Source organism: Streptomyces ficellus, assembly GCF_030406405.1.
GTDB classification, from domain to species: Bacteria; Actinomycetota; Actinomycetes; order Streptomycetales; family Streptomycetaceae; genus Streptomyces; species Streptomyces ficellus_B.
The window spans coordinates 1-54,926 of the sequence record NZ_JAUEPL010000047.1 but is presented as its reverse complement, the minus strand read 5'-3'; the positions used below and the strand labels follow the sequence as shown (position 1 = coordinate 54,926).

The following is a 54,926-nucleotide window of genomic DNA, read 5'->3' as shown; positions in this document are numbered from 1 at the left end:
TTCAGCTGTGCCGAGGTCGCCGGGCCGTCGTCCCCGTCGAAGCCCGCGGTGCCCGTGCCGGCGACCGTGCTGATCGTCCCGTCCGCCGCGACCTTCCGGACCCGATGGTTGTTGCTGTCGGCGATGTAGAGGTTGCCCGTGTCGTCCACTGCCAGGGCCTGCGGACGGTTCAGCTGAGCTGAAACAGCCGGCCCGCCATCGCCCTTGGATCCCGCGGTCCCGGTCCCCGCGACCGTGGTGATCTTCCCGTCAGCCGTGATCCTCCGGACCCGGTGGCTGTTGTACTCGGCGATGTAAAGGGCGCCGGTACTGTCCACCGCCAGCCCGAACGGAACGTTCAACTGGGCGGAGGTAGCGAGGCCGCCGTCGCCACCGAAGCCCGCCTTGCCCGTGCCGGCGACCGTGCTGATCGTCCCGTCGGCCGCGATCCTCCGGACCCGGTTGTTGCTGGAATCGACAATGTAGACAGTCCCCGCGCCGTCCACCGCCACGTCTCGCGGCCAGTTCAACTGAGCCGAGGTGGCAGGACCGTCGTCGCCCCGGTAGCCCGCGGTCCCGGTCCCCGCGATCGTGCTGATCGTCCCGTCGGCCGTGACCTTCCGGACCCGGTGGTTACCGTGGTCGGAGAAGTACAGGGTGCCGGTGCTGTCCAGCGCGATCCCGTACGGATAGTTCAGCTGAGCCGAAACGGCGGGCCCGTCATCTCCCTCGAATCCGCCGATCCCGGTTCCCGCGACCGTGCTGATCGGAGGAGCAGACTTCTCGCCGCCTGTGGGCTCCGCGTCGGTAGTGCTCATCGTCGTCCCTTCACCTGCCCCGCTGCGCAAGGTCTTATTCCGATTCCATAAATCCGCAAGAGTATCGAGCTAAAACATCACTCTCGAGTGATCGCCTACAAAACATGCTGAGGAGGCACAAAAGCGGACGGGAATCCGATCGCCACCAATGCCCCCACATGAACGGCTCGGCTACGGCGGCGCCCCGGACCGGAGCGGCGTGCCCTGCGAATGCGAACCATGAGCGGCCAACGGCTTACTGCGGCACGTCGTGAGGCGGTATTCCGTGTGCTTCATGACCACACCTGGCTGCGGACCCAGCGCGCGCTACCGCACCCGGGCGGGGAGGAACGAACCGGGCGCGGAAGGCTCCCACTCGCCAAGTCACCGAGCAGGCACGCGAGCTCCCGGTCAGAGGTTGTACCGGTCGACCCTCAAGACCCAGTTCTGGAAGCCCGCCGTTGTACCGGTCGACGCCCTCACCTTCACGCGGGCGGTGACGTCCCGGGTGGGGAAGGCGGGCTGGAACTCGGCGACGCGGATCAGAGTGTGGGAGGACCACTCCGGGTTGCCGCGGGCCGTCACGAAGCGGTGGTTGGCGCTGACCGGCGCGGCCGGGTCGTTGCCGAAGAACACGGTGGCGTTGACGACCGCGTTGTGGTTGGGATGGGAGGCGAGGGCCTCGGCGCTGAACGTCGCCACGAAGATTGCCCCGTACGAAGCGGTCCCCTGACCGATCTCCAGGTCGATGGTAGCGCCGGGAAGGTCGGTCCAGGTGTCGACAACGGCCTCCCAACGAGTCTCGTCCCAGATGAGGACGGTGTCGTCCGGTGCCCGATTGGTGGCCAGGGGGGTGAGAGCGGGGGTGCTCATGGGTGCGGTTCCTCTGTGTCGACGGCAGGAAGCGATGTGTCGTGCGGAGGACTCCCCACCGAGCAGAGCCGCAATACCTCATAGCGGAAGGCAAGGTCCTCGAACAGAATCATTCGGACAAAGAAGCGGCAGGGAAACCTTCCGGCGACTCTTCTCCAATGAGTCAAAAGGCGTCTTAATCCGTCGTAATCCATTATTCAGCGATCAAAGAATCGGTTCAGCGTCCAAGTTCAGGAGTGGTGCGATGTGCGTCCTTCCGCCGCAGCGGCATGTGGATCTGACTCAATCTCCACCACCCGGACAGCGAAGGCACCGCCGTCGCCCGCGCTCTCGGACTGTGGACCGGACGACACCGCGCAGTTCTTCGACCGCGGCCTGGTCCTGCGCCCCGAACACCGCCTCTCCTGACCCCGCCGCCCGTATCGCCCGCTCCCGGTTCCTCTACGGGAAGCCACGCGGCTTCACACCGAACGCTTCTCCCAGGCCGTCGAGCAACTCAGCTCCGACTCCCCGGCCGTCCAGCTCGGCGGCGTTCACGCCCTGGCCGGCCTCGCCGACGACGTCCCCGACGACAGCCTTCGCCAGACCTGCATCGACGTCCTGTGCGCCTACCTCCAGCTTCCTTTCACCCCCGACCCCGGCGACGATCCCGCCCACCAGGAGGAACACCACCGCTACCTGGCCCTCCGCAAGGTCCGCCACACGATCCTGCGCCTCATCGGCGACCACTACCGACGCCCCCAGGCAACCCACCGCTCCTGGCAGCGCTGCGACCTCGACCTCACCGGCGTCACCATCGACGGTGACATGGACTTCCGCGAGGCCGTGTTCTCCGGCGGCCGGGTGTCCTTCGACCGGGCTGAGTTCTCCGGTGGCGAGGTGTCCTTCGACCGCGCGACGTTCTCAGGCGGCCGGGTGTCCTTCAACGGCGCGACTTTCTCCGACGGCCTGCTGTCCTTCTGCCGCGCAGTGGTCCAGTACTGGCCAGGGCAGGCGGTCTCACTGCACAACGGGGCAGGGGGCCGGTGTTGGTGAGGCCGTTCACCAGCACGGCCTACCTTGCGCCTGCACGTTCGGAATGTAAGGCGAGCCACTTTCAGTAACTTCGCTGTTGCGCCTGGGCAGTGTGAAACCAGTTGAGTCCATCCCTGCGGAAGGTGCGCCATGAGTGAGACGTTCGTGGAGCGGAAGATCTCCCGGTGCTTTGACCTGCTTGATCGGAACAGCGACGGAGACCTCAGCAGGGACGACTGCGTGGCACTGGCCCGCGCGGCATCCGACGCCTCCGGGTTCGCTGCCGATTCTGCGGACGCGCAACGCGTCCGCGACGGTTACGTACGGCTCTGGGAAGTGTTGCTGGAGCCCATGGACGCCGACGGCGATGGCCGTATCAGCCGGAAGGAGTACGTCGACGCCGTCAGAGGGCTGGCGGACGACCCGGACGGGTACGCCGACTCGCTGGGGGTGGCCGTGGACGCGTTCGTCGAAGCGGGAGACGCCGACCGGGACGGCCGGCTTTCCCAGTCGGAGTTCGTCGCCCTTTACCGGGCCACCTTCCCCTCCCTGGACAAAGAGGAGATCGTCGAGGCGTTCGGCCATCTGGACCGTGACGGTGACGGCCACATCACGCGCCAGGAGTTCAGCGAGAACATCCGCGAGTACCTACTCAGCGACGATGTCGAGGCACCAGGCAATTGGTTCATGGGCCGCGTAGACGTCTGACACGGAAGCAGACGAGAGTGCCGCGGTTGGCTGTGATGGCCTGGGCTGAGCTTCAGGGTCACCACCGCCCTGGGCTGGAACGGTTCTGGGCGGTGCCGTCGGCGCCCCGCCGATCAGCATCGCTGACCAGTGGCTGCCATTGACGTGAGAAAAGACCGGTGAGGGATGGGACCTGTGTGGATAGCGAAGCAGCAAAGCGATACTGACACAAGCCGCCCGCACTGCGGTCCGGGAGGCGGGGGATCCGTGTCCGGAGCCGGCCGACCGGTGACGTCCTTGCTCGCGCAAGAAGCGGCACACATGCCCTGGCCCGTCGGCTCACCGGCTGTGGCGCTGTCTTCGATCGAGGCCGGCTTCTCGCGGCGCCTGCACCCGTACTGGCCCACGTTGCAGGTCAGGACCCGCACGTGGCTGAGGGAGCGGCAGGTGATGTCGCCGTCCATCGTCGAACGCTTCGCCGACGATTTGCGCTACACGGATCTGGTGGCCGGCTACTACCTGGGCGCCTCCAACGAGCTGCTGTCGGCGATCGCGGATTTCAGCGCCTGGTTCTTCGCCTGGGACGACCGCCACGACCGTGACGTGGTGCACGGCAGGCTGGGTGCGTGGCGGAAGCTGTGTGCGGCACTGCATGCCGTGCTGGACGACCCCGACCACCACCGCGAGCACGCAGACCCGCTGGTCTCCGCGCTGGCGGACTGCCTGATCCGTGTGCGGTCGCACGTCGCGGACACATGGAGCTTGCGTTTCACCGGGCATTTCCATCCGGTGGTCGACGCCTACGACCGCGAGTTCCACAACCGCGCGCATCACGCCGTTCCCACTGTGGCGCAGTACGTCGAGTTGCGGCGGCTGACCTTCGCGCACGAGCTGTGGATCGACCTGCTGGAGCCCACGGCCGGCAGCGAGCTCCCCGCGTACCTGCGCGACGACGCCGCCTTCCGGCGCGCTGCAATGGCCACCCAGGACTTCGCCGCCTGGTACAACGACCTGTGCTCGCTTCCGAAGGAACTTGCGGGTGACGAGGTGCACAACCTCGCGATCAGCCTCATCTGCCACGAGGGAATGTCACCTGGGCAGGCGGCAGCCGAGGTGCACCGGCGGGTCAGCGAGTGCGTCGAAACGTTTCTGGAGACGGAACCCGCCGTCATGGCCCTGGCGGACCACACCGCCCGAACCGGCACGGAGGGTGTCCGCTACGCCGCCACGATCAGGTCGTGCCTGTTCAACATGCGCAACTGGTTCAGCTCCGTCTACTGGTTCCACCAGGAGTCCGGCCGCTACCGCACGCAAGCGTGGGACGACCGGTCCGCCCCTCCCTACATTGACGACCCCGAAGGCCGCTCATGACGATCGCAGCCAACCGGTCATCCGCTCCTTGCGGGCAGCGGCAGGCAACGCCTGCGCCGGTCCCCGGAGCCCTGCCCGTCCTGGGGCACACAGGGCAGCTGCTGCGTGACCCGCTGGCCTTCCTGACGACGCTGCGCGACCACGGAGACTTCGTCCGCATCAGACTCGGGACCGCTTCCGTCTACGTCACCACCACGCCCGAACTGACCGGGGCGCTGCTGAAGAACCCCGACTGCGTCGTGGGAGGCCCGCTGTGGAGCACCTTGGAGGTGCTGCTCGGCAAAGGCGTCGCCACCAGTAACGGGCCGCTGCACCGACGCCAGCGCCGCATGATTCAGCCCGCCTTCACCCCCGATCGAGTCGAGCGGTACGCCACGGTGATGGAGCAGGAGGCGCAGGCCACCACCGCCCGATGGCAGCCGGGCACCGTCGTCGACATCGGATCGGAGATGTTCGCAACGGCCGTGCGGATCGTGGCCCGCTCTCTGCTGGAGGTCGACTCCCTCGGCGAGAAGGCCGACCGGATCGGCCAGGCCCTGCACACGGTGTTCGACGGCCTGTACCGGCGCATGATCCTCTCTGCGGGTGCCCTGTACCGCCTGCCCACCCCCGCCAACCGGCGCTTCGACCGCGCACTCGCCACGCTCCACACACTGGTCGACGAGATCGTGGCCGAACGCCGCTCCAGTCCACAGCGGCACGAGGACCTACTGGACACCTTGCTCAACGCCACCGACGAACACGGCCAACCACTCGACGGCCGGGAGATCCACGATCACATCGTCTCCCTCGTCGTGGCCGGCGCGGAGAACGTCGCCTCCACACTCGCCTGGACCCTGCACCTGCTGACCGAACACCCTCACCAGGAACGACGCCTCGTCGAGGAAGTGCACGCACAGACTCAGGGGCGGCCGGTCACCTTCGCCGACCTCCGCCAGCTCCCGCACACCCGCAACGTGATCACCGAGGCCATGCGGCTGCGCCCGGCAGCCTGGATCTTCACCCGCCGGACCGCGGCCGCTACCACCCTGGGCCCTTACCGGATCCCGCCGCACACCGACATCGCATACAGCCCGTACGCGATGCAGCGCGACCCCCGCTCCTTCGACAACCCCCTGGTCTTCGATCCGGACCGGTGGCACTCGGCGCGGGCCGCGGCTGTGCCGAAGGGGGCGATGATGCCGTTCGGCACCGGCAACCGCCAATGCCCCGGCGACCACTTCGCCCTGACCGAACTCGCAATCATCCTGGCCACAGTTGTCGCCCAGTGGCGCCTGCAGCCCGCTCCTAGATCCGACACCGCCACCCGGATCGGCATCACCCTGCACCCGAGGCGACTTCTCCTGCGGGCCGAAGCTCGCCGACCGTGACCGATAAGGGCCCCGCTTCGGTGCGATCCGTTGTGAAGCGGCTTAGTGAGCGTTTGGTTCTCGGTTGTCTGTTTCATTTGGCTTGGTTGTCGCGCCAGTTGTGGGTGGTTTCGTGGGTGAGGCGGCGGGTCATGAGGTTGATGGCGGCGAGTTGGATCATGGCGGCTGATCCGTGGGGGTGGGTTTCGTAGTCGCGGGCCAGGCGGCGGTGGTGCATGAGCCAGCCGAGGGTGCGTTCGACGACCCAGCGGCGGGGTTGGACGTGGAAGCCGCGGGTGGTGGGGTCGCGTTGGACGATCTGGAGGTCGATGCCGTGGTGGGCGGCGTGTTCGACGGCTTTGGTCTTGTAGCCGTTGTCGGCCCAGGCTTTGGTGATGGTGGGGTGGTGTGCGGCGATGTCGGCGAGGAGGTGGGTGCCGGCAGCGGAGTCGTGGACGCTGGCGGCGGTGACGGTGACGGCCAGGAGGAGGCCGAGGGTGTCGGTGACGATGTGCCGTTTGCGTCCGATGATCTTTTTGGCCGGGTCGATGCCTTGGCTGGTCAGGGGGACGGTGGTGGAGGTTTTGATGCTCTGGCTGTCGATCAGGCAGGCGCTGGGTTCGATGGTGCGGCCTTCGGCCTGGCGGACTTTGCCGCGTAGCAGGCCGGTGAGCTGGTCGAAGATGCCGTCGGCTTCCCAGCGGGCGAAGTAGCCGTAGACGGTCTGGTGGGGTGGGAAGTCGTGGGGCAGGTAGCGCCAGGGGATGCCGGTGCGGTCGACGTAGAGGATGGCGTTGATGAGGGCGCGCAGGTCGTGGGTGGGTTTGCGGATGCCGTTGCGGGCCTGGCGCCAGGCTTCGAGGGTGGGGCGGATGAGTTCCCAGCGGGCGTCGGACAGGTCGCTGGGGTAGGGCCGTGAGGGCTGCATGGTGTCTGCGTACGCGGCGACAGTGGGCCTGGGCAGGGCGTGTGCGGGGGTGCCGGGTGCACCGGGCGTGCGTTCTGGACTCGGTGCGAACCGGTAGGTTGCTAAATGAGACAGGAGCTTGTGGAAGGAAACCGGCGCAGCACTGCTCCACTGGTTGCCGCAGAGGTCGTGTTTCCGGCGAATCGCTTCGTTAAGCGCTCTAACCGGCTCCTGCAATGCACCACGAACCATCCAATACCAAAACCAAACGCTCACTTAGACGTCGTTTCAGTTGGTGAGTCGGCGGTAGCTGATGAGGGCTGCGGCGATGCCGACGAAGGCCAGGAAGTGCTCGGCCTTTCGCTCGTAGCGGCGGTGCAGCCTTCGGCACCCGGCCAGCCAGGAGACGGTTCTCTCCACGACCCAGCGGTGTCGGCCCAGCCGGTTGGAGGACTCGATGCCTTTGCGGGCGATGCGGTGGCGGATGCGACGCTCGCGAAGCCATTTCCGCAGATGGTCGTAGTCGTAGCCCTTGTCGGCGTGGAGCTTGGCCGGGCGTCGGCGGCGGGGGCCGCGGCGGGAGCGGATGGGCGGGATTCCGCGCACGAGCGGCTGCAGGCTGAGGCTGTCGTGCGTGTTGGCGCCGGAGATGCCCAGCGACAGGGGCAGTCCGCTGCGGTCGGTGATCAGGTGGATTTTCGATCCCGGCTTGCCGCGGTCGGTCGGATTCGGTCCGGTGAGTGGCCCCCTTTTGCCGCCCGGACACTGACGGAGTCGATGGCGCATCGCGACCAGTCCGGCTCGCCTCGAGCGCCGAGTTCGTCGAGGAGCACCCGGTGCAGCCTGGCCCACACCCGCCCTCGGCTCCACTGGGCGAAGCGCCGGTAGACGGTGGGCCAGGCCGGCCCGAACACCGGCGGCAGCCGCCGCCAGGTGCAGCCCGAGGTGGCCAAGAAGATGATCGCCGCCAAACATTCGCGGTCCCCGGCCCGACGTCGCCCGCCACCTTGCGGGCGTATGACCTCCGTCGGCGGGACCACACGCCGAAACAGCGTCCACAACTCGTCCGGCACCAACCGCTCCACCAGATCCGTCATGCGCCGCTCAACGAGCGATCACGCCATCAGAAACGACGTCTTAAACCCTTCCGAGGCCATGCGCTCCGGGCCACAGAACCCCAGCCGTGGCGGTCCCCACCGTCAGCGCCGTCGCCGCAGCAGCCGACATCGACACCCACGACACGCTCTACGGCAAGATCGACCACGCCAGCAGCGAGCTGCACGGCTTCCTGTGCGCGAGTAACAACGAGGGACCCATCGAACCGGCCCAGGGCCCCGGCCGCCAACGCAGCAGCCCGGGCCCTGTATTGGCCATGGCACACAGCGACCAGGCCAGCTTTGCACAGGCCCGGGGACGGGCAAGCGTGGCCAGGTCGCCCATCAGGCGGCACACACCGGACCCCGTCACTCGAAGCCCGTACCGGCTCGTCCCGGACCGCAGCATCCAAACCGCATTGCCTGGCCGGTGCATCGCGGCCGGCCCTCGCGCAGGCCGGGCAGCCAGTGCCGCGGCTGCGGTTGGATATTCGTGCCTGGTACTCGTGCCCGACCGGACAGCGCCACCAGACCTTGCGCTGTGAGCCGGGCCCGAACTGGTCCGGCGAGGCGTCGTTGCGCGGGTGCCACTCTGCTACCAAGCCAGGCGAGTGCTCGCTGAGCGCGGTCCGGCCACGGGGCACGTACCCGGCGCACTGCGGGCAGCCGGTCCCGGCGACACGGGAATGGACCTGGGCCTGCCAGACATGCCCGTCGTCGCACCGCCAGAACACAGCCTTGTGAGAGCCTGGCCCGATCTGCGCCAGGTCCAGGTCGGCGTTCAACTCCGGGTGCCACTGGGCGGCGATGGCCGGATGCTCGTTGACCAGGAAACGGGTACGACGTGTCATGAGCACGCACCGTAGGACGCGCCACTGACATGCCCTTGCCGAGGTCACCAGGCTGGAGCGATTCCCGCCGGATGGTCCGGTCAGACGCCCTGAGGATGAACGCCGTCACTCTCCGGCCGTTGTCAGTGGGCGAGCGGACAATCACCGGATGGCCCATGAACCGACGGAGACCGGCGAGTCCGAGAGCCTCGCTGTCTCCTTACGCACGTACCTGTCCGAGACCGGCTTCTCCTTCACCGGCCTGACCGGTAAAGCGGCGACCCAGTCCATCACCCGGGCGGTGGTGCAGTGGGTGGGAGCGTCCGGGTGGAGGTGCAGGACAGAGGCGCAGATGCGCTACATCGACCCGCCCCGCCTGAAGAACGGCGGCTGCATCGCCTACTGGGAGCCGTCCTGGTCTGCCTACCTTGACCTGCGCGTGATCCGCAAAGACGGCCCACCGATCGCCGTGGAGATCGACCGCGCGGACGAGAGCACCGCCGTCGACAAGCTCCGCGACGAAGCACTCCGCGGGCGCCCCGCGCTGTGGATCCGCTGGCACGGAGCGCTGCGTACCGAGCTCCCGGCCGGTGTGGCCCGTCTACACCTGCCCACGCGGTCCAGCAAAGCGCCCTTGCGGTACTCGCTGGCCCCGGTGACCGGCACCGAGGCGATCACCCTCGGCCCAGCCGTCACCCCCGAGGCCCGAGCAGACGCTCTGCGGCGAGACCAGCAGCGGATCGCGGACGAGAAACGTGCTGCTGCCCGCCCCCAGGAACCGGGCCCCACCCGCTGCTACTGGTAAACCGGACACGCCACGGGCCCCAGGGGGATCAGCCACGGGCTAGAGCTATGAGCTGATGAGGGCGGGAAACGCAGTGAACTCCACTCGGGTCTCCCCGCGCGTGAACGTCATGGGCGACGCGAGCGCGTACGGTGCGCCTTCCGGTGGCGGCGGCCATGACTTCAGGTGTGCGGTGAATTTGAAGGGCTGTTCCGCCTCGAACACGAACGGACCCTCCTGGTCTCCGAGCCGGTCGAACGTCAACGTCGGAGCCTCAAGCCACGTCTCGACCAGGCTCCCCGGCCCCGAGAAGCGCAAGGTGCTCATAGGGGCGACGCTGATGTCCGGCAACTTCATCGAGACCTCGCCAAACAGCGGATGGCTCGCCCGCACAGTGAAGTTCAGCGTCCGCAACCTCACAAAGTCGAAGCCGCCCATCTCCACTCGTTGCTCTCGCCTGCCGATGAAGTCCAGCGTCGGCAGCGGATCCGTCCCAGGGGCCGGTGACATCCTCATTGAGGCGTGGGAGGAACGGATAGCAGTGGTGACGTTCGACCCGATGGGAGGCAGGGGGCCATTGGCTCGTGCGGTATCGGCGGCGGCCGGCACGAGCAGGCCGCCCGCCGTCGCGGCCAGCGCTCGCTTCAGGAACTTACGACGCCCGTGACCCTGTTCATCACTCGACATATGCATGACGTCATCGTCGTGCCTCACGCCCGCCGCGTTCCCGATCACCTCGACAAGGTCGCCCATACAGGCGTAGCCGGGTTCAGCGTCCGTGGTGCCGTCAGCTCGCCAGCGACCAGCGGGGGCGTCGGCGGGGGAGAGGTCGGGCCGCGCCCGGTGCCAGCGGGCAGCGTGCCGCCATCAGCCGGAGGCATCGCGGGCGACGTCGCCTCCGACTTCCACCACCAGCTCGGGCTCCACCAGCGTGACGTCCAGCGCCTGGCGGCTGCCCACCCGGCCCAGAACGACCAGCCCGTCCACGCATGCCCGCGCCAGGCCCGGCGGAGCATCCCGGCGACCGCCGATCGGAGGGCCGCATCATTCCATGGGCCTAGGCCGACGGCTGTGCTGTGGCGCCGGGCTCGCAGCTTTCCGATGCTGGCTCAGGAGGGGGCATGACCCGGACAGAACGGATGACTCGCATGGGTTGGGACTCGGGGCCACGTGTACCAAAGGTGCCAGTGCCAAAGTGGTGGCCACCGGTGCTAAAGAGGCCAGAGCTAAAGCGGCCAGAGCTAAAGCGGCCAGAGTCGGAAGTGGCAAAGAGGCGGCCACCGTGGTGGCCGCCAGGGCTATGGCCAACCCCCGATTTCATCGACCACGAGGTCACCCACGAGTCCACTGTCCCCGCGAACAGAGACCAGGACGTCAAGCTCTTCGTACGGGAGCGTGACGGCACGCCAAAGGGCGGGACGCGCAAGGCCGTCCTCATGCTGCACGGCCGCAGCACCCCCGGTGCTCCCCGGCTTCGACCTCCAGTACAAAACCTACGGTTGGGCGAAAGCATTGGCGCAGGCCGGTTACGACGTCTTCATGATGGACCTCCAAGGCGCCGGGCGGTCACACCGTCCCGCCGAGATGGACGAACCGTGCAACCTCAGCGTGAGCGACCAGAAGCTGCTCATTCCGCGGCCGCCGGACTTCACCCCGTGCGATCCGAAGTACAAGTTCCAGCTGAACAACTCCGACAGCGACCAGGCCGAGCTGCACAAAGTCGTGGAGTGGATCAAGGCAGAACGCGGCGTGACGCAGGTTGCCTTCGTCGGCTGGTCCGCGGCCGCGTTCACGATGGGCCCGTACGCGGTCAAGCATCCGCATAACGTGGAGAGCCTGTTCCTGCTGGCGCCGGTCTTCCCGCCCAAGGACACGTCGACCGCACCGAGCCCGCTGCCGCTCCCCGGGCTGCCGATGTCCCTCGGCACGAGAACGGGCCAAACAGGCCTGGAGACGGTGTGGAACGCCGAGTTGCGCTCGCTGGACCAGCGGGAACCCGGCATGGTGGAAGTGGTGTGGTCGGCGATCATGGACAGCGATCCGGTCGGCAGCACCTGGGGGCCACCGGAAGGCCTGAACCGCATCAGGAACGGCGTCCGCTGGGGATGGAACGAGACGACTGCGGCGCAGGGCGGGATCCTCGGCGGACGCGTGCCCGTCCTGATCGTGGACGGTGAGCACGACAGGCTGGCGAACACGACGCCGGCCAAGCCGGATCAGCCGGAGATCAACTTTTCGGTCCGGGCGCTGTACGACGCCATCGCCGGATCGGACAAGATCATGGTCACGGCACGCGGCACCGGGCACAACATGCCTTGGGAACGCCAACACCAGAACTTGCACAACCTGTCGAAGCAGTGGATCGAACATCGGCAGGTCGACGGCAAGACCACCGGCCGCTTCGTCATGGACCACAACGGCACCATCAGCCCCGCTCCGTAGCACCTGGTGCAGAGGCCAGCGCCGCTGGCAGCGCTGGTGTCACCAGCCCGATCTGCCACGGCCGCGCGCCGTACTCGGCGAACCCGCCCGCGACCGACCGCCATCTGACGGCATCGGCGGACCTGGAGCATGCCCGATGTCTGTCGCCAGGGAACCTTCGGCGGGGCGGCGGCAAGGCCGGATCGCGGCGAACTCCTTTGAATGCCGGTGGCGCCCAGCACGTCCCGCTCCGTGGAGCCGCTGCTGTCGGCGTTACGCCCACTCCACGCCCAGCTCCCGCAGTGCGTTCCTGTCCAGGAGCGGTTTTTCTGGTCGGTGGGTTGTGGGGTGGCCTTGGCTGATCAGTTTGGTGCTTGGTGGTGGTCGCGGTTCAGGCCGGGTTGCTGCGGCTGGGTGGGGGAGGGAACGAGGGCTTGGACTGTGTGTTGAGGTGCTGTTTTGTCAGGTGGAGTGAGTGCTGCGCAGCTGTGGTCAGTTTTTGTGCGTGGTGATCAGTTTCGTTGAGTGTTGGTATGTGCTGGTGGTGTAGTGGTTGAGCCAGTACAGGGTGCTGTCCACGTTCTGCTCGCTCAGTGCTCACGGGGACGAGCCGGAGCAGGCCGTGCAGAAGGCCGTCCGGCACGTCCCAGAAGGCTCCGTGACCGAGTATCCGGGCCTCTTTGATCAGCAGAGCCACGTAATGGACCTGGGGCCCCGGGCGCTGCCCCGGACCGTGTTGTGCCCCCGCCCTCTCGTGCACGGTCGTTGTCGCCCGCCGGGCGCCGGGGCTGCTGGTACCCGGCTTCGAACGGCTCACCGCCCGATCTACCGGTCGCGGACACGATCGCGCCCCGCGCTCCTTACGGGGGCACAGATAATCTTGCTGCTCTCGGGCGACTGACTCGCGTTGTCAGTGCCGTGATGTTCACTTGGCCGCATGGACGCCTCTGCACTGCGCGCCCGTCTGAACGACGCCTGGCGCGCGCCCGACCTGCACTGCCCGCTGCCCACTCATGGGGCAGGGCATGTCTGTGTGCCCAGTGACGCGGAGGACCTGGCCGAGCTGGAGCGCGTCGCCGCGGACGTGGTCGACGGGGCGAGTCTGCCCGTACGTGCGTGGGTTGTCGGGGGTACGGCGGCAGGGGTGCCCGACGGTCCGCCGGTGGGCGGGGACGGCGGGCTCCCCATCGGCGGGGAGGGCGGGCTGCTGGAGCTGCGCGGGTGGGTGCTGGCCGAGCACTGGTTCGGATACGGCGTGACGGCCACCGCCGACGGCCCGCGCCGCGTCGCGATCCTCGCCCGGCGCGCGTTCACCCGCCCGCCCGGTGTCGGGTGGGTGAAGTTGCTGCGGGAGGTCACCGGGTGGACGGAGCACGATCGGCGCGGCGTCGACTGGGCCGCGACGGAGGCCGCGCTGGGCACCGCGCTGCCCGGTGACTACAAGGACATCGTCGACGCCTTCGGCGCGGGCAGCTTCGACGAGTACCTGGACCTGCTGGTGCCGGGTGCGCTGGGCACGGATCTGGTCTCCTGGGGCCGGGACATGGCGCGGTACGCCGACCTGTACCGGCCGTACCCGGTCCACCCCGCGCCCGGCGGCGTGCTCATATGGGGGACCTCCGAGCAGGAGCTGACCTTCCACTGGCTGACCGGACCGGCCGATCCCGACGACTGGCCGGTCCTGGTGCAGTACCTGGACGGTGAGTGGCAGCGCTTCGACTGCGGCACCGGCGAGTTCGTGCTGCGCCTGCTCACCGACCGCACCCCGCCGTTCGCCTTCCCGCCCTCCGCCGGACCGTTCCCCCACTGGTTCGCTTCATGGGAGCTGCCGGAGCACTGACCCCTGCCGAAAGGCCCGCCAGGCCCTGTGAGACCACCGGATATTGGCTTTCCGCCGCCCCGCGGGGGAGCTGAGTGGTGCGGTTTTTGTGCGGTGAGGGTGCGCGCTGTGTACGTGTTTGGTACGCCTCATGCCCAGTCGATGCCGAGCGCGGCCAGCGCGGCGAGCTGGTCGTCGTCAAGCCTGTCGCGCCTGGCCTTGGTGTTGCTGTACCAGATGCCGAGCTTGGTCTCGGTCCCGTCGGGCAAGGTCACCACCGCCTTCCGGGGCACCGGCCGTTGTCCTTCTCGTTCGATCCACTGGGTGAGGGCCGCGAGTCCGCGTTGAAAGGCTTGCTGCGCCTTGGTCGGGCCCTTCGCCGTACGAGGAGCCCCGGGGGCGGGGGACGGGGCCTCGAGCGGTTTGATGCCCAGCGTGGTCAGCCGCTGCTGTTGCTCTTCCGACAACTGCGCCCAAGTACTCGACTCTTGCATTCTGGCGAGCCATTTGCCCAGGTCGTCGCCGTCGAAGAGCACGCCGGGCTGGATGTCGGGGAGGTGGCCGTCGGCGTCTACGAGGTCGGCGAGCACCTTGTAGTGCCTCTGCCAGTCGAGTGGCCAGGGGCAGTTCCAGTCCGGGTCGATCTCCGCGCGCTGCGCGGCCCGGGCCTCCGCGCGCTGCGCGGCCCGGGCCTCCGCGCGCTGCGGGTTCTTGCCGAGGCCGCCCTTGCGGCGGAGGTTGGCCATGTGCTGGCCAACCGGCACGGGTCCGCTGCCAGCCGGGTCATCCCAGAGGGTGTCCTGGCAGACCGAGATCGCCCACCGCCTGCCGTACGGCTACATCAAGTACGCCGACCTGACGATGCGCGCCCCGGACGCTTCAGTGCCCGCGATGCTCCTCGAGGTCGACCGCGTCACCGAGCCCGTCGACGAGCTGGTGGACAAGCTGCGCCGGTACACCGAGTGGTTCGAGCTCCTGGCGCCGAAGGCGGATGCGATCAAGGAGAAGGCGGCCCGGGGGGGCCACGGCTTCCGGCTGTGGTCGCGCCTCTACCCGGCGACCGGCCGGGAGGGTTATGTGCCGGTGGCGTTCGTGTTCACCGGGAAGACGGCGGCGCAGAGGGAGAGCCGGATGCGCCTGGAGCAGGCTGCCCGCCCGTACTTCGCCGGCGCCCCGTACCCGGGCAGCGGGGCGGGGATCACGGCCGTCGACTGCCACCGGGCGGTGCCCATGGTCGTCACCGAGCTGGAGCGGATCACCGCCGACCCGGCCGGGGCCGCGGGGAAGGTGTGGCGGCGGCTCGGGCGCGATGAGTGGCAGACGCTGTGCGAGGCGCTGGACAACCCGGACGGCGACCGGCTGTACGTGGTGCAGTGGGAGCGGGCCCGGCGACGGAAGGCGGAGCGGGAGGCCGCCGAGCGGGAGGCGCGGCGACCGGTGTGCACCAGCTGCGGGGTGAAGTTCATCGACGACCGCTGGGACGCGGTGCGCGGCCGGGGCCGGTCCTGGGGCAGCGAGAGCGACGGCCTGGGCGGGCCGTGCGCGGACGCGGCGAGCGCTCGGGCCGAAGCCGAACGCCTCGCCCGCCGTCAGGCGGAAGAGGCCGCGGCCCGCGCGGCGGCCGAACCACCGGCGACGGCCAGGAGCCGCGGCGTGTTCGGGGTCGGGCGGCGCCGGTAGCCGCGGGCAAGCCCAAGGGGAGCCTGGGCAAGCCGCCCCGGACGGGATGGTGAGGGAGGGCGCGATGCACCGCTTCGAGACGGGCCAGACGGTCGTACGGCGCGACGTGCACCGTACGGGCCGGGTGTGGAGCGAGCACGCGCTGCGCGTCGTCGCCGACACGAGCGAGTGGCTGCGTAGGTCAGAAGCAGGAACGGTTGTCGGGTAATTCTGAGAACGACCGCGGGCCGGCAGCCCTGAAGATGTCGGTGAGAAGTAGGAACGGCTGGCGCCCTTGCCTCGCGGTCTTGGTGCCGGATTCCCGGACCGCCGGGTTCGTCCATGAGGGATGATCCCCTCATGGACAGGGTTGTTGATCTTGACGAGGTGGCTGCGGTTGTGGCTGGCCGGACGGTGGGCTGGAGGTTGGCCGGCCTCGAAGTGGGCCAGGTGACCTGGAGGGATGCCGAGGCGTCGTGGCCCCAGCCTCTGGAGACCGACAGGGCTCGGGTGCATGACCCGGACTCGGTCGGCGTGGTCATCTCTGGTCCGGGAGAGGCGGAGCTGTCGGTTGTGCTATTCCGGGGTGGCTGGGCCGACGTGGACTTCATCGCCGGCCTCGACGACGCGGGTTCTCTCCCGGCCTCGGGCATCGCCTCAGCGTCGGACTTCGAGGCCCGGATGAATCAGTGGGTCGCTTGTGTCTTCGGGGTCTGCGGCGATGCTCAGTGAGTGCTGGTCCGTCTCAGTTCAGCTGACCGGCTGTTGTTCGCCGCGTACAGATCGACCTTGGACTTCGGCAGCACGGGGCCCCTCGTCGTGCAGAGCACAACCATGGTCCCGAAGCAAGCACCCAGGTGTTTCCAGAACTCGGCGACATCACTCTCCCGTGGATCCGGGCGTTCTCGCTGCTGAGCGACAGATGTTCCTGGAACTCACCTACATAGCCATGCCCGCCGTTCTCGGCGGGGGAGCGTGGAGATGTGTGCGGGAGGCGGTGTGGCCAGCATCGGCGAGATCTACATCCTCGACGAGTTCCACCGATTGACGAGCGGGTCCTGGATGGAGGACGTCTGCGGCCGCTGGCTGCGTCGTACGCGCGGCTGGCGTCACGGTGGGCGGCCGTGCGCGGTCGGCGTACCGCTTGGGTATCCCGGTCCCGCTTCATCCACGAGTTCAGGCAGTACATCTTCGACGACTTCCGGTACTTCCGCGGGTGCGATGTCGGCATCATCTTCAACGAGAACAACGACGAGGAGCGGATCGTCGTCCTCGTCATCCTCGAGCTGTTCCAGAACTTTCTCGTGGGCGGGGTGCCGTGCCAGTGGTCCTCGTCCCGGGCCTGAGCTGCGGGTTTGCCCCGGTTCGCGCTCGGGGTCAGGCCAGGCCGTTGCTGGGACGTGCAGATCAGGGGCCTTTGCCCCTCTGCTGGCCCCCACAAGTTGTGGTTCCTCGGTCTGAAGTGTCGGGTGGCACATCTATCGTGGTGGCAGCTCCAACCGGCTTGACCCCTCTTGCTCTCCACCGATCAGCGGTGGAGTGCCCCGGCCTCGGGGCTTTTACGGGGTCAGGAAGGAGGAGCCGATGGACACCCGCGACACGTGCCTCGGATGTGAGCACCGGCTGTCATACCGGCAGTGGCTCAGCATCGCGTGGGCGCCCGTAGTCACAGTGGTCATCGACAACGTGCTGCGGCTCATCGGGTAACCCCGAGGAGATGTGGGCGCGGACGTACGCGGCAGGGACTCAGCAGTGAGCCCGGCCGGTGAGTAGACGGCCGGGCTCACTGACGCTGCGCGGGCGAAGGGCCTGTCACCGGTTGCCCCCGGTGGTGGGTCCTTCGCTGTTCTCCCTCACGGGAGGCAACTTTCAGCATCGTACGGGAACCGCGTTAAAGGGGCCCGCGGCGGCGCTCAGCAGCTCCTCCTTGGCGATCGAGATGGTCGTACAAGGCAAGGAAGAACACCTTCCTGAAGAACTTCGCTGACATCCTCGAGTTCGACGAGCCGAAGTACGGCACTGATCATCAGTGGCGCCACCACCGCCGGCGCTGCCCATCCTCGGCCTCAGCGGCCGCTGCTCCTGCGCCGGTCCGTGGTGGGCCTGAGCGGGGACGGCCGGGGTGGCCGACTGAGGGAGGGCCGCCCGCTCCGGGGCTGGCATCAGAGCCTGGAGCGCTTTTTGAAGGTCGGCGATGTGCTCGCCCTTGGCGGCGAGCTGCTGGCGCAGATGCTCGGCTTCGGCCTGGGCGAGTTGCTTGCCGTACTGGGCCTGGGCCAGTTCCAGGGCGTGCTCCTGGCGGACGCGCTCGAGTTCGGCACGCAGGGTGGCCGCGTCCTGGCCGTGGCCCCCCTCGGCGGTCAGGGCGGCCGGGGCCGTGGCCGGGGGCTGGCCGGGTTCGTCCGGCGGGGCTGGGGCGTGGAGGCGGAAGCCGGCGGCGAGGAGGTCGTCGACGGGGATGAGCCAGCCGCGCGCCGGGTCCTGGACGGCATTAGGGAAGGCACCGTCCTCGCGGCGGCGGCGGATGGTGGAGCGGCTGACGCCGCACGCGGTGGCGGCGTCCCGCTGGGTCAGCATCGGGCGCGTCGTCATGACGTTATCTTCCCTGGCCACGACCCCAGCATCAGACCGACCCACCAAGGTCACCGCTGCCGGGCGGCGGATCCGTGGCCCCCGTCCAAGATCCAGCTTGCACAAACTGTGCGACCGCGGCGTATCGAGGGCCACACCGGGGAGTGCCCCTTCCTGGATGTCCGCGAGGGCAAGTTCCCCGAGCTGGAACTGGACGAGTCGACGGCAAGATCGTCAACGTCCGGGTCGCTTCTTTGATGAAGTTCGACCTTCTTCGCATCGTCTTGGGCTCCGGTGCGGAAGGGCAGGGGCACAGGCGCGGTAACCGTCACCACCTTCGACGTGGTCTTTGTCGAGCCGAACAAGGTGCACGTCGGCACGAAGATCTCCGACCAGGACTACAAGAAGTCCGACCTCCTGGTCGACGAGTTCGTCGTCTGGTACGAGTCTGGCCCACGCCATCCGTCCGGGTACGTACATCAGCCTGTCCCGCCAACCGCTGGTGGGAGGCCTGCCGTGCGCGTTCTCGGGCGGGGCCCACCACAAGCGGTAACAGGAGATCACCGACTTCACGCGTCGAGATGCCGCCACCTCTCCGGATCGCCGGGTGACTTGGGCAGATGGGGTGGGGCGACACGCCGGACGGGAAGCGTGACTTGTGCGGTGCATCACGTGTGGCGTAGGCCGTCTGAGGGCTGTACGCCGTTGACCAGCGGCGTTGGCCAGGGTGAGCAGGTGATCGCAAGCCGCCTCCGTGACGCGGCGGTTGACGCGTAAAGCGGTACCGGCCGGCCCCCACGGTTGTCAGTAGAGGTCCGCACAATGGTGGGCACGGCCTTGCGGGCTTTCGTCGGGAAACCGGCGGCGGCCCCCTGCTGGAACAGGAGGCCGCCTTCGCTCAGTCCGATCGCGTTCCAAAGGAGGCCCACGATCAATACCGACTACCCCGAGGGTACGTGCCCCCTCTGTCAAAGCCCTGACTGCCGCCACCTTCCCGGCCCGCCTCTCGGGGCTGACCCAGGGAAACTGCCTCGTACGGCGCGGCGCCGTGCCCGTGCGCTGATGCGGACCGCCGCCGATGAGGCGACCCGTATGAGCGTCAAGGCGGTCGGCAGCGGAGCGTTCCTGTTGCTCCTCCACTGGTGGCAGACCCGGTAAGGAAGCACGGACCCAGCCGAGCGGTCAACGCGGGAGCCTGGGTCCGCGACGGCCCTGCCGCAACCTGGCTGGCCTCCGGCACGGTCACCTGCGGCAGGGCCGTCGATCACTCTTGGCACCGGACGTCTCACGCGCATTCGTCCAGGACAAGTAGTCGGCGTCCGCCAAGCCGCGCAAGCGCCTCGTACGCCCAGCTCAGCCGCCTGTATGGCCGTCGGCGTGCTCGTCCCTGGTGCGACCCAGGACGCGTCCTAGGCTGCGACCCAGGACGCGACCCAGGACGCGACTGAGGGCGCGACTCAGGATGCGACTCAGGGCGCGACCTTTCGGATCGGTACCTCGGGCGCCGTTCGATCTTCGGTCGGGGAGACTGCGGGGATGAGCGCTGCACGTCGTCGGCCGCTGGGATCCGGCCCCGACATCACCGAGCCTGCCCCGCGTGATCTTCGCGCACGTACGGCGGCGGAGCGGGTGGCTGATGCCGAATGGATTGCCGAGCGGTCGACCCCGTCCGGTCGGCCGAGGCCTGGACGGCGGCGCCCGCTCGGTACGGGGCCGGCCGACCCCGGGGCCGTGCCGCAGCCCGCCTCCGGGGCATAACGGCGGGGCCGGGCAAGCCTTTACGGGTGCTCGGCAAGCCTGGAGGGGTGCTGGGCAAGCCGTCCGCCAGGAAGGCTTGCCGACCCCGGTTATGTGATGTGCGTCACTCGGCTGTCACATCCTGCCCCCACCCCTACATAACGAAATTCCAGGACGCCTAGCAGAGCACTGGGCCCCAATCAATGCTGACCAGCCATCAAAACCCCTGGTCACAGCATTGAATGGGGCTCTTTTGCGGTCCAGAGTGATCGGCGGTTGCACGGCTAACCCCCGCCTCGCCCAAGGTGTGGCCACACCGCCGGGGAGCTCCGCACCAACCGACCACCAATGTCGTGCCGCATCCCCAGGGCCCAAGGAGTGCGGGCAGTCCACGCTCCGCCGAACTCGAACACACCTGCCACCAGGAGGTCTTCCATGTCCGCCCCGACCGGTCCCGACCCCAGCCGCCTGCGCACGGCCCTGACCGTCCTCATCGCCGCCGTCACCGCCCTGGTCGTCATCCTCGTGGGCTTGATGTGTGCCGCCGTCGCCTACGTCTCCTGGCAGCACCCCAACGCCGCCGCACCGGTCGGAGCCGCAGTCGGCCTCTTCGCCGCGATAGCCACCGCCGCAGCAGCGATCTTCAGCGGAATAGCTCTGCTGCGCCGCCGGTCATGACGCCCGCCCCGTCACCGCCCGACAACACCGGTACACCGCCACGCCCCTCGAACGTCGCCGGCCCGGCGGGCGTCGTCGGCAAGCCCGCCAAGGAGGCCACCCTCACTCCGCCCGTAGCCAGAGCCTTTTGAGAGGATTTGCGGGTTGCTCCCAGAGGTGTCCCCACAGTTGTCTGCACAGGTGCACCCAAAGTTGGCTCTGGCAAGATTTTCGTAGCCGGAGATCATCTCGGTGACACGGGCGGCCGGTCCGCGTAGCGGCGGCGTAGGTGGGCGATCAGAACGACGCGGTGGCGGAGGAGAGGGACGCCAGCGCGGCCGGCCATCAGGCGTTTTTGCAGTTTGACGTCGGTGATGCGGCCTTCGTTGACGCCGGAGTTGTAGGGGATGGTGATTCCCTGGGCGACGGCGTGCCGGTCTTCGCGGAGGGCTCCGGCGAGGCCGCCAAGAGGGGCCAGGCCGCTGCCTGCAGGTCGTCCAGCCAGTCCTGGAGGGGTGTCGCGTCGTGGTTGTCGAGCATGGCGGCGAACCGTCGGACCAGGTCGTGCGTCTGCCTGAGTTCAGGGCAGTGGTTGAGGAGCCGGGGCAGGCGGTCGTTGATGTGGAGGTTGCGGCGGTGGGGGTGGGTGGTGATCCAGCGGGCGGCTTCACGCGGGGAGGGCGGTCGCTCGCGTGGTTCGTCCAGGGGCAGGCCTCGCCTGAGGGGTGCGACGGCCATCTTCACGCGCTGATAGTGGCCGAGGTAGCCCTTGGCTTGGAGTTCCTCGTGCAGGATCTTCGCGCTGTGCTCACCCTCGTCCCAGCGTTGCTGCAGGTAGTCGAGGTAGGGGTCCAGAGTGGAGGGCTTGCGGGGCGGACGGCGCATCACCTCCTGCCAGGTCCGGGCCCGGGCGTATTTGCCGACCGTGCGGCGGTCCAGGCCGAGCTCGCGGGCCACGGAGCTGTGGCTCCGGCCGGTGCGGGTCAGGGCCTGAACGGCCTCGAACAGCCTGCGGGCATGGCGTGCGGCCCGACTGTCTTCCGCGGTGTTCCCGGCGGCCTCCTCGGCCGGTGCGGGATCACTCTCGCTGGCCGCGGGTAGTGCCGCGGGCAGGCAGCCGCGGTGGGCGGAGGCGATGTCCTGGACGCGGCGGGAGAGGCCCTGCCAGAGATGGAAACGGTCGCTGACCTGCACCGCATCTGGGGCTCCGCCCGCGATGCCTTGCCGGTATGTGAGGGAGCCGTCACGGCAGGCGACCTCGACACCGGGATGTTCACGGAGCCACCGGCTGAGCTGGTCGGCATCACGTCCTTCCCAGAGGGTGAGCGGGAGACGGGTGGTGGCGTCGACCAGGAGGGTTCCATAGGTGTCGCCGTAGAGCGCGAAGTCGTCCACACTCAGCACCCGGGGCGTCACCAGCGGCGGAAGCGGAACCCGCATCAGCTGGGACAGGACGGTGCACCGCGAGAGCCTGATGTTCAAGATCCGCAGCATCCGAGCACCGCCCCGGCCTGCCAGCACCACGCCGACGTCCTCCACCCGGCGCTGCAGTTGCGGGGTCCGCCGTTGGTAGCGCGTGGTCAGCCCTGCTATCTGTTCGGCGAAGGTCACCTTCGGGCATGTCACGTTTTCGCAGTACAGACGGCGTACGGACAAGTCGATGCGCACAGGTCGGCCTGCGAGAGTGACGTCGGCGAGGCGCCGCACATAGCGGCTGTGGCACCGATCGCTGAGCTGACCGCATCCCATGCATTCCGCTGGATCAGCGGACCTCGTGCGGGCTTGGACCACCACGACAGCATCGGAAACATCGACCGAGACCACCAGCACGTTGGCCAACTGTGGTAAAAAACTGACAAGTTCGACAGAGCACAGCCACAGGCTGCCCGTGGGGACGCCCACGCAATTCCTCACGTAGGTCTCGGTCACCACCTCAGCGTGACGGCAGAACATCGCGCTCGCCCCTGCCTCACGGCACGGCTGGGCGCACTGATAGAACCCCGTCATGACATACCGATTTACCGCCCGTGCCGCCAAGACCGAGATCGATCCTGACGGGTACTTCACCGAAGCCGCTCTTGCCGAGGGTGAGGATGGAAGCGGTTTCATCATGATGTTCATGGCAGGAGAAGAGGAGCCTGATGACCAGGAGGTCGCCCTCGGGATGGATACACACTGCCTGGTCACAGCCGGACAGGGCACCGCGTACGGCTGTGTGCGAGAAGCCGTCCTGACGGGCAACGTTCTCCGCATCGCACTCGACCCTGAAGCGCTGGCAGACCTGCGGCTAACCGACCCCGAGATCGAGACCGTTATCGAAGCACCAGCCGAGGACATCAGGCAGTTCCGCGAAGTCCTCGCTCAGGTGCTCGGATACGGGCGTGCAGACGCAGTGCCCACCCGTGTAGGTATCTGACGCACCACCTGTGCGGAATACGTGACCGTCGGCAGCACGTTACGCGGACCGGCCGACCGTGTCACCCGAGATGATCTCCGGCTACGAAAATCTTGCCAGAGCCCCAAAGTTGCACCGGAGGTACTACCGGAGGTGTGAACCCCCCTTCCGGGATCTTGAGCGTTTGCGCTGGTCAGACCCTGTGGGCAAGCCGGATTCCGACGCCGACACCTCTAATTCGTTAGTAACTAGAGGTTCTGGGTCTCTGATGGGCCCGGCGGGCGGTGTCTGCCGGGGCAGGACGTGTGTGGTCCGGTCGGTGCCGTGGTGACCCCTACGACACCTCCGACCGTGCGAGGTCTTTGAAAAGACCGGTGGCGCTGGGTGCCGGCCGGTCCTCGCACGTTCTGCCCTCACGGGCCTGTCAGGTTCGGGATCCTCGATGGATGAGCTGCCGTACGGTGACGCGTTTTTCCTCACGAGCCTTGAGCTCTGGACACGGCGTGCGCCCGTGCGGTCCGGCGGTGCCGCGCACGGCTGATGAGGTGGCGGACCTTGGAGTCCTGGAATTAGTAGGTGTTTTTGAACGCTGGCCGTGAGGTGCGTACGGCTGGATGATCTGGGGTGTGGCGTCTGGCGGGTTGAGCCGGCGGTACTGCCGGGAGTGTGGTGATCCGCTTGCGTCGTCGATGGCGGCGGAGGCGGTGTTCTGCTCGGGTCGGTGCAGGTCGAGGCGGTGGCGGAGGCTTCAGCGGGCCCGGCATCGGGTTGCCTTGATGCAGCGTGGCGATCAGGTCGAGTGCCCGGTTTGCGGTCGTTCGTGGACCGTGGGGGTCGAGCGGTCTCGGTCGGCGGTCTACTGTTCGTCGCGGTGCCGGGTCCGTGCCTGCCGTCAGAGGGCAGCGTCGCGGAACGGTGTTACCGAAACGCCGTAGGCGAACGGCACCGCGTTATCACGGGTCACAGCCGTTTTGCACGGCTGTCGGGGACGGCCAACAGGTGCTTCGAGCGCCCCCGGTTCGCGCTCTGCCCCGTCACATTGGGTCCGCGTCACGGTGGAAGCCGGCCTGGGCCGGAGCCCCTCATTCAGCCGCCACGGGGTGGTTGATCCGGCCCTGGGCGAGGGCGGTGATCAGCGTTTCAGACCGGATCGGCAACGTCACTCGAACTCGTTACGAACAGCTCGTCGCCGAGGCCCGCGACCTGATCAACCAGATGTCGAAAGCCCAGTTCGCGCTGGGTGACAAGGCTCTGGAGATCGAGCCGATGCGGCCGGTGGGCGGGTCGATGCCCAACGGCACCGATGACCTGTTCACCGTCGAGGAGTCGTTGCAGATGTTCGCCGACGACATCGGCGTCGCGCGCTCGACGGTCGAGGACTGGCGGTGGACCTCCTCACGCTGGCCGTCGGCCAAGCGCAAGGACGGCGTGTCGTTCACCGTCCACAAGATCCTGGCCTCTATCCAGGACGAGGACGAGCGGTGGGCGGCGATCGAGGACGCCCCTTTCAACTCGCGCACGGGTAAGCGGCAGTGGACACCGGACGCGGCGAAACGCCTGGTCGGACAGCGGGTCGACCGGCCGGTGACACTGGAGGAGAAGGTCCAGGCCGTCACCGACCTGACCCGGGACGAGGAGGTCGCCTCCCGGGTGACCGTCGACCTGCTGTCGCGGCCGGCCGCCGCGGCACAGATCACCCCCGATGACCGTGTCCGCGTCGTCCGCGAGCTCACCCGGGACGACGACGTTGCCAAGCAGGTGACCACCGACCTGCTGAAAAGGCCGCACGTCGCCCGGGAGACGATGCGAGACGACACCGCCCGGTTCCTAGTCAACCGGGCCCAGTTCGACAACTCCGCCCAGGTCCGCGAGACGATCCGCGAACGCACCCCGGCCGTCCGCAAGATCGAGCACACCATCGAATACCTCGACCTGGTCGGCTCCTGCCACCAGTTCGTCGCCACCCTCGGACGGCTCGTCCCCCGCATGCGGGGCCAGGAGTTCACCGACGACGAGCGCGAAACCGTCCGCCGCGGCATCTCCAAGGTCCGGGCCGCGGCCGACTGGCTCGAAGCCGCAGTCGACAACGGCGAGTTCACCCTGGACGAGCAGCTCGCCAAACTCCTCAAGGGCGAGTAGGCCATGCCGAGGCGCCGGGAGGCCCTGCCCCTCGCCGAGCACTACGGCGACCTGGTCCGCGTCGCCCTGATCGAAGCCCGCCCCGCCGGCCTCCAGACCAGACAGCTCATCACCGCCACCCGACTGACGCAATCCCAGGTCGAACGTGGGATCCGGCACCTTCGGGACGTCGGGGCGGCCGAACACCTCACCCCGATCATCTGGCGCCGGCGGGACGGATACATGTTCTCCGACGACCCGGCGGACTGGATCGAATACGAGAAGCAACAGTTCCGCCTCATCCTCGGCCGGCTCACCCGGATGATCACCGGCACGCTGGATCCGCACCTGGCCCGCTACCCGGACGACGAATGGGCCCAGCTGGCATCCGCCCAGCTCACAGGCGTCCGCGCGACCCTGGCCCAGTTGACGAAGTAGGTCCTCGATGCGTCACTCATCCCGCCGCCCCTGCCGCTACCCCTCCGACACCTCGGTTGCCGAGTGGGCCCTGATCGAGCCGTTGCTGCCGGTCCCGGCTTGCCGGACCAAGACCGGCGGACACCCGGAGAAGTGGCCGCGGCGGGACATCGTCGACGCGATCCGCTTCATCGTCGACAACGGCGCCAAATGGAGAGCCCTACCCGCAGATTTCCCTCCCTGGCAGACCGTTTACGGGTTCTTCTGGCGCTGGAACCGGGCCGGGATGGTCGCCTTCATCCACGACCAGCTCCGCCGGCGGATCCGCACGGACAAGGGCCGCTGCTCCTTCCCGGTGACGCTGATCGTCGACTCCCAGTCCGTGAAGGCGGCCTCCACCGTCGGCAAGGACAGCCGCGGCTACGACGCCGGAAAGAAAATCAACGGGCGCAAGAGACACATCGTGGTCGACACGCTCGGCCTGCCCGTGATGATCACAGTGACGCCCGGCGATGCCCGCGACGAGATCATCGCCAGGGACCTGCTCTGGCGGCTGCGACTCACACACCCACAGATCACCCAGGTCTGGGCGGACTCCGCCTACTCCCGCGACCTGCTGCCCAACTGGGCCGCGGACCACCTGTGGTTGACTCTCCGGCCCGTCATTCGGCCCAAGGGCACCAAGGGGTTCGTCGTGCTGCCCCGCCGCTGGAAGGTCGAACGGTCCATCGGCTGGATCATGAACGCCCGACGCAACTGCCGGGACTACGAGCGGCTGCCCCAACACTCCGAAGCCCACCTGAACTGGGCCTTCATCACCCTCATGACCCGTCGCCTTGCCCGGAAAGGCCACCGCACCGACAGCTGGACGAAGAAGAACCGGCCCGCCGACTGACTACTGCTCAGCCGACTCTGGCCCTCCCTCCCTGCCGAACCGCTGATGCCAGCGCAAGGCACCCAGGCTCTGCCACAGCACCCCGAGTCTGACCTGGTCACTCATCACTCTGATGACCCGGCGCCTGACGCGAACTCCGGCAGTCCAGAAGACTGCCGGACGGCGGTCACCTGGTGCCAAGCGTGTCAACTCCTTGACACAGTTCAAACCCTTGGGTAATTGTGTCAGGTAGTTAATACACCTTGTGGGAGGGAAGGGAATCGGCATGTCTGCTGCTGCAGGGACGGAAGGCACTTGGCGGGCGGGGCTGCGCACCCCTGTTCGATGGGCCGGCGCGGCGACCGGTCTGGCTGTCAACACGCTGGTCACCTTCAGTCCCGAACCTGATGTGGACCTGCTCTACGGTTTTCCCGTGTTCGGTCTGTGCGTCATGGCCGGCGTGTTTGCAGCAGACGTCATCGCACGCCCGAGTCCTGGCTGGCTACGAGCAGCCGAAGTGACTCCGCGCCGGATCCGGGACTATGTGCCCCCATCCCTGACGGCTGCATTGGCCGCGCAGGCTGTCGCCTTGCTGGCCCTGCTGATCGTTGCCGCCACGACGGCCTCGGCGGACTCTGACGGTCGTCCAGGGCGTGCTTTGTCCGTCACGTGTCCGGCCGGCACCCACCTGCTCTCACCCTGGCCCGGCCCCTACTACGCCTGGCCGGCTCTCGGCGGTCTCGCCCTCGGTACCGCCGCCTGCGTACTGCTCCTGCGCCGTGTCACTGCACGCTCCGGGAACGACGATCAACGCCGCATCAACGCCCGGGCTGCTGTCGGTGCATGGGGAGTGCTGGTGGCCGCTCCTCTCTTCGCCGTCTCGTTGGCGATGGGCTTCGTCGTGCTTCTCAGCATGCCCTGCGGGGGCGCGTTGATGGACGTTGCCCTCTGGGGGCTAGTCGTCGCTGCCTTCACCTCTGCAGTGACCGTGGGGCACTGTCTGGGCGTCCTGTTGCTGCCGCAGGCCTACGTCAAGGCTCGGCCATGACGACCAACGGCATCAGTATCCGCGTCAACCACGCGTCCCCTGTCCCTCCGTATGAGCAACTCCGCGCCCAGCTAGCTGATCTCATCTCGGTCGGTCGGCTGGGGCAGGGGGCCAGACTGCCGTCCGTGCGCCAGCTGGCCTCCGACCTCGGACTGGCTAACAACACCGTGGTGCGGGCCTACCGCGAACTCGAGACCGCAGGCCTTGTCAGGAGCCGCCGAGGCTCTGGTACTCAGGTCATTGCCCCGTCGGCCACCACCGACATCAAGGCGAAGCTGGCGGAGCACGCAAGGTACTACGCGGCTGCCGTCAGACAGCTCAATGCCACCGACGAGGAAGCCCTCGCCGCAATCCGGCATGCCCTCGCAAGTCTCGACAAGCCGTGACCCAGACAGACCACCAGTCCGCGCCTCAGGTTGAGAAACAGGCACTGAGCCGTAGACAGGGAGGAGCAGCTGCGTCCGCTGACAGGACCGGGCCGGCTGCGACCCCACAGTCGGGGAGCCGTGCCCACCCCCGAGCGGCACGGCTCCCTGTCAGGAACGAGGACCTGGTGCTACGCCCCCCGGTGGAACCGATGCTCGCCCAGGCCCGGGAGACCCTCCCCGACCCCGGCGTCCTGCCCGGCGGGCTCGCGTTCGAGGCCAAGTTCGACGGCTACAGGTGCCTGCTGTTCACCCCGGCCGGACCGGGCGTGCCGGTGCTCCTGCAGTCCCGACGCGGCAGCCTGATCCAGCAGCACTTCCCCGACCTCGTTACCGCGGCGGCGCAGCTTCCGTACGGCCTGGTCCTCGACGGCGAGCTCGTCGTGTGGTCGGAGGGGCGGCTGTCCTTTGAGGCACTGCAACGCCGCGTTCCGCCGGCGGCCGCACAGCCGAGCAGCTCGCCGGCGCGCTGCCCGCCCACTTCATCGCCTTCGACGTCCTTCAGATCGACGGTCGCGAACTGCTCATCGAGCCGTACGACCGCCGCCGCGCCGTACTGCAGGACCTGTTCACCCAGTACGAGCTGACGCCGCCGTGGACGCTTTGCCCGATGACGACCGACGTCGCTGTGGCGCAGGAGTGGCTGGAGTCCTGGACCGAGGTCCAGGGCGTGGAGGGCTTGGTGATCAAGGGGCGATCACAGCGCTATCTGCCCTCGGCCAGGGGCTGGTTCAAAATCCGGCGCCGCCACACCACCGAAGCCGTCGTCGGCGGCATCACGGGCACGCTCCCCCGACCGCGCATTCTCGTCCTGGGCCGGTACGACAAGGACGGCGTGCTGCGGTTGGTCGGCCGAACCGTGCCGCTGAGGCCGGAGACCACCCTCCAGGTCGCTCAATACGTCCGCCCAGCCGAGGCCGACCACCCGTGGGCCGGCGTGCGCTTTTCTTCCAGCTGGGGAAGTCGCGAACCCCTGAACGTCACCCTGGTCGCGCCCGAGCTGGTAGCCGAAGTCGACGCTGACACCGCGATCGACCGAGGCGCGTGGAGACACCCCCTGCGCTTCGTACGGCCGCGCCTGGACGCAACCGTGGCAGACGTACCCCGATTCGGTGAGGGCGTCACCCCAGCCGCCGGATGATCCCACCAAGTGTAATACCGCTGCAGCTCCAGCGCTGACCTGCGCTGATGCAAGCGAGAGCGGGGCCGGACAGGAAGGTCCTGCCCGACCCCGCAGGTCAGTCGATCAGGCTGTGTAGCCCTACCGTGCAGGCCGCGGCAGCGACGACACCGGCAAGCACTGCCTTGGGGTAGGACTTCTCGGCGAAGAAGGTCAGGACGCCGACGCCAATGCCGACGACGACGGCTATGAAGAGGATCAGCGCGGTGCGCTGCGACAAGAGCGCCGGCTTCCCTCCCGGGGCCGACCCGGGCGTGCTGGGTGGATCAGGATGCGCGGACGCGGGGGAGTGCTGGTCCCGAGCCATCGGGATTCTCCTAGAAGGCGGAGGAGCAGAAACGGCAGACACCTGCGTGGTGTCGTCCGCGGGGGTGTGCGCCGCGCGGTCGGCGATCCTGCTGCGGCTCTCTGCCTTAGAGCGTCCCTGTGGGGTCTCGGCCCTGGCCCAGGGTGGCGTTTCCAGCGTAGCGTCGGTCGGCTCGTCTACTGCCCCGGATACCTGGTGGGTGGTCATGGGCTTGTCCTCCAGGGTGAGTTCGGTTGAGCGAGCGGGACAGTGACAGGTCTCATGTGCTTGCGTCTCGGCCTGGAGCCGAGGGGCTTTTTCACCCCCTGGCGCCGCCAAGGGGCCCCCGGACAGCAACGGCCGCGAAGAAATTTCCCGAGAGCATGGCGAAGGCCCGGACCATCTGGTCCGGGCCTTGCCGCTCCTCATATACCTGTTAGTCAGTCGAATGCCTCACCGGCAGACGGTCGCCAGCCAGCATCCGGCTCATCCCGTCTGCGAGGACCGCAGCCTGGCCGCGTCCCGGTCGTCGCCTGCACGCCAGCGGAGCCGGACAGGAAGTGCCCTATGTCCGGCCCTGCTGCATGTAATCGAGGCGTCCAGCAGGGCATTCGCCAGCGGCTTGCCCTCGCCAACATCGTTCCCACATGTCGACCGCTCTGTCCTCGCCCGCCAGATCACTCGCGAGGGACAGCAACGCCACGCCCTGGCCGCCTCCTGGAGGTTGGGATGCGGCGAGAGGGGGAGCGCCGTCGTAGAGCAGGCCGGCGGTCGGCTAGGTCGTGTCCGGCGGATTTTGGAACCGCCTCGTGTCCCGGTCCGTTCACATGGTCATGGGGCGGGGCGATCTCACGAACAGCGAATGGGCACGGCTGCTGCCGCATCTACCGAAAACCGGCGGGCGGGGCGGACGCTGGGTCAGTCACCGCAAGGTGATCAACGGCGTCCTCTTCCGGGAGCGCACCGGCGTCCCGTGGCGGGATTTGCCAACGCGGTTCGGAAAATGGAAGACGGTCTACGAGCGGCATAGACGCTGGTCAGCCGACGGTACTTGGGAGGCGATCCTCCATGCCGTCCAGGCCGACGCCGATGCGGAAGGCCGTATCGACTGGAGCATGGTGAGCGTGGATTCGACGTCCTGCCGCGCTCACCAACACGCCGCCGGGGCCCGCAGGAATGCTCCGCGTGTCCCGAAAAAAGATCACGGCCCCGGCAGCACCGCCCTGACGAGGGACTCGGACGCTCCCGGGGCGGACTGACCTCCAAGATCCACCTTGCCAGTGAGGGCGAACGCCGCCCACTTGCGTTCCTGGTCACGCCGGGCCAGTGGGGGGACGCCCCGCAGTTCATCCCAGTCATGGAACGCATCCGCGTTGCCCGTCTCGAAGGCCGACGCCCGCGGACCCGGCCTGATCACCTTGGCGGCGACAAGGCCTACTCGTCTCGTAGCAACCGCCGCTATCTGCGGAGGCGGCAGATCAAGCACACCATCCCCGAGCCACGAGACCAGCGGGCCAACCGCCGGCCCCGTGGCAGCAAAGGTGGCCGGCCCACCGGATTCGACAAGACGATTTACAAGCGCCGGAACGAGGTCGAGCGGACGATCAATGCCCTGAAGAACTTCCGGGCTGTGGCTACGAGGTACGACAAGCGGGCCTATGTCTTCCACGGCACCGTCACTTTCGCAGCGATCCGGCTCTGGCTCCGAACATGAGCTAGCAGGCAGTCTTCATCGCTGCCAGAGGAAGGCGGCCTTGCTACAGGGGTGGCAGTGAAAGACGTAGCCGCGGCCACCTCCGCCGAAGTTGGCGGAGGTGGCGAAGTCGGATCCCTCTTCGAGCTCGGCCGTGAATGTCATACGGGCGGCGCAAGAGGGACAGCCGGGGGTCTCGTCACCTTGGATCCAGTCGGGTTCTCCACCCAGCCGTCCCAGAACCGGCTCTGCGGTTGGGGTGTCGGCTGGGTGGGGGCGTAGGGCGGTCACCGCACCGAGCAGAGTCTCGCCCTCGGCGGGGACGGTGGCTACCGTTAGTTGACCTCTGAACACGAAGGCGCGGTTGGCACCGGCGGTTGCGTCCCAGTCGTCGCACATGCCCGGGTCGTTCTGGCAAAAAAAGACCGCGATCGCCCCCAGATCGAGGGGCAGATGAGCGAGAAACTGCATGGGCCCGCCGCACTCGCGGCAGTTCGGCCAGACGAATCCGTCCGGGACGAGTGGCACTCCCCCCGTGCGCAGTTCGGGAGCGTCAGCTACGGCTTCCCCGCCGTGGACCAGCAACATGGCCGAAGCCTAGGTGCAATCTTCCCCACTCCAACCGGAGAGGGGCGACCGGGCACTGCCAAGCCAAGATCCGCCGGACAGACCCTAGTCCTTCGGAGTCCTGGGCCTTTTCGGCTTCACCCTCGCGGCCCCTGAGCCCAGTCCCTGGCTTGTGTGGTCGCTCCCGATACAGAGCGGCTCGAAGGTGTGCCCGATCACCGTGACCATGGACTCGATGATGCGCCGAACGGACATGATGGGTGTGCTCCGAAGCCGTTCGATGTCCCGGGCAAACGCGTCCAGCCTGGATTCGTACGTGTCCATGTTCTCGATGGGCTGGTTCACATCCGAGAGCGCCCCCAAGTACAGCTGCCAGTCCTCGTGAGGGGTACGCAGGTCAACTACCCCGCCCTCGACTTCCACCAGCCAGTTCGCTTCGACCGCCAGAGCGAGGCAGAGGTCCGCTGCTTCACCCTCCAACCCGATGCTTCGCGCCAGCTCTTCTTCCTCGAACCGGACTCGCTTACTACCTTCATCCCAGTCGGAAAGGCTCAGGTTGAGCCGCGAGGCCAGCTCGTACAGCAGGACCTTGACCATTTGCGGCAAGTCCGCATCCGCTACGGCGTCCACGAAGTCCTCACGGCGATCCGCGTTCGGCAGAGGATCGGAAGCCGCCTCCCCTGCTTCCCGCGTGGACATTTTCCTTAGTTCCGCTTGGTAGCTGCTGTTGCCGTTTTCCTTCATGCGGCGTCGCACATCCTCTTTACGGGCATGATTCTTGGTCATCTCGCTCTATCCGCACCAGTCCCGTGAACCCGATGCGCTGAACGATCGGATCACTGCAACCTGGGCGAGGATGCGAAGCACCTTCGGGCTGTCGCTGCTCGCCGTTCACGGGCCGACAGAGCACAGCCGGGACCGTCGCCGCATGGGCGGTCCGCCCTGAACAACGTCTTGCCCCGGGAAAGGTTTCCCCACCCATCACGGTGCCGTGGGACGGTGGCCGCGCCTGGAGCAGCCCCTCAGCTTCGGTACTGCCAGGCCCCGGTGCGACCGGTACGTTCGCCGCGCTGCAGCCGCTGCCCTAGATCTGGCTGACCCGACTACAGCGGGGGTGGACAGGAATCGCCCTGCCCACCCCCGCTGTCCGTCCCAGCCAGGGAGTTCACCGGCTGAGGCGGATGCGCGGCCCCCACGCGAACTCGAGGTCGGCCAGGAAGACGGTCTCCAGTTCCTTCTCCCACCGCCCGCGCAGGAGCATCGGGGCCGTCTCCATGCGCTCCAGGATGACCAAGGTCTCAGGCTGCCCGATCAGCGCGTACCGGCCGTGCGAGGCGGGCGAACTGCCCGGCCCGTACGCCCGCAGCAGCTCCTCCAGGCGGGCGCGGTGCTGCTCCACGAACGCCTCCAGGCGCTCGATGTACCCCTCGCGTTCCTCGGTGCGCACCGCGCTCAGCGCGACGTCCAGGAACTCCCCGTCCGGCCAGTGCCGCTCACCCGGTGCGGCCAGGGCCCACGGGAAGCGTTCCGCGGCCGCCAGGACGTCCGTCGCGTCCAGCGCCGGAGCCGGACCCGGGCCCGGCTCCGGCGCTGGAGCCTCCTGCGAGGCGGGGGAGGCGGGCTGCGAGAGGTGGGCGACCAGCATGGCGCTGGATGCGGCGAGCCCCCGCCCCGTGGTGACGGTGGTGTCGGCGATGCGCAGCAGGTAGCTGGCGACGTCGCGGACACCGGCGTGCCAGCCGTCCTCGAAACGCGGCTCGGAGTTGTGCGGGGCGCTGCTCTCGGAGATCCAGGTGTGGGCGCCGGCCACCGCCCCGGCCTCCAGCTTCGCCACGATGTCGTCGGCCTGCTCGTGCCCGATCCCGACGGCGGCCAGGGCCTGGAAGACCGTGAACCGCGCCGCCGTTGCCTCGTGCTGGTGGTGGCTGATGCGGGCCAGCTCCTGGCCGTACGCGTCGGCGTCGTGCTGCTCGGTGCTCACGCGGTGCCTCCCTTGTCTGTCCGGGTGCGGTTGGCGACCCAGTCCGGATCGCGTACGGGTGTCGGCGCCTGCGTCTCGTTGGCCGGGGCGCGCATGATGCGCCAGCTGGTGCGCGGCGCGGTGACGGCGTGGACCAGGACGACGACGGCCTGACGGCCAGCACCGCCCCGTACCCACGCCCCGGTGAAGCGGACTTGATCGGCCGCCCAGTCACCCAGCCGCTGCCACGGGCGCAGCCGTCCGAGCAGATAGCCGGCCGCGAGCGCGCCGACCGCGGTGACGACGACGCCCATCACGACCACCGCATCCCGATCGCGGACAGCAGCTCCATCCGCTCCGGCGTCAGCGTCGCCGCCCGGCTGCGCTGGTTCCCGATCCAGGCCCCCAGCTTGTGCTCCCGCTCCTCCTGGTCCTCGCCGACGATCCGCTCAACCCACTTCCGAGGGACCTGGAGGTGCCCCCTCGCGCTCGTAGAACTGCTTGGCGGCCTTCGTTCATCGCCCACTTGTCGGCCTGCATACGGCGCGGCGGCGGCTTCTCGTCCTCGGCTGCGGGCTCGATCCCGAGGACCTGTTCGCACATCCACTGCTGCACAGTCGTGAGCTGATCCCAACCGAGCCTCACCGACTGCACCCACCGCCCGAGATCCTCGCCCTGGCGCAGGACCTCGCCCGCCTCGGTGGGCAGCGCCTCACCGGCGTCCAGGTGCATCCGCACCAGGTGGAAGCACCGCTGCCACGTCACCGGCCAGCTCGGGCACCAGGACGCGTCGATCTCTTCCAGCTGCTCGCGCCGCATCTCCGACAGCGCCCCGGCCGACGACTCCACCGGCAGACCCTCGGCACGCCGCTGCTCGGTCTCGGCAGCCTTCCGGGCGGCGACCCGCGCGTTCTTCAGCCAGATGCCCACCCGGTAGCCCTGGAAGGTGGCGTCCAGCGGGGCCAAGAGGTGCCCGTTCGTCGCGGCCCACCCGCGCGCCGCCGCGAGACCTTCCTCCCACGCGACGTCGAAGTGCGACCATCCATGCCCAGCTTCTCCAACTGCTCGACGCGCTCCTCGTCCATGTCCCCGCGGGCGCAGAAGCGCCTGGCGTCGGCGATCCACTGCCCCAGCGGAAAGCCTGCGAGCGTGGCCGGCCAACCCTCGGCCTCGGCCTCCTGGTCGTCACGGCCGGGCACGCGGTACGTGAACGGCACCTTCAAGTCGCCGTGCAGCCGGTTGTAGATGACGGCGGCCTCCACCCCGCGCCGCCAGTGCTCGTACTCCGGTGAGCCGCTGCTTAGCACGTCGTGCGGTAGGGGATGTCGGGTAGGTGGAGCCGCCAGTCCGTGCGTGTCAGCCCCCACCCGGTGCGGGCGCAGACCCGGCGTACGAGACGGGAGGGGTCGAGGTCGATCCGCTCGGCCGGGTTCCAGGTGCCGGATGTGTACAGGGTGGTGCCGTCGTCGGAGAAGGCGACGCTGGAGAGGGGCTGGCCGGAGGTGGGCAGGGGGGAGCCCAAGGGGCGTCCGGAGGCGACGTCCCACAGTTGGACGGAGGCGGTGCCCACGACGGCGAGCGTGGTGCCGTCGGGGGAGAAGGCCAGCGCGGCCGGCGAGTCCCGCTCGCTTTCGGGGTCGACGGTGGAGGTGCCGTTGATCACACCGAGTCGGCGGCGCAGGTCGCCGTCCCACAGGGTCACCCGTCCCGTGCCGTCGCTGACGGCGAAGCGGGTGCCGTCCCGGCTGAACGCCCCGGCGAAGGGGAGGTCGCCGTCGTTGAGCACGACGGGACGGGCCCGTCCGGCGCGCAGGTCGACGACTTCGTTGTCGCTGGTGACCACCAGTGCGTCGTCCGGGCGTACGGCCAGGATCGTGCCGGAGCCACCCGTCTGCGTGGTGTCGAGGCCGGAGTCGGCAGGCCTGACGCGGGTCCGTGTGCCGGTGGCCAGGTCCCAGCGTTCCATCGTTGAGGAGTCGTCGTCACGCGTCATCAGCAGCAGGCCGCGGCCCGCGCTGTCGAAGGCCATGCCGGTGATCTCGGTCACCGTCCCCGACCCGGCGTCCAGGGTGGCCACCTCGCGGTTTCCTGTCGTGTCCCACACGGTGATCCGCTGCCGTTGCGTGGTGTACCCCCACGCCCTCACATAGGCGAAACGCCGGCTGTCGGGGCTGAACGCCATCAGTTCCGAGCAGTTGGCGAGGTTCTCCTCGTCGGTGCCGGAGTAAGAGGTGTCGGGCGGGCACGGGGCGGCGGGCAGGGTGGCGCGGGTCCGGCCGTCGCGTGTGCCGATCAGCCGTACGCCGGTCCGGCCAGGCCCGCGGTGGAGCACCGCGACGGTGCGGCCGTCACGGGAGAGGTGCACCTGTTCGGAGGGGTGTTCCTCCCACCGGGCGCGGGCGACCGATCGCAGGTCGAGTGAGGCGACGGAGGTACCGCTCCGCCGCAGGTACCGCACGGCGGAGGCGTCGGGGGTGAGGGAAAAGTCGTCGATCACCTCGCCGATGAGCTGGTAGCGGAAGACGGGCTGGTCCGGCTCGCTGAGCCGCCACAGCGCGATGTCCGCGCCCGTGGTGGCGGCGAGGAAGGCGCCGTCCGCGCTGAACCGCACCGCGGTCGCGTCCTCGAACCGCAGGCTGGGCAGTTCCCGGCCCGTACGCACGACCCAGCGACGGATCGTGTCGTCGTCCACGGCCGCCTGGACCGCGCCATCCGGCCGCAGGGCGAAGACTCCCGCCGCGAACCGCTCCTGGTCGGGGCAGGCGATCCGCGCGGCGTTCGCGGTCCGCGACAGCCGGTGGATCCGCCCCGTGCGGAGGTCACGTACCTCCAGACGACGCAGACCCCGGCACAGCGCCACGGTCCCGCCGTCCGCGCTCACACTGATCGGGGACTCCTCCACCACGGGAGCCCGCACGGTCGACAGCATCCGTCGGCCCCGCAGATCCCATACCTGCGTCTGCCGGAACTCCCCACCGTCCCAGTCGGACACCGTCAGATGACGGCCGTCCGCGCCGAATTCCGCCCTGTCCGGCGCCTCCACGGGAAGCGTGGCGACCACCCGGCCGGCCCGTACGTCCCACAGCCGCACGCCCCCTTGCGCGGGCAGGGCGAGGAGCCGGCCGTCGGGGCTGATTCCCCAGTTCGGCACCACACCCGGATCGAGGTCCACGTCCGACAGCAGTTCGCCCGGCCCCTGGTAGGAGCCGATGCGCCGGTGGGTGCGCACGTCCCAGGCCACCACGCGGCGCGCCGAGACCGACAGCAGGGTGCGTCCGTCCGGCGAGAGCCGGTTCGTCGCCGGTCCGAAGGCCGGGTCCGGGACGGGGAACACGTCCTGTTCGGGCTGGGCCATGGCGCTCAGCAGGGCTGAGCGGCTCTCGAGGGTGGGCGCGAGCCGCCAGGCGGCGACGGACAGCCGCATCGCCGTCACGGGGGCGGCGAAGCGCATGGCGTCCGCCACCGCGGCGATGCGCCGGGCCTCGGCCTCCGCATGGCGGCGCTCGCTGGTGAGGTTCTGCCGCCAGGCGGTGACACCGGCGATCAGGGCGACGGTGACCAGGACGGCGAGAGTGGCGAGCAGACCGCGTCGGCGCCGCAGCTCGGCCGTCCGGGCGGCCCGGCTCGCGCCGAGGAACTCGCGTTCCAGCGGGGTGAGCGCGGTATCCGCCAACCGCTCGCCGGCCACGTCCAGCCGCGTCCCGCGATACAACGCGCCCGGATCTCGGCCGAGGTCGTGCCAGGCGCGGGCGGCGTCGGTCAGACGGCGGTGGACCAGCAGGTCCTCACGGGCCTCGTCGACCCATCCGCGCAGTCTGGGCCAGGCGGTGATGAGAGCCTCATGGGCGAGGTCGACCGTGCCGTCGTCCACGGTCAGCAGCCGGGCGTCGATCAGACGGTCCAGTACGGCGCCGACCTCCTCCTCGGGGGCGAAGTCCAGCTCCGCGCGGTTCACCGGCCGGCGGGTGTCCTGGGCGCCCTCGCCGGGGGTGACCAGGCGCAGCAGGATCAGCCGCGCCAGCTCGGCGCGCTCGGGGGAGAGACATCCGTAGACGTCTTCCGCGGTCTGGGCGATGGCGCCGCGCACACCGCCTGCCGCTTCGTAGGCCCGCAGCGTCATCGTTCTTCCCGAGCGGCGGTGCCAGGTCTCCAGCAGGGCGTGGGAGAGCAGCGGCAGACCGCCCGGTTCGTCGGCGATCTCCTCGACGAGGCGTGTGGTGAGGGCGCGTTCCACGATCACGTTCCGGGTGGCGGCGGGCTTGACGATCGCCTGCCTCAGCTCCGCCGGGCCCATCGCCCCCACCGGCACGGCCGCGTCCTTCAGAAGGTCCACCAGGTGCGGGTAGCGCAGGCAGTGGCCGTAGAAGTCGGCGCGTATGCCCAGCACCACGCGCAGCCTGCTGTCGGGGTGCCGGGCGGCCAGCAGCCAGCGGATGAACCGCTCCCGTTCCTCCGGGTCGGCGCAGAGGGTGAATAGCTCCTCGAACTGGTCCACCAGCACGTAGGTCAGCCCCGGTCCGGCGGCGGGCTCCAGCTTGCCGATGTGCGTACGCGCCGGGTGCTGCCCCGGAGTCAGGATGCGCAGGGCGGCCGGGCTCGGCTCCGGGCGGCGCAGACGGGGGACGACACCGGCTCGCAGCAGGGACGACTTGCCGCTGCCGGACGGCCCGAGCACGGCCGCGCAACGGCGCGTGCGAAGGCTTTCGAGCACGTCGTCCACCACCTGCTCGCGCCCGAAGAACAGCTCGCTGTCGCCGGGTTCGAAGCGGGTCATCCCGCGGTAGGGCGGCTCCTCGCCGTCGGCGGCGCGCGGAGCGGCGGCCACCTCCGCGGCCACGGCTTTCCACCGCTTCTCCCACTCGGCGGTGTCGCCCTTGCAGGCCGCCACATAGGCAAGCGTCACCGAAAGGGAGGGCAGCTGCTCCCCTTTGGCCGCTCTCGAGAGTGTGGAGACCGAGACCTCCACCTGCCGGGCCATCTCCCGGTAGGGGATTCCGCCCGCCTCCTGCCGCAGCCGGCGCAACTCGTACGCAAATCGCGGTACCGGCCCTTGTGCCGGATCGAGGTCCGTCTCCGGACGCCCCATGTCGCTTCCTTCCCCCGTGCCGCCCGCGTCACCGGCGGCGGCGTCTCATTCCAGCACGCCCCCATGGCGCCGGGACAGCGGTCATTTCGCCAACCCAATCAGCTGACCTGCTTTGTTTCATGTCTCGGAGAGGGCTGTGCAACAACCAGGGATCCGGTGGACTCGAACTGGGACGACCACAGCGGCCGCCCCGCAGGCACCGGCGTGACGCGTCGGACGCGTCCGTGACCTTCCTCCGGGGAGCACTGCGGGTGCCTGCTCGATCGATCCACGATGTGAAGGGACTTTGCGTCATGAAGCGAGGAAACCGCCTGTCGGTGGCCATCGGTTCCGCTTTCCTGGTCACTGCTGCCCTCGCCACTCCCGCGGCCTTCGCGGACGGCACCGCGTCCGTCGACTCGGGCCGGTCCGCCTTCCGGGCCCAGGCGGTGGCGGTGGGTCTGACGGCGGCGGAGGCGACGGCGCTGCAGAAGGCGGTCGACGCGGCCCTGGCCCAGGACGGCGGCAAGCAGACCGCCGCCAACGAGATCCGGTACGCGGACGGCCGGCTGCTGCTGCCTCTGCCGGGTGAGAAGTACGCACGCGAGTTGGACAAGAGCGGCAAGAAGGCGGCCAAGGCCCACACCTGCACCAAGGGGGCCTTGTGCGGCTACTCGGGAACCGGGTACACCGGCGCGGAGCGCGAGTGGTTCTCGTGCGTCTTCCACAAGAAGCCGAGCAGCTGGAAGAGCGGAGGCTCCTGGTACAACAACCAGACGCCCGGCCGCGTGGGCAACTGGTACAGCCCCACGAAGAAGTGGCTGGGCTCCACGAAGCCGGCCCCCTGGGGCACCACGCACGGCCAGTGGCGCGGGGTCGGGTACGTGAAGCCCTGCTGACCCGGCCGCTTCCCGGCTGAGGCCGGTCCGCGTACCGGGCCGGCACGCGGGAGTGCCTTCCGCGCGGGGACGCTGACACCTACCGAACGGTGTGTCCGTCCCAGGCGGAAGGCACTTCCCGTGTGCGGTGCGCCGGCCGGGCGTCCGCGCCGGGGGCGTGAGGAGGGTCCGGGCGGAGTCCGTGGGGTTCCTGTTCGTCGCCGGTCCGGACGTGGCCGGGGCCGGTGGGCGCGCGGGGGTCAGATCCAGTAGGGGGTGGGGGGAGGTCGCCGGGGGTGGCCTGGAGGGGGGCGTCCTTGGCACGGCCCGTCAGCCAGGCCAGCAGGGCGGCTTGGGGGCCGCTGACCGTGAGGCCCGCGTTCGGGGCCGGGGTCAGGGTGCCGGCCGCGAGCGCGGCGGCCGCGGTGACGACGACGCCCACCATCAGGTCCATCGCATGCCGATCGCGGACAGCAGCTCCACCCGCTCCGGCGACAGTGTCGCCGCCCGGCTCCGCTGATTCCCGATCCACGCACCAAGCCGAAGCTCCCGAACCTCCTGGCCCTCGCCGCTGCCGACGACGATCCGTTCGATGTGCTTCCGAGGGACCCGGAGGTGTCCTTCGCGTTCGTAGTACTGCTTGGCGGCCTGGTAGTTCATGGCCCATTTGTCCGCTTGCGTACGGCGCGGGGGCGGTTTCTCGTCCTCGGCCGCGGGGTTCGATCCCGAGGACCTGCTCGCACATCCACTGCTGCACGGTGGTGAGGTTGTCCCAGCCGAGCCGGACCGACCGCACCCACCGGCCGAGGTCCTCGCCCTGGTGCACGACCTCGCCGGGCTCGGTCGGCAGTTCGCCGCCGGCCTCCAGGTGCATGCGGGTGAGGTGGAAGCAGCGCTGCCACTCCACGGGCCAGGTAGGGCACCAGGACGGGTCGATGTCCTCCAGCTGCTCGCGCCGCTCGTCCGACAGCGCGCCGGCCGCAGACTCGACGGGGAGGCCCTCGGCACGCCGCTGCTCGATCTCCGCAGCCTTCCGGGCGGCGGCCCTGGCGTTCTTCAACCAGATGCCCACCTTGTAGCCCTGGTGGGTGGCGTTCAGTGGGGCCAGGAGGTGCCCGTTCGTCGCGGCCCACCCGCGCGCTGCCGCGAGTCCTTCCTCCCATGCGACGTCGAAGTGGCTCCAGATCATGCCCAGCTTTTCCAGCTGTTCGACGCGGTCTTCGTCCATGTCGCCGCGGGCGTAGAAGCGCCGGTTGTCGGCGATCCATTGCCCCAGTGGGAAATCGGCGAGCGTGGCTGGCCATCCCTCGGCTTCGGCCTGCTGGTGGTCGCGGCTGGGCACGCGGTACGTGAACGGCACCTTCAGGTCGCCATGCAGCCGGTTGTAGATGACGGCGGCCTCCACCCCGCGCCGCCAGTGCTCGTGCTCCGGGTTGAGGACCCGCAGGTTGATGAACGCGGCCAGCTGCGCCGGGTCGCGCGGCGTGGAGAACTTCAGCAACTGGCGGGCGGGCGCCGACGGGCCGCCGGACCCGTTGCCCTCGCCCTGGCTCTCCTGGCCCCCGCTGCGGCTCTGAACGCCCCTGACACGGCTCTGCGCCTGCTGCTCGGCGAGCTGCTCCACCACGCGGGCATCGTGCGCCCTGAGCGCCTCCAGCAGCTTCGCCAACCCGCCGAACGCCCGCGACGTGAGCATGTTGTCCGCCGTCTCGCCCGGCCCCAGCAGGACGGGCACCACGAGCGAGGCGACCTTGCCCTCACCGGGCTGCATGCGCAGCGCGCGGCCGACGGCCTGGACGAGGTCGGGCATGGAGCCGCGCACGTCGGCCCAGTAGACGGAGTCGCAGTTCTTGGTGTCGATTATCTAGACGTCGTGTGGGTGGCAGGGATGTTTGTTGTGGGGGTGACCTGCTGTTAATCACTAGTAGTGCTTCGTTAGGTTGTCTGGGCTGCTCCGGGGGCGGGGCAGGGGGCGTCCGCAGGTGGTGCAGGTTCCGGTCCAGCACCTCAGCAGGTCCTGGAGAACGTCGCGGAACCTGGTAGAGGGTCAGGCTGGTGTGCGGACTTTTGGGTCGAGCCGCCTGAGGGTGAGAAATGCCTGAGCGGAGGTACCGGGGGTGACGTGGTGGTGCCAGCCGCGCCAGGTGCGGCCCTCGGCCAGCACCGAGACCGAAGCCCGCGAGTGGGCCACCAGCGGCAAGAAGGCCGCCGACGGCCCGAACCCCGCAGCCCTTCCCACGCAGGCCAGCCCGGTGCGGATGCAGAAGCCGCCCACGTCCGACACTCAGCCCGCTGCCGTGCCCGCGGACTCGCTTGCCGACGCCTGGAGCACCACGCCGACCACGGCGGCGCCTGACCCGGCCCCGGCTCCGGCCGGCCGACCCAGCGGCGACGTCGCCGGCGGCCCCGGTCGACGACGACCAGGCGGTGGGGATACGCGACGCCGCCGAACACCACCTGCCTTACACCCTCGCCGCGCTGCGCTACGCCCGCGTGTGCCAGGGAGCGGGGGCCGCCGGTGAGAGTGCGGTCGCAGCTTCGACAACGACCCGCCCCCAGATCCAGGGTCCGGTAGGCCGGTTGTTCTGATCCGCCCCCGAGTCAGCTTGGCCCTGGGATGATCAGGCCGTTGCTGGACACAGCGAAAGGTGAGGGGGAGCGCGGTGTGGGACTACTCGGAACTCAGCGCGGAGGCACGCAAGCTAGGAGGCCCTGATGCCCTACGGGCGGCCTACGTCCAGCTCGGGCGGCGGCTAGGCCAGCGGCGCGCCTTCATTCTCGGTGCCCTTGCCGTCGGCGTGCCGGTGGCTGGGTGGAAGGTCTTGATGGACTACCGCGACCGCCGCGCCCTCGCCGCTTCCCAGGCCACGGTCGTGACCTCCGAGGCCGCGCCCACGACGGGGGAGGCCGTAGTTGCCGAGGCGGAGGCTGTACTCACGACCGTCGACGTCGCGCCGGTGGTCGATGAGCCGGAGTCGGAGCCCGCCGCCGAGACCTCGCCCTCGGCCACCGCAGCCCAGTCCACCCCGGCGGCCGGCGGACACTTCAGCGCGTAGAGGCGTGAACGCCCCAGCGCTGACTGCCGGGAAGGGCCACGCTAGGACTCCTCGGTCCTCCCTCGCGCAGTGCACCGGCCACCCGACCGGGGCCTCCCGGTACGGGCGCAGCCTCGGCAGCAACTCGGTGAGCGGTGGAGGACGCTAGTAGCCTCGCCTATTCCTCTTCGTCGACCCCCTTTCTCAAGTTGCGGAAGGGGTCCGGAGCGCCAGGGCGTTCGCTCCGACCACGGGATCGTCGGCACTGGCGGCTGCCGCTGCGCGGTGGCGTAGTGGCGTTCGGCGGCAGCTGACGGTCACGTCTGGATGGGCCGTGGACGGGGGAAGAGCGTGAATCGGTCAGGAGCGAACCCCTCCAGACCGGTGAGCGAGATGCGATCGGCGTTGTAGATTCGGATCTCCACGTTCATAAGGGACTGGAGAGGGACTAGATCGTAGGCAACGTCTGCGAGAGCGTTGATCCTTAGCTGCTCAAGATTCGGAAACCGGTCCGGGATCAGGTCGAGGCGGATGTCGGACCGAGACACAGAGAGCCCGAGACGATTGACGGTGGCAATGAGGGGGGCGTTGGCGAAGTCGGCGTCGGTGACCTGAAGGCTGGTCAGCTGAGGCAGCTCCGCGAGCTCGGCCCATTCCACTGCGTCCATGACATGGTTGACGACAACGTCTTCGAGCATGGCCCACTGAGTGATGCCGGTGATGGAGGCCTCTATCTGGCCGCCGAGCCAAAGCCTTGTGAGAGTTGGCGAGGCGGGCAGGGTATGCAGCGTTCTCCACGGCAGGACGGTATAGAGCAGCAGTTCACGCAGCTGTGGGAGATTGTTGAGCGCCTGGAAGGAGAAGCCCTCAGGCAGGTCCAGCAGGTTCAGCTCCTGCAGGGGCAGTCCGGCGAGATGGTGTAGGCCGTCGACGGGTGTCGAGGGGCCAAGAGCCAACGAGCGCAGTGCGGCCAGAGACCGAACGAACGACAGACTGTGCAGCGAGGGCTCCTCCATGCTCCGGAGGGATAGGGATGTGGTGTGTTCCGGGGAAAGGTGTTCGAGGATCTCTGACGGGGTGAGTGCCAGCTCGAACGAGATGAGTTCGATCGGTGTCAGCAGCGGGAGAGCGTCAAACTGCGCACGAGTCCGGACGGTGACATGCAGGCGATCCCGGGTAAGGCGGAGGATGTCGCGGGCGTAATCGGCTGCCTCAAAGTTCGTCCAGCCCAGCATCAGTTCGTGGCGCGGCACCGAGGGGGCGACAGTCGGGACGAAATGTTGCAGATACGCATAAGCTTGATCGCCCCCCATGGCTGCGGCAGTGCGGAACACGGCAAAGATCTCGTCTTCGGGCAGTCCGTCGGCGGTGGGTGGCAGTAGGTCCAGAATGCCGGGACCCAGCGCGGACAGGGTGTTTGCTTCCTGGAGAGTGCGGGGCGGCATCAGGGCTGCGGCGCGCGCCGTGACCTTATGGCGCGTGTCAGGGGCGACTTCGGTGGCGTAGTGCATGCTGGCGGCCGCCAGGAGGTGCAGCCTGGGCCGGTGCTCGTTCTCAGCATCACCGCGTTCGACGAGGCGGCGGAGCAGATCAGCGCTCTCAGTTGGGCGGGCGTGGGCGACGGCCATGCGCAGGACGTCTTCCCACTGGTCGTCGTGTGCGTTGTTGACCAGCAGAGGGAAGTCGTGGGCTTCGATGGCGGCTTTGGCACCCAGGTAGTCCTGGAAAGTCCGGTGGACGAAGTCGATGGTGTCCATGGTGGGCTGGCGCAGGAGCCCGCTGCGGCCGACCAGATGCGTCAGGGCCTGGTCGGCAGTGCCCTGCTCGGCCACGGCCTGCATGGCCGGCAACGCGTCGTCGACCAGGGCCAAAGCGGTGGCCCGATCCATCTCTGTCTGGCGGTTGCGGATCAGCCAGTAGGCCAGACGCTGCAGTAGCTGGACGCTCTGATGTTCGGTGAGCTGAATGCCTTCAGGGACGTCGATACTGCGCTCGAGGTCGCGACGCACGAGCAGCATCGACAGCGCTGCCTCGTAGAGCTCCATACGGCCGTGAGGCAGATGGCCGCGGCGGTCCCGGTGCAGCGCGCAAATGAGCGCACACATCAGGGGCGTGCTGGACAACTGCGCCAGGTCACGCTGAGCACGCACTGTCACCTGGAGCGCTGCTTCGAGATCAATCAGCTGTGACCGTTCGGCGTTAGTCGCTGTACTATGCCGGGCGGCGGTATGCCACCGGCCGACGAAGACTCCGATGTCAGCGGCGCTCATGGGCCGTACTGACAGTTCGGTGAAGCGCAATGAGGCCAGCCAGCCTTCGGGAACAGCTGACGGCCGCGTGGTGACCACGAAATGTGCGTCCTTATAGGCGGCCAAGAGCCGCTCGAGCCAGTCGCGCGTGGCGCCCCGATGCTCTTGAGGAACCTCGTCGATGCCATCGACTAGGAGCAGTGCCTCCCCTCTGGCGAGCACGGCATCGGCCCAGCCTTCAGGTTGTGAGGCGGCCAGGGGGCTGCCGAGCGCAGATAGAAAAGCGTGTGGATCCGGAAGCGGTCCACGCCTCACCAGCGTCCGCAGCGGCAGGATGAACGGAATCCGCCCCCGCCAGTCCGCCAATTCCTCCGGCAGTTCATCGCGCGCCGTGGCGACAGCCAGCCACTGCAGCAGTGTTGTCTTTCCGCTGCCAGCGAGCCCTCGCAGAAGAACCCGTCGGCAGCCGGCCAACGCGTGCTCGGCACGCTTCACCACGACGGATGGCCGGTTCGCCTCCTCACTGCCCGCAGGCCAGTCTTCCGGCCGCTCCGCCAGCTCCAAGCTCAAGTACGCCGCATCCAACGGCCAGCACGCACGTTCCGGCCGGCTCAAGTCCAGTCCTACGACGGTCAGCTGGGAATGCCGTTCCGTCACGTAGCTCAGGTAGCGCTCCTCGAACGAAGGCTGCACTTTGGGCCGTACCGACCTGCGGGTGGCTTTCCTCGGAAAGCTTTCGCGCACCGGCTGCACGCGGGCAGCGGCTTCGCGAAGGGCCAGCAGCGGGCCCACATCCGCCCCCAAGGCTTTCGCCAGGGCCACCAGTGTGGTCTCGGAGGGCACCACTTGGCCGTTCAGCGCCTGGCTGACCGTTGTGCGCCCCAGCCCGGTCCGCTGCTGCAACCCACCCATCTGCAGACCCCGCTGCGCCCTGAGGGTACGCAGCCGTAGCGCGAGTTCCGCCAAGGGATCCTCGTGCACGTCCCCCATGTCCTGCTTCTCCGTCTCTCAAGCGACCGTCTTCGTTCATCTTTGTTCGCCCTGAACCCCGGTGAACACCAGAACCGCGAAATTCGCCGAAGTCCCCGTCGTCGGTTGTCCTGGGAAGAAGGCATGAACACCTCATCCATCAACCTGATGTTCCTGGCCCTGCTCCTCGCGGTCGTCGCGCTCTTCTGCATGCTCGTAGGAGCAGCGACCGGTCTGCTCGCTCGTATCGACGGAGCCACCTATGCCACCGCTCTGCTGCGCGGTGCCGTGGCCTTCGCGGGCAGTGCCACCCTGTCCCTGGCGCTGCTGACCTTCGTCCTCGCGGTGCTGTGAACCGAGGATGCTTTGTCCTCCTACCTGCAGGCGAGAGCACGGCGCCCGCCCGTGGCGGGCGCTGTTACTGCTCGGCGCTGGGCCCGGCTAGTGTCAGGGCGTCGACTACAGGACAGGGATTATCCATAGGTGCGCGGGCTTGTGTGGTGTGTTCGGTGTGGTTGCCACCTGGTCGTGTAGGAGATGTCTGGAAGCGGCGCCGACTGGGGGCGGGCTTGGTTGTGTTTGGCGGGTGGAGCAGACCTACGTGGCTGAGCGTTCGATCTCCCCAGTGACTGGTGTGGAGCGGTGGGTGGTGGCCGACGCGCGCACCTATGACCTGCATGCCGAGGTGTGTGCGTTTTTGGCGGGGTTGCGTTAGTAAGGGCCGCTCGCCGAACACGGAACGGGTCTACGCAGGCCGTCTCGCCCTTTATCTGAACTATTGCGCGGAGCGCCGCATCGAGTGGTCGTGTCCGAGTTTCATGGCTTTGTCCGGGCTGCAGCAGTGGTTGGTCACCACGCCGCTGCCGGCCCGCAGCCGTCGTTCCCCGACCACGGCTGTGCCCCGCTGCCGTTCGCAGGGCACGGCGAACGCGGTGATGACGGCGGTCACGGACTTCCTGCGCTTCGGCGCGCTCCACGGCTGGGTCCCCGCGCAGACGGCTGGCTTGTTGTCGGAGCCGAAGTTCCTGCGGTTCTTGCCGGCCGGGTACGACGCCGGCGAGGGCGGCCAGTGGCGCCAGGTCCAGGTCTCAGCCTTTCGTTTCCAGGTCAGCGAACCCGGCTACGAGGACCTGTCCCCGGAGCAGATCCGCCGCATGATCGCGGATACGGCCCGGGCGCGGGACCGTTTTCTCATCGCGTTGCTCGCCGCGACCGGCCTGCGTATCGGGGAGGCCCTGGGCCTGCGTCAGGAGGATCTGCACTTCCTGGCCTCGTCACGCTCGCTGGGCTGCCCGGTGGAGGGCCCGCATCTTCATGTGCGGCGCCGCACCGACAACCCGAACCGGGCTTTGGCCAAGTCCAGACACTCCCGGTGCCTCCCCGTCACCCCCGACATCGTCGCCTTCTACACCGACTACCAGCACGAACGGAACCAGGTGGCCGCCGCGGCCGAGACCGGCATGGTGTTCGTGAACCTATTCCGCCCGCCGCTGGGGCGGGCCATGACCTACCCGAACGCCAAGAGCGTCTTCGACCGGCTGGCCCGCCGCGCCGGGCATCCGGCTCGCCCGCACATGCTGCGCCACTCCGCGGCCACTCACTGGCTGCGCGGGGGAGTGGACCGGGACGTGGTGCAAAAGCTGCTGGGGCACGCCTCGCCGCTGTCCATGGACCGTTACCGCCACGTCGATGAGTCCGAGACCCGGGCGGCTGTCGACCGGGCCCAGGCATGGCGGGAGGATCAGTGAGTACCGCTACCGCGCCCGTGACTGCACTGGGGGCGCCGACGAGGGCCACGAAGAAGTCGTGGGAGACGTGGCTGCGTGCCCACATCGATCCCGCGTGGCGGCCGGGGGAGTGGGACAGCGCCAGATGGCTGTTCACCGGAGATCTCGACAACCCGCGCACCTCGTCTTCCCGGTGCCGCACCCGCCGCTGCGACATGATCGTGCGCGCTCAGGAGACGTTCTGTACCTACTGCTCGGACCAGCGCAGAAAGAGCGGTCTGCCGCGGGAAGAGTTCGCCGCCACTTTCACCCCCGCCCGTTCCAGATCCCTGCCGTTGACGGTCGTCGGGCCGTGCACGCTCACCCGGGACGGCGTGCGGTGCGTACGCCCTCAGGTATCGGGAGGCCTGTGCGCCGCTCACCACGGATCATGGAAGTACCACAGGTCCAGAGGCACCCTCGAGCGGTGGCTTCGCAGCCGGGCAACACCGTTCACCGAAAACCCGGACTGCATGGTGACCCACTGCTCCGGCTGGGCGATGAACTCCAGTGGGCTGTGCAACTACCACTGGCGCGCCTGGAGAGCGGAATGCCGCTCCAGCACCGACTCCATGCCTGCCGCCCAGTGGGCACCGCACCAGCCCTTGTATCTGCTGGCGCACCAGTTCCACCTCGCCCCATTGCCCCAGCTGCTGCGCTGGGAAGTGCTCTACGCCGTGCAGCAGATGGACCAGTGGGTACGTGCCCTGGAACCTCATTGGATCCGCGGCGTGATCAGCCACCTCACCACGGCCGACACCCTTCTGGACGCCACCAACACGGCCCGGCTCACCAAGCCGCATCAGTCTGCCGTCCGCACATTGGAGAACCTGCAGTCCGCCGCCCGCGCCGGATACAGCGAGTTCTCCGGGATCACCCTCATCGACCAGGACGTCATCGATCTGCGCGTCCTCGGGCTGCGCCACGGCGCCTCCGGCAAGCGCCGGCATCTGCCCGGCCGCGTCGATCTCCGCACAGTCCGCCAGCCCTGGCTGCGCCAGGCGCTGCGTCATTGGGTGACCACCGCCCGCCCCACCACGGAAGACTTCAAGCGCACTTTCCACGCGACGACCATCGCCTCCACGGCTCTCGCCCAGCGCGCCGACGCCGGCGAGGATCCCGTCGCCCTGACCTTCGCCGATGCCACCTTGGCTGTCGACGCTTTCCGTGCCGCAGGCAAACGAGACGGCACCCCCTACTCGTCCTCCTTCCGGCGCAGCCTGCTGGGGATGTTCTTCCAGCTCATCGCCTACGGTCGCCGCTGCGGCACCCTCGACGACCTGGCCGGCACCTTCACCCGCGTGCCCGTCGAGCACGTCATCTCCGTGGAAGAACCCAACGAGGACTTCATCGGCAAGGCCATCCCCGAATCCGTCATCCGGCAACTGGACGCCCACCTCGACACCCTGGGCACCGGAAACACCTACGGCTGCCGCGACATCGCCCCAGACGCCCGGCACCTCCTGTACCGCACGATGTACATCGTCCTGCGCGACACCGGGCGCCGCCCGCTCGAGATCGTCTCCCTGGCCCGTGACTGCCTGGAAACCCACAACGGCCAGCCCACCCTGATCTGGGACAACCACAAGCGGAAACGCCACCGCAGACGTCTGCCGATCACAACCTCCACTGCCGACGCCATCCGAACCTGGCAAGCCCGCCGCGACCAACTGCACCTCCCCGCCAAAGGAGACCGATACCTCTTTCCATCCCTCACCCCCCTGAGCGACGCCCCCCACATCTCCAGCACCTACCTCAGCGACGCCCTCAGGCTCTGGGCAGACGCCCTGCCCCCGCTCCACGCCGAGGGCACCGACTCCAAAGGTCAACGACTGCTCTTCGACCGGTCCCTGATCTACCCCTACGCCTTCCGCCACTCCTACGCCCAGCGCCACGCAGACGCCGGCACCCCCGTCGACGTGCTGCGCGAGCTGATGGACCACAAATCCATCGCCATGACCCAGCGCTACTACACCGTCTCCCTCAAACGGAAAAGCGAAGCAGTGGCCAAACTCAGCGCACACGTCCTCGACCAGCACGGCCACCTCAGCCCCAGCTCGAGCACGGCCTACGAGATGCGCTCCGTCGCCGTTCCCTACGGCGGCTGCACCGAGCCGTCGAACGTCAAAGCCGGCGGCCAGGCGTGCCCCATCCGCTTCCAGTGCGCTGGCTGCGGCTTTTACCGCCCCGACCCCTCCTACCTGCCCGCCATCGAGCACCACATCAACGAACTACGAGCAGACCGCGAAACCGCACTCGCCATGGGCGCCGCCGAGTTCGTCACCACCGCCCTCACCGCACAAATCACCGCCTACCAGCGCGTCATCGACCGCATGAACACACACCTGGCATCTCTCCCCGCCTCCGAACGCGCCCAGATCGAAGAGGCCAGCACCGTGCTGCGCAAAGCACGAGCAGGCGACAACCACACCCTCCTGCCCCTCACCACTGCCCGACCGAAAGACCCGCGATGAATCCCCGCGGCAACCCCGCCCCCCTCGCCGAAGCCAGACGTCGCCACAGTCTCGACAAACGAGCCCGTGTCCTCACCGTCCTGGCCACACTCGAGAAACAGGGAAAGCCGCTCACCTTCGCCGCAGTCGCCCGCGCCGCCCGAGTCTCCACCTGGCTCACCTATGCCCCCGGCGTACGCGAGCACATCGAGGCAGCCCAACTACGCCAAGCCCACAGCACCCCGCCATCTGCCACGGCAAGCCCGCCCTCCCACCTCAGCCTGCGCACCGAACTCGAAATCGCCCGGCAAGAAATCAAAGAACTCCGCGACGAACGCGACCGGCTCCAGGCAGCCCTGCGCCACCAACTCGGCCAGCAACTCGATGCCATCCACGCCCCCGACACAGCAGCCAGAGCAGACCAGCTGAACGCCCTGAACCAGGACCTCACCCGCCGGCTGGAGGAAGCGGCCTCGGAGAACGCCACGTTCCGCGCCCGCATCACCGCCCTCGAAGAAGACCTGATTGCTGCCCGCACCAGCCTGCGCCGGATGATCCGCACCGAGAACACGGCCCGCTGAACGACATACCATCCACGGCGGTCATGCCCATTCGACGCCCAGCTCCCGCAGTGCGTCGCGCTGCTCCTGGGTGAGCTTGTCGCGGCGGCTTTTGGTGTTGGAGACCCATACGCCCAGCTTTACGGTCACCGGAGCCGCTTCGCCGTCGACCGTGATCTGCTCACTGTGGCCGCGCGGGACGGGCCGGTGGGCGCCTTCCCGGTCCACCCACTGTGCGAGGGCTGTCAGGCCGCGCTGGAAGGCCTGCTGTGCCTTGCCCGGGCCCTTCGCAAGCGTGGCTGCCGGGGCGGGAGATGGCGCCTCAGCGGGTTTGATGCCCAGCGCGGACAGCCGTTCCTGCCGCTCGGTCGACAGCTGCCTCCAGGTGCCTGGCTTGCGCTGCTGCTGGAGCCATCGTCCGATGTCGTCGCCGTCCATGAGTACGCCGGGTGCGATGTCGGGGAGGCTGCCGTCGGCGTCGACCAGGTCCGCCAGGACGCGGTAGTGCCGCTGCCAGTCCAGCGGCCACGGGCAGTTCCAGTCCGGGTCGATCGCGGTGAGCTGCGCCGCACGCTGCTCCGCCCGCTTCGGGTCCTTCCCGAGGCCGCCCTTCCGGCGCAGGTTGGCCATGTGCTGGCCGATAGGCACCATCGCCTCGCCCTCGCCCCAGACGGCGTCCTGGCGGGGAGCGAGATGCCCCGTGGCCCGCCGGTACGACCGCAGGGCGGCGAGTTTGTTCTCCCAGGCTTCCTCGCCGGGTTCCCACACCATCCCGGCCTCGTCGAGGAGGTCCTTGCGGTGAGGATCGAGTTCACCGGCCCGCAGTGATTTCCGCTGCTGGTGCACCCATCGCCCAAGCGGAAACGCCTTCGTCGTCCCGACCTCGATCTCGACGTCGTAGGGGACGGCGTACAGGCCGGTGATCTCGTTCTCCTTCCGCCAGCGGGTGAGGGCTTGGTAGCCCTCGAGCCAGACCAGGGACTGGGGGCGGATGACGCGGCAGCGGGTCAGGGCTGCGATGTCGGCGGCGTCTCGGGGGGAGGCGAAGTTGACCACGATCGAGGTGACCCGGTCGACCTCCTGCTGCGCCTGGCTGGTCTCCTCACCATCGCCGCTGTCGGTTCCCGCTGTGTGGGCGGGGCGGACGTGGAGGCGTCGGCGCTCTTTGCCGCGGGTCAGGGCGCGGGAGGCGAGCTGGTCGACCATGCGTTCCGAGTGCGAGCGCAGCGCCTGGAGGATGTCGACGAGGGGCTGGTAGCTGGCGCTGGCGACCATGTCCTTCGGGTCCTCCCCGGGCTGCAGGAAGATCGGGATGATGATCCGCGCCGTCTTCACCGTGCCGTCCGGATTCGGGCGCAGCGCCCGCCCGATGTTCTGGACGATGTCGACCTGAGAGCTGCGTGAGCCGACGATGCACACCGCTTCCGCGCCGCGCAGTCCGGTGATGTCGACGCCGACCCCGAGGGCCCGTACCGAGGCGAGGAACGCCCGGTGTACGCGCCGGTTCTCGGCGTTCACACCGTTGGCGAACCGGCGGATCACCTCCCGCCGGCGGGCGATGGGATGGTCGCCGCACAGCCAGTCGGCCCAGACCCGGTCCGGGGGGACGTGGCGGCCTTCCTCGAGCTCGTACAGCTCGGCGTCGACGGAGGAGGCGGGCAGCTCCTCCGCATGGGCGAGAGCGGCCTCGGAGGCTTCGGTGGCGTACAGCTCGGCGGCGGTCGCCGGCATCTGCTCGGCGAACGCGCGGGCTTCCTCGACCCTCTGGTGGAACGTCATGACGGTGTGCAGGTTCAGCTGCGCCGCGTGCTCCAGCAGCGCGGCCTGGAGCAGCGCCAGACGCCGGCCGCGCAGCGCGTCCTCCGACAGCCCCAGCACCGGGTCGGGGTCACGGATCTCCAGCACATCGATCTCGAAGCCCGCGAGGATCGAGCGTTCCACCGCCTCCGCCAGCCCGAGATCGAAAATCCTGGTGCCGTAGGTGGCGCTGTCGTCCTCCATCGACGCGATCACCAGCTCACGCCCATCCTGGCCCCGCTGCGAGCTGGGCGCGGCCAGAATCCGCGGGGTGGCGGTCAGGTAGAGCCGGAAGTCGACGGGGATGCGGGCATTGTCGTGGATCGCCGCCCACGGCCGGCCCATGTCCCCGGCCGTCATGTGCGCCTCATCCAACACAGCCAGATCGAACGGGGCCATCCGCTGCCCGTACAGCTGCTCCCCGCCCGCCAGAGCCGACTCCAACGGCCCGCGCACCGTCCGCCGACCAGTGATGTCCGTGGGATCCTCACGATCCACCAGGGAGGCGTACGTGGCGAACACGACCACCGGCCCGGACCCCGCCCACAACGCGAGCTGGATCGGGTTGGTCGTGGTACGCACCCCGAGCTGCTCCAGGACCTCGTCCTTGTCCACCGAGCAGACCGCGACCATAGGCGCGCAGTGCCCGACCCGGCGCCAGGACTGAGCTGTCTGCACGATCAGATCCAGGGTGGGCACCATGACGAGGATCCGCCCGTCCGGGAAGCACTCAAGAGCACAGGCGGCAGCGGTGATCGTCTTCCCTGTTCCGGTCGCGGACACCCCCGTGGCTCGGACCCCCTGAGGGGGCACAAATGACCTTGCAGGGAATCCCACCCACTTACGGAAGCTCGCCTTCTGCTCGACCTGATGTTCCTTGAGTGGAATTGCAGACATTCCTTGCCTCCCCTTGCTGGCTATTCCGGCGGTTCCTCAGACGGCTACGTGCGGGTGCGAGTACGCGGATGAGTCGTCCCAGATAAACGCGTTCGCCACGTGCCAGCCGCCGGGCTCTGCCGCTCGCCAGGACGCTTTGTCGGCAGGGGCGTAGTGCCCGGCCTCGCGCGTGCAGAGGATGACGTCCCCGGTGGAGAGCTCCACCGTCCGCGCGGTACACAGACGACCCGCCTTACCCAGCGCCTCCAGCACCCGCCGCCGCTCCGTGGTCGCGTGTGTGCGGCAGCACGGTAGCCAGGACAAACGCCTCCAGGCGCACCAGCGCCGCCCGCTCACGCTGCCTCACATCCGCGATACATGCGGCCACTTCAGCGGCCCCAGACGACCGGCCGCCACGCCGCACCCAATCCCGGTCCGCGATGCCCACCAGGGCCTCGCTCACGGCCATCACACCCTCGTCCCAACCGTCCGCGAACACCGCGCCCGGCGAGGCCGGTGACGCCATCCCGTCCAGCTCGACCACCTTGTTCTGCGCCCCGGCGACCGCCTCGGCCTCCACTGCAGCCACCAGGTCGTCCGCCTCAGCTGCGGGCACGCCCTGGGCCGCCAGGAGGGCGAACCGCTTCAACCGGGGGCTCACGCCTGTCGGCTGGTGCCGCGTCACCCGGTGCACAGAATCGCTGCTCAGCACGGGACCTGGTCCAGTAAATTCGTGGTGACCGTTCATCTGCGGCCGTTCCTCTCGGAATTGAGGGAGGTTTCCGGGAGGCTAGGGGTATCCCGTTTTTCCGCCAACGGTACATGCTGCATCAAGCTGATGCACGCGATACACCGGAGCCCGACACGAACGAGCGACCCCCACCACAGCATGGGCAGGCGGGAGAAGTAGGCGAACCGCCGGTGAGTAGCGCGAATCCGGGTACGCGGGCGGGCATGGCACCGAAGACTGAACACCTCATGTCCCTGCGGGCCGTACGGCAGCTGCGCCGAGTCCGCACCTTCTACACGGCAGGTGTCCTGCTGTGGGCGGCCGCCGCGGCCTGGACGGGATGGACTCATCCCGGAAGCCGGCAAATGTGGGTCTCCCTGCTTCTCCTGGCAGTCTTCACCGGCCTGCTCGGCACCGCCTCCCTATGGATGCACCGCCTCAAGACAGCCCCAGGACATAAGCCGGCGCATCACGCCGCACCCCGACGAGCCATCGCCCCACGCCACGCAAACGCCTGAACCTCACAAACCTGAGCCGCCCACCCTGTAGCCAGCCTGGCCGCCGTCAGCGGGCCACAGGCCGGGCCACGAGCTTGAAGGCGAAGCCGGAAAGCCCATGAGCGGGGGAGCGCAGCGGACCCACCCAGCCGGTCTGCAGCGAAGCGGAAGACCGGTAGCGGGACGAAGTCCCGCAGCTCCGGGAGCGCAGCGAACGGAGCGTCAACCCGGCTGCGAAGCAGCCGGGTTTGAGTGGGACGCGAAGCGTCCCACCAGCGCTCCCGCGGAGCGGGAGCGCAACACCCGCGCGCAGCGCGGGTGTTCGCTTGCACATCGCGCAGCGATGTGGTACCCGCTCCGCGGGAGCGCTGGTGGGGCGCGTCGCGGCCCCCACAAAACCCGCGGGCTTGCCCGCCGGGGGTCGCGCCGGGGCGGGGGCGCCCCGGGGTGGGGGGGGAGGTGGGCCGACCGGGCAGGCGCGGGGGGGCGGAGAGGGGGGGTGGGGGGGGGGCGCTCCCCCCCCGAAGGTGTGTTCGGGG

At 68.7% G+C, this 54,926-nt stretch carries 49 protein-coding genes and 3 pseudogenes; 29 read left to right on the top strand and 23 right to left on the bottom strand.

Going from position 1 to position 54,926, the window contains the following annotated elements; genetic code table 11:
* The 3 genes from QWM81_RS25135 to QWM81_RS25125 all read right to left on the bottom strand — a co-directional run.
* The coding region (locus tag QWM81_RS25135) for an NHL domain-containing protein (protein ID WP_290114628.1) at nucleotides 1-797 on the bottom strand (797 nt) is incomplete at its 3' end.
* A 390-nt stretch (nucleotides 798-1,187) separates the two neighbouring features.
* On the bottom strand, nucleotides 1,188-1,649 hold the full coding sequence (locus QWM81_RS25130) for a hypothetical protein (protein WP_290114626.1): 462 nt from the start codon (nucleotides 1,647-1,649) through the stop codon (nucleotides 1,188-1,190).
* A 441-nt stretch (nucleotides 1,650-2,090) separates the two neighbouring features.
* The gene (locus QWM81_RS25125) at nucleotides 2,091-2,378 is read right to left on the bottom strand and encodes a hypothetical protein (RefSeq protein ID WP_290114625.1); all 288 of its coding nucleotides are present in this window, start codon (nucleotides 2,376-2,378) and stop codon (nucleotides 2,091-2,093) included.
* A gap of 78 nt (nucleotides 2,379-2,456) precedes the next feature.
* Between QWM81_RS25125 and QWM81_RS25120 the strand changes: the two genes are divergently transcribed.
* The 4 genes from QWM81_RS25120 (at nucleotide 2,457) to QWM81_RS25105 (ending at nucleotide 6,091) form a co-directional block, all read left to right on the top strand.
* On the top strand, nucleotides 2,457-2,684 hold the full coding sequence (locus QWM81_RS25120) for a pentapeptide repeat-containing protein (RefSeq protein WP_290114624.1): 228 nt from the start codon (nucleotides 2,457-2,459) through the stop codon (nucleotides 2,682-2,684).
* Between the two features lie 129 nt (nucleotides 2,685-2,813).
* The gene (locus tag QWM81_RS25115) at nucleotides 2,814-3,371 is read left to right on the top strand and encodes an EF-hand domain-containing protein (protein WP_290114623.1); all 558 of its coding nucleotides are present in this window, start codon (nucleotides 2,814-2,816) and stop codon (nucleotides 3,369-3,371) included.
* A 300-nt stretch (nucleotides 3,372-3,671) separates the two neighbouring features.
* On the top strand, nucleotides 3,672-4,721 hold the full coding sequence (locus tag QWM81_RS25110; protein ID WP_290114622.1) for a terpene synthase family protein: 1,050 nt from the start codon (nucleotides 3,672-3,674) through the stop codon (nucleotides 4,719-4,721).
* On the top strand, nucleotides 4,718-6,091 hold the full coding sequence (locus tag QWM81_RS25105; protein ID WP_290114621.1) for a bifunctional albaflavenone monooxygenase/terpene synthase: 1,374 nt from the start codon (nucleotides 4,718-4,720) through the stop codon (nucleotides 6,089-6,091). Before QWM81_RS25110 ends, QWM81_RS25105 begins: the two co-directional genes overlap by 4 nt.
* A gap of 73 nt (nucleotides 6,092-6,164) precedes the next feature.
* Here the strand turns inward: QWM81_RS25105 and QWM81_RS25100 are convergent, their stop codons facing one another.
* From QWM81_RS25100 to QWM81_RS25090, 3 genes are all read right to left on the bottom strand, one after another.
* A complete protein-coding gene (locus QWM81_RS25100; protein ID WP_290114620.1) occupies nucleotides 6,165-6,998 on the bottom strand; it encodes an IS5 family transposase in 834 nt (277 codons plus the stop codon).
* 267 nt (nucleotides 6,999-7,265) lie between these two features.
* Nucleotides 7,266-8,074, bottom strand: a protein-coding gene (locus QWM81_RS25095; RefSeq protein WP_290114619.1) for an IS5 family transposase whose coding sequence is annotated in 2 segments (ribosomal slippage) — nucleotides 7,266-7,724 and nucleotides 7,727-8,074 — 807 coding nt in all. Because the reading frame shifts where the segments join, the coding sequence is not laid out codon by codon here.
* A gap of 26 nt (nucleotides 8,075-8,100) precedes the next feature.
* Nucleotides 8,101-8,922 carry a zinc-ribbon domain-containing protein gene (locus QWM81_RS25090; RefSeq protein WP_290114618.1) on the bottom strand — a complete coding sequence of 274 codons (822 nt, stop codon included), beginning with the start codon at nucleotides 8,920-8,922 and terminating at the stop codon, nucleotides 8,101-8,103.
* 148 nt (nucleotides 8,923-9,070) lie between these two features.
* On the opposite strand from QWM81_RS25090, the gene QWM81_RS25085 reads away from it, so the two are divergent.
* A complete protein-coding gene (locus QWM81_RS25085; RefSeq protein ID WP_290114617.1) occupies nucleotides 9,071-9,706 on the top strand; it encodes a hypothetical protein in 636 nt (211 codons plus the stop codon).
* Nucleotides 9,707-9,751: 45 nt separating this feature from the next.
* On the opposite strand, the gene QWM81_RS25080 is transcribed toward QWM81_RS25085, so the two are convergent.
* Nucleotides 9,752-10,438: a hypothetical protein gene (locus QWM81_RS25080; RefSeq protein WP_290114616.1), complete on the bottom strand. Its 687-nt coding sequence runs from the start codon at nucleotides 10,436-10,438 to the stop codon at nucleotides 9,752-9,754.
* A gap of 708 nt (nucleotides 10,439-11,146) precedes the next feature.
* On the opposite strand from QWM81_RS25080, the gene QWM81_RS25075 reads away from it, so the two are divergent.
* Nucleotides 11,147-12,127, top strand: a complete 981-nt coding sequence (locus tag QWM81_RS25075) for an alpha/beta fold hydrolase (RefSeq protein ID WP_353938345.1) — start codon at nucleotides 11,147-11,149, stop codon at nucleotides 12,125-12,127.
* A 916-nt stretch (nucleotides 12,128-13,043) separates the two neighbouring features.
* The gene (locus QWM81_RS25070) at nucleotides 13,044-13,946 is read left to right on the top strand and encodes a hypothetical protein (RefSeq protein WP_290114615.1); all 903 of its coding nucleotides are present in this window, start codon (nucleotides 13,044-13,046) and stop codon (nucleotides 13,944-13,946) included.
* A 128-nt stretch (nucleotides 13,947-14,074) separates the two neighbouring features.
* Here the strand turns inward: QWM81_RS25070 and QWM81_RS25065 are convergent.
* Nucleotides 14,075-14,728, bottom strand: a pseudogene (locus QWM81_RS25065) (helicase associated domain-containing protein); the annotation flags it as partial.
* On the opposite strand from QWM81_RS25065, the gene QWM81_RS25060 reads away from it, so the two are divergent.
* The 7 genes from QWM81_RS25060 (at nucleotide 14,721) to QWM81_RS25030 (ending at nucleotide 20,570) form a co-directional block, all read left to right on the top strand.
* Nucleotides 14,721-15,605: a hypothetical protein gene (locus tag QWM81_RS25060; protein WP_290114614.1), complete on the top strand. Its 885-nt coding sequence runs from the start codon at nucleotides 14,721-14,723 to the stop codon at nucleotides 15,603-15,605. The pseudogene QWM81_RS25065 and the gene QWM81_RS25060 overlap by 8 nt on opposite strands.
* Nucleotides 15,606-15,669: 64 nt before the next feature.
* Nucleotides 15,670-15,813, top strand: coding sequence for a hypothetical protein (locus QWM81_RS25055; protein ID WP_290114613.1), 144 nt, complete (start codon nucleotides 15,670-15,672; stop codon nucleotides 15,811-15,813).
* A 131-nt stretch (nucleotides 15,814-15,944) separates the two neighbouring features.
* Nucleotides 15,945-16,316, top strand: coding sequence for a hypothetical protein (locus QWM81_RS25050; protein ID WP_290114612.1), 372 nt, complete (start codon nucleotides 15,945-15,947; stop codon nucleotides 16,314-16,316).
* 392 nt (nucleotides 16,317-16,708) lie between these two features.
* Complete coding sequence (locus QWM81_RS25045; protein ID WP_290114611.1) at nucleotides 16,709-16,930, top strand: hypothetical protein; 222 nt, start codon at nucleotides 16,709-16,711, stop codon at nucleotides 16,928-16,930.
* 238 nt (nucleotides 16,931-17,168) lie between these two features.
* A complete protein-coding gene (locus QWM81_RS25040; protein ID WP_290114610.1) occupies nucleotides 17,169-17,291 on the top strand; it encodes a hypothetical protein in 123 nt (40 codons plus the stop codon).
* Nucleotides 17,292-17,765: 474 nt separating this feature from the next.
* Entirely contained in the window at nucleotides 17,766-18,413 is a 648-nt protein-coding gene (locus tag QWM81_RS25035) for a hypothetical protein (protein ID WP_290114609.1), read from the top strand.
* 1,914 nt (nucleotides 18,414-20,327) lie between these two features.
* On the top strand, nucleotides 20,328-20,570 hold the full coding sequence (locus QWM81_RS25030) for a hypothetical protein (protein WP_290114608.1): 243 nt from the start codon (nucleotides 20,328-20,330) through the stop codon (nucleotides 20,568-20,570).
* Between the two features lie 324 nt (nucleotides 20,571-20,894).
* Here QWM81_RS25030 and QWM81_RS25025 read toward each other — a convergent pair whose 3' ends face one another.
* A complete protein-coding gene (locus QWM81_RS25025; RefSeq protein ID WP_290114607.1) occupies nucleotides 20,895-22,478 on the bottom strand; it encodes an ISL3 family transposase in 1,584 nt (527 codons plus the stop codon).
* Between the two features lie 76 nt (nucleotides 22,479-22,554).
* On the opposite strand from QWM81_RS25025, the gene QWM81_RS25020 reads away from it, so the two are divergent.
* The 8 genes from QWM81_RS25020 to QWM81_RS24990 all read left to right on the top strand — a co-directional run bounded on the left by QWM81_RS25020 (nucleotide 22,555) and on the right by QWM81_RS24990 (nucleotide 28,967).
* Nucleotides 22,555-22,965, top strand: a complete 411-nt coding sequence (locus QWM81_RS25020; protein WP_290114606.1) for an Imm10 family immunity protein — start codon at nucleotides 22,555-22,557, stop codon at nucleotides 22,963-22,965.
* Nucleotides 22,966-24,072: 1,107 nt separating this feature from the next.
* Nucleotides 24,073-25,083: a DUF6192 family protein gene (locus tag QWM81_RS25015; RefSeq protein ID WP_290114605.1), complete on the top strand. Its 1,011-nt coding sequence runs from the start codon at nucleotides 24,073-24,075 to the stop codon at nucleotides 25,081-25,083.
* A gap of 3 nt (nucleotides 25,084-25,086) precedes the next feature.
* A complete protein-coding gene (locus QWM81_RS25010) occupies nucleotides 25,087-25,500 on the top strand; it encodes a hypothetical protein (RefSeq protein ID WP_290114604.1) in 414 nt (137 codons plus the stop codon).
* Between the two features lie 7 nt (nucleotides 25,501-25,507).
* Nucleotides 25,508-26,374, top strand: a complete 867-nt coding sequence (locus QWM81_RS25005) for an IS5 family transposase (RefSeq protein WP_353938344.1) — start codon at nucleotides 25,508-25,510, stop codon at nucleotides 26,372-26,374.
* A gap of 265 nt (nucleotides 26,375-26,639) precedes the next feature.
* Nucleotides 26,640-27,401 carry a hypothetical protein gene (locus QWM81_RS25000; RefSeq protein ID WP_290114603.1) on the top strand — a complete coding sequence of 254 codons (762 nt, stop codon included), beginning with the start codon at nucleotides 26,640-26,642 and terminating at the stop codon, nucleotides 27,399-27,401.
* Complete coding sequence (locus tag QWM81_RS24995) at nucleotides 27,398-27,787, top strand: GntR family transcriptional regulator (RefSeq protein WP_290114602.1); 390 nt, start codon at nucleotides 27,398-27,400, stop codon at nucleotides 27,785-27,787. The genes QWM81_RS25000 and QWM81_RS24995 overlap by 4 nt, the downstream gene beginning before the upstream one ends.
* Nucleotides 27,788-27,954: 167 nt before the next feature.
* On the top strand, nucleotides 27,955-28,413 hold the full coding sequence (locus tag QWM81_RS29215; RefSeq protein ID WP_353938343.1) for an ATP-dependent DNA ligase: 459 nt from the start codon (nucleotides 27,955-27,957) through the stop codon (nucleotides 28,411-28,413).
* Complete coding sequence (locus tag QWM81_RS24990) at nucleotides 28,296-28,967, top strand: ATP-dependent DNA ligase (RefSeq protein WP_353938346.1); 672 nt, start codon at nucleotides 28,296-28,298, stop codon at nucleotides 28,965-28,967. Before QWM81_RS29215 ends, QWM81_RS24990 begins: the two co-directional genes overlap by 118 nt.
* Before the next feature lie 97 nt (nucleotides 28,968-29,064).
* Here the strand turns inward: QWM81_RS24990 and QWM81_RS24985 are convergent, their stop codons facing one another.
* Nucleotides 29,065-29,226 (bottom strand): hypothetical protein, encoded by a 162-nt coding sequence (locus QWM81_RS24985; protein ID WP_290114601.1) that lies wholly within the window; start codon nucleotides 29,224-29,226, stop codon nucleotides 29,065-29,067.
* A gap of 899 nt (nucleotides 29,227-30,125) precedes the next feature.
* Between QWM81_RS24985 and QWM81_RS24980 the strand changes: the two genes are divergently transcribed.
* Nucleotides 30,126-31,006 (top strand): IS5 family transposase gene (locus QWM81_RS24980; RefSeq protein ID WP_290114627.1). Its coding sequence is split into 2 segments (ribosomal slippage): nucleotides 30,126-30,486 and nucleotides 30,486-31,006, totalling 882 coding nucleotides; the frame shifts between segments, so codons are not numbered across the junction.
* Between the two features lie 15 nt (nucleotides 31,007-31,021).
* On the opposite strand, the gene QWM81_RS24975 is transcribed toward QWM81_RS24980, so the two are convergent.
* From QWM81_RS24975 to QWM81_RS24950, 8 genes and pseudogenes are all read right to left on the bottom strand, one after another.
* On the bottom strand, nucleotides 31,022-31,456 hold the full coding sequence (locus tag QWM81_RS24975; protein WP_290114600.1) for a hypothetical protein: 435 nt from the start codon (nucleotides 31,454-31,456) through the stop codon (nucleotides 31,022-31,024).
* Nucleotides 31,457-31,657: 201 nt separating this feature from the next.
* A complete protein-coding gene (locus tag QWM81_RS24970; RefSeq protein WP_290114599.1) occupies nucleotides 31,658-32,296 on the bottom strand; it encodes a hypothetical protein in 639 nt (212 codons plus the stop codon).
* Nucleotides 32,297-32,717: 421 nt separating this feature from the next.
* Nucleotides 32,718-33,533 (bottom strand): hypothetical protein, encoded by an 816-nt coding sequence (locus QWM81_RS24965; RefSeq protein WP_290114598.1) that lies wholly within the window; start codon nucleotides 33,531-33,533, stop codon nucleotides 32,718-32,720.
* On the bottom strand, nucleotides 33,530-33,826 hold the full coding sequence (locus QWM81_RS24960; RefSeq protein WP_290114597.1) for a hypothetical protein: 297 nt from the start codon (nucleotides 33,824-33,826) through the stop codon (nucleotides 33,530-33,532). Before QWM81_RS24960 ends, QWM81_RS24965 begins: the two co-directional genes overlap by 4 nt.
* Nucleotides 33,826-34,038, bottom strand: a complete 213-nt coding sequence (locus tag QWM81_RS29330; protein ID WP_435372455.1) for a helicase associated domain-containing protein — start codon at nucleotides 34,036-34,038, stop codon at nucleotides 33,826-33,828. Before QWM81_RS29330 ends, QWM81_RS24960 begins: the two co-directional genes overlap by 1 nt.
* Nucleotides 34,039-34,352: 314 nt before the next feature.
* Nucleotides 34,353-34,481 (bottom strand): annotated as a pseudogene (locus tag QWM81_RS29325) (hypothetical protein); the annotation flags it as partial.
* Nucleotides 34,427-34,774 (bottom strand): helicase associated domain-containing protein, encoded by a 348-nt coding sequence (locus QWM81_RS29320; RefSeq protein ID WP_435372454.1) that lies wholly within the window; start codon nucleotides 34,772-34,774, stop codon nucleotides 34,427-34,429. The gene QWM81_RS29320 and the pseudogene QWM81_RS29325, both read right to left, overlap by 55 nt.
* A 38-nt stretch (nucleotides 34,775-34,812) precedes the next feature.
* Nucleotides 34,813-38,598, bottom strand: coding sequence for an nSTAND1 domain-containing NTPase (locus QWM81_RS24950; protein WP_290114596.1), 3,786 nt, complete (start codon nucleotides 38,596-38,598; stop codon nucleotides 34,813-34,815).
* Between the two features lie 293 nt (nucleotides 38,599-38,891).
* On the opposite strand from QWM81_RS24950, the gene QWM81_RS24945 reads away from it, so the two are divergent.
* Entirely contained in the window at nucleotides 38,892-39,476 is a 585-nt protein-coding gene (locus QWM81_RS24945) for a hypothetical protein (protein WP_290114595.1), read from the top strand.
* Nucleotides 39,477-39,899: 423 nt separating this feature from the next.
* Here the strand turns inward: QWM81_RS24945 and QWM81_RS29315 are convergent, their stop codons facing one another.
* Together QWM81_RS29315 and QWM81_RS29310 are read right to left on the bottom strand one after the other, a co-directional pair.
* Nucleotides 39,900-40,115, bottom strand: coding sequence for a helicase associated domain-containing protein (locus QWM81_RS29315; protein WP_435372456.1), 216 nt, complete (start codon nucleotides 40,113-40,115; stop codon nucleotides 39,900-39,902).
* Nucleotides 40,116-40,437: 322 nt separating this feature from the next.
* Nucleotides 40,438-41,151, bottom strand: a pseudogene (locus QWM81_RS29310) (helicase associated domain-containing protein); the annotation flags it as partial.
* A 1,129-nt stretch (nucleotides 41,152-42,280) separates the two neighbouring features.
* Here QWM81_RS29310 and QWM81_RS24930 point away from each other — a divergent pair.
* Nucleotides 42,281-42,511, top strand: a complete 231-nt coding sequence (locus QWM81_RS24930) for a hypothetical protein (protein ID WP_290114593.1) — start codon at nucleotides 42,281-42,283, stop codon at nucleotides 42,509-42,511.
* Between the two features lie 296 nt (nucleotides 42,512-42,807).
* Here QWM81_RS24930 and QWM81_RS24925 read toward each other — a convergent pair whose 3' ends face one another.
* Entirely contained in the window at nucleotides 42,808-45,729 is a 2,922-nt protein-coding gene (locus QWM81_RS24925; RefSeq protein WP_290114592.1) for an NACHT domain-containing protein, read from the bottom strand.
* 123 nt (nucleotides 45,730-45,852) lie between these two features.
* On the opposite strand from QWM81_RS24925, the gene QWM81_RS24920 reads away from it, so the two are divergent.
* The 4 genes from QWM81_RS24920 (at nucleotide 45,853) to QWM81_RS24905 (ending at nucleotide 50,508) form a co-directional block, all read left to right on the top strand.
* Nucleotides 45,853-46,062, top strand: coding sequence for a hypothetical protein (locus QWM81_RS24920; RefSeq protein ID WP_290114591.1), 210 nt, complete (start codon nucleotides 45,853-45,855; stop codon nucleotides 46,060-46,062).
* Between the two features lie 314 nt (nucleotides 46,063-46,376).
* A complete protein-coding gene (locus tag QWM81_RS24915) occupies nucleotides 46,377-47,456 on the top strand; it encodes a tyrosine-type recombinase/integrase (protein ID WP_290114590.1) in 1,080 nt (359 codons plus the stop codon).
* 659 nt (nucleotides 47,457-48,115) lie between these two features.
* Nucleotides 48,116-49,948 (top strand): tyrosine-type recombinase/integrase, encoded by a 1,833-nt coding sequence (locus tag QWM81_RS24910; protein ID WP_290114589.1) that lies wholly within the window; start codon nucleotides 48,116-48,118, stop codon nucleotides 49,946-49,948.
* Nucleotides 49,945-50,508, top strand: a complete 564-nt coding sequence (locus tag QWM81_RS24905; protein WP_290114588.1) for a hypothetical protein — start codon at nucleotides 49,945-49,947, stop codon at nucleotides 50,506-50,508. The genes QWM81_RS24910 and QWM81_RS24905 overlap by 4 nt, the downstream gene beginning before the upstream one ends.
* Nucleotides 50,509-50,529: 21 nt before the next feature.
* Here the strand turns inward: QWM81_RS24905 and QWM81_RS24900 are convergent, their stop codons facing one another.
* A complete protein-coding gene (locus QWM81_RS24900) occupies nucleotides 50,530-53,181 on the bottom strand; it encodes a DEAD/DEAH box helicase (protein ID WP_290114587.1) in 2,652 nt (883 codons plus the stop codon).
* A 232-nt stretch (nucleotides 53,182-53,413) separates the two neighbouring features.
* Nucleotides 53,414-53,821, bottom strand: coding sequence for a hypothetical protein (locus QWM81_RS24895; protein WP_290114586.1), 408 nt, complete (start codon nucleotides 53,819-53,821; stop codon nucleotides 53,414-53,416).
* Nucleotides 53,822-54,926 lie beyond the last annotated feature (1,105 nt).

Coding starts and splice junctions, on each gene's coding strand:
- QWM81_RS25130 (WP_290114626.1), bottom strand. CDS start 1,649: ATGAGCACCCCCGCTCTCACCCCCCTGGCCACCAATCGGGCACCGGAC.
- QWM81_RS25090 (WP_290114618.1), bottom strand. CDS start 8,922: ATGACACGTCGTACCCGTTTCCTGGTCAACGAGCATCCGGCCATCGCC.
- QWM81_RS25085 (WP_290114617.1), top strand. CDS start 9,071: ATGGCCCATGAACCGACGGAGACCGGCGAGTCCGAGAGCCTCGCTGTC.
- QWM81_RS24970 (WP_290114599.1), bottom strand. CDS start 32,296: ATGAAGGAAAACGGCAACAGCAGCTACCAAGCGGAACTAAGGAAAATG.
- QWM81_RS25080 (WP_290114616.1), bottom strand. CDS start 10,438: ATGGGCGACCTTGTCGAGGTGATCGGGAACGCGGCGGGCGTGAGGCAC.
- QWM81_RS24960 (WP_290114597.1), bottom strand. CDS start 33,826: ATGGGCGTCGTCGTCACCGCGGTCGGCGCGCTCGCGGCCGGCTATCTG.
- QWM81_RS25110 (WP_290114622.1), top strand. CDS start 3,672: ATGCCCTGGCCCGTCGGCTCACCGGCTGTGGCGCTGTCTTCGATCGAG.
- QWM81_RS24975 (WP_290114600.1), bottom strand. CDS start 31,456: ATGCAGTTTCTCGCTCATCTGCCCCTCGATCTGGGGGCGATCGCGGTC.
- QWM81_RS25105 (WP_290114621.1), top strand. CDS start 4,718: ATGACGATCGCAGCCAACCGGTCATCCGCTCCTTGCGGGCAGCGGCAG.
- QWM81_RS24995 (WP_290114602.1), top strand. CDS start 27,398: ATGACGACCAACGGCATCAGTATCCGCGTCAACCACGCGTCCCCTGTC.
- QWM81_RS25055 (WP_290114613.1), top strand. CDS start 15,670: ATGCACCGCTTCGAGACGGGCCAGACGGTCGTACGGCGCGACGTGCAC.
- QWM81_RS25010 (WP_290114604.1), top strand. CDS start 25,087: ATGCCGAGGCGCCGGGAGGCCCTGCCCCTCGCCGAGCACTACGGCGAC.
- QWM81_RS29315 (WP_435372456.1), bottom strand. CDS start 40,115: ATGAACTACCAGGCCGCCAAGCAGTACTACGAACGCGAAGGACACCTC.
- QWM81_RS24905 (WP_290114588.1), top strand. CDS start 49,945: ATGAATCCCCGCGGCAACCCCGCCCCCCTCGCCGAAGCCAGACGTCGC.
- QWM81_RS24920 (WP_290114591.1), top strand. CDS start 45,853: ATGAACACCTCATCCATCAACCTGATGTTCCTGGCCCTGCTCCTCGCG.
- QWM81_RS24900 (WP_290114587.1), bottom strand. CDS start 53,181: ATGTCTGCAATTCCACTCAAGGAACATCAGGTCGAGCAGAAGGCGAGC.
- QWM81_RS25070 (WP_290114615.1), top strand. CDS start 13,044: ATGGACGCCTCTGCACTGCGCGCCCGTCTGAACGACGCCTGGCGCGCG.
- QWM81_RS24915 (WP_290114590.1), top strand. CDS start 46,377: ATGACCTGCATGCCGAGGTGTGTGCGTTTTTGGCGGGGTTGCGTTAGT.
- QWM81_RS25050 (WP_290114612.1), top strand. CDS start 15,945: ATGGACAGGGTTGTTGATCTTGACGAGGTGGCTGCGGTTGTGGCTGGC.
- QWM81_RS25020 (WP_290114606.1), top strand. CDS start 22,555: ATGACATACCGATTTACCGCCCGTGCCGCCAAGACCGAGATCGATCCT.
- QWM81_RS25115 (WP_290114623.1), top strand. CDS start 2,814: ATGAGTGAGACGTTCGTGGAGCGGAAGATCTCCCGGTGCTTTGACCTG.
- QWM81_RS24950 (WP_290114596.1), bottom strand. CDS start 38,598: ATGGGGCGTCCGGAGACGGACCTCGATCCGGCACAAGGGCCGGTACCG.
- QWM81_RS25040 (WP_290114610.1), top strand. CDS start 17,169: ATGGACACCCGCGACACGTGCCTCGGATGTGAGCACCGGCTGTCATAC.
- QWM81_RS24945 (WP_290114595.1), top strand. CDS start 38,892: ATGAAGCGAGGAAACCGCCTGTCGGTGGCCATCGGTTCCGCTTTCCTG.
- QWM81_RS25030 (WP_290114608.1), top strand. CDS start 20,328: ATGTCCGCCCCGACCGGTCCCGACCCCAGCCGCCTGCGCACGGCCCTG.
- QWM81_RS24930 (WP_290114593.1), top strand. CDS start 42,281: ATGGACTACCGCGACCGCCGCGCCCTCGCCGCTTCCCAGGCCACGGTC.
- QWM81_RS25100 (WP_290114620.1), bottom strand. CDS start 6,998: ATGCAGCCCTCACGGCCCTACCCCAGCGACCTGTCCGACGCCCGCTGG.
- QWM81_RS24925 (WP_290114592.1), bottom strand. CDS start 45,729: ATGGGGGACGTGCACGAGGATCCCTTGGCGGAACTCGCGCTACGGCTG.
- QWM81_RS25120 (WP_290114624.1), top strand. CDS start 2,457: ATGGACTTCCGCGAGGCCGTGTTCTCCGGCGGCCGGGTGTCCTTCGAC.
- QWM81_RS25005 (WP_353938344.1), top strand. CDS start 25,508: ATGCGTCACTCATCCCGCCGCCCCTGCCGCTACCCCTCCGACACCTCG.
- QWM81_RS25000 (WP_290114603.1), top strand. CDS start 26,640: ATGTCTGCTGCTGCAGGGACGGAAGGCACTTGGCGGGCGGGGCTGCGC.